General features: G+C 71.6%; 55 protein-coding genes (1 of these 55 only partly in view). 19 read left to right on the top strand and 36 right to left on the bottom strand.

The window, feature by feature from the left end:
- Both ACWPOB_RS04955 and ACWPOB_RS04950 read left to right on the top strand, forming a co-directional pair.
- Window positions 1-551, top strand: partial view of a permease gene (locus ACWPOB_RS04955; protein WP_455400100.1) — the 3' end only. It extends 964 nt beyond the left edge of the window; 551 of the gene's 1515 nt are visible here — the last part of the coding sequence; its start codon lies beyond the left edge, outside the window; it ends in the stop codon at window positions 549-551.
- A 65-nt stretch (window positions 552-616) separates the two neighbouring features.
- Complete coding sequence (locus tag ACWPOB_RS04950) at window positions 617-1249, top strand: cysteine hydrolase family protein (protein ID WP_455400099.1); 633 nt, start codon at window positions 617-619, stop codon at window positions 1247-1249.
- A 22-nt stretch (window positions 1250-1271) separates the two neighbouring features.
- Here ACWPOB_RS04950 and ACWPOB_RS04945 read toward each other — a convergent pair whose 3' ends face one another.
- Entirely contained in the window at window positions 1272-2309 is a 1038-nt protein-coding gene (locus ACWPOB_RS04945; RefSeq protein ID WP_455400098.1) for an alpha/beta fold hydrolase, read from the bottom strand.
- A 196-nt stretch (window positions 2310-2505) separates the two neighbouring features.
- Between ACWPOB_RS04945 and ACWPOB_RS04940 the strand changes: the two genes are divergently transcribed.
- Together ACWPOB_RS04940 and ACWPOB_RS04935 are read left to right on the top strand one after the other, a co-directional pair.
- A complete protein-coding gene (locus ACWPOB_RS04940; RefSeq protein WP_455400097.1) occupies window positions 2506-3924 on the top strand; it encodes an amidase in 1419 nt (472 codons plus the stop codon).
- 5 nt (window positions 3925-3929) lie between these two features.
- Window positions 3930-4496: a TetR/AcrR family transcriptional regulator gene (locus tag ACWPOB_RS04935; RefSeq protein WP_455400096.1), complete on the top strand. Its 567-nt coding sequence runs from the start codon at window positions 3930-3932 to the stop codon at window positions 4494-4496.
- Between the two features lie 32 nt (window positions 4497-4528).
- On the opposite strand, the gene ACWPOB_RS04930 is transcribed toward ACWPOB_RS04935, so the two are convergent.
- From ACWPOB_RS04930 to ACWPOB_RS04905, 6 genes are all read right to left on the bottom strand, one after another.
- Window positions 4529-4657, bottom strand: a complete 129-nt coding sequence (locus ACWPOB_RS04930; protein WP_455400095.1) for a hypothetical protein — start codon at window positions 4655-4657, stop codon at window positions 4529-4531.
- 107 nt (window positions 4658-4764) lie between these two features.
- A complete protein-coding gene (era, locus tag ACWPOB_RS04925; protein ID WP_006943889.1) occupies window positions 4765-5682 on the bottom strand; it encodes a GTPase Era in 918 nt (305 codons plus the stop codon).
- A 70-nt stretch (window positions 5683-5752) separates the two neighbouring features.
- Window positions 5753-7063 (bottom strand): hemolysin family protein, encoded by a 1311-nt coding sequence (locus ACWPOB_RS04920; RefSeq protein WP_100058326.1) that lies wholly within the window; start codon window positions 7061-7063, stop codon window positions 5753-5755.
- Window positions 7064-7087: 24 nt separating this feature from the next.
- Window positions 7088-7630 carry an rRNA maturation RNase YbeY gene (gene ybeY, locus ACWPOB_RS04915; RefSeq protein WP_100058327.1) on the bottom strand — a complete coding sequence of 181 codons (543 nt, stop codon included), beginning with the start codon at window positions 7628-7630 and terminating at the stop codon, window positions 7088-7090.
- A gap of 67 nt (window positions 7631-7697) precedes the next feature.
- A complete protein-coding gene (locus ACWPOB_RS04910; RefSeq protein ID WP_100058328.1) occupies window positions 7698-8765 on the bottom strand; it encodes a PhoH family protein in 1068 nt (355 codons plus the stop codon).
- A gap of 62 nt (window positions 8766-8827) precedes the next feature.
- Window positions 8828-9502 carry a TetR/AcrR family transcriptional regulator gene (locus ACWPOB_RS04905; protein WP_455400094.1) on the bottom strand — a complete coding sequence of 225 codons (675 nt, stop codon included), beginning with the start codon at window positions 9500-9502 and terminating at the stop codon, window positions 8828-8830.
- Between the two features lie 127 nt (window positions 9503-9629).
- Here ACWPOB_RS04905 and ACWPOB_RS04900 point away from each other — a divergent pair, with 127 nt between their 5' ends.
- On the top strand, window positions 9630-11204 hold the full coding sequence (locus ACWPOB_RS04900; RefSeq protein ID WP_455400093.1) for an MFS transporter: 1575 nt from the start codon (window positions 9630-9632) through the stop codon (window positions 11202-11204).
- A gap of 4 nt (window positions 11205-11208) precedes the next feature.
- Here ACWPOB_RS04900 and ACWPOB_RS04895 read toward each other — a convergent pair whose 3' ends face one another.
- Together ACWPOB_RS04895 and ACWPOB_RS04890 are read right to left on the bottom strand one after the other, a co-directional pair.
- The gene (locus tag ACWPOB_RS04895; protein ID WP_455400092.1) at window positions 11209-12000 is read right to left on the bottom strand and encodes an alpha/beta hydrolase family protein; all 792 of its coding nucleotides are present in this window, start codon (window positions 11998-12000) and stop codon (window positions 11209-11211) included.
- A 53-nt stretch (window positions 12001-12053) separates the two neighbouring features.
- A complete protein-coding gene (locus ACWPOB_RS04890) occupies window positions 12054-13169 on the bottom strand; it encodes an FAD-dependent monooxygenase (protein WP_455400091.1) in 1116 nt (371 codons plus the stop codon).
- A 133-nt stretch (window positions 13170-13302) separates the two neighbouring features.
- On the opposite strand from ACWPOB_RS04890, the gene ACWPOB_RS04885 reads away from it, so the two are divergent.
- On the top strand, window positions 13303-14262 hold the full coding sequence (locus ACWPOB_RS04885) for a TetR/AcrR family transcriptional regulator C-terminal domain-containing protein (protein ID WP_455400090.1): 960 nt from the start codon (window positions 13303-13305) through the stop codon (window positions 14260-14262).
- Window positions 14263-14341: 79 nt separating this feature from the next.
- Here the strand turns inward: ACWPOB_RS04885 and ACWPOB_RS04880 are convergent, their stop codons facing one another.
- The 3 genes from ACWPOB_RS04880 to hrcA form a co-directional block, all read right to left on the bottom strand.
- A complete protein-coding gene (locus tag ACWPOB_RS04880) occupies window positions 14342-15103 on the bottom strand; it encodes a 16S rRNA (uracil(1498)-N(3))-methyltransferase (protein ID WP_455400089.1) in 762 nt (253 codons plus the stop codon).
- Between the two features lie 10 nt (window positions 15104-15113).
- Entirely contained in the window at window positions 15114-16262 is a 1149-nt protein-coding gene (dnaJ, locus tag ACWPOB_RS04875) for a molecular chaperone DnaJ (protein ID WP_006933832.1), read from the bottom strand.
- A 71-nt stretch (window positions 16263-16333) separates the two neighbouring features.
- The gene (gene hrcA, locus ACWPOB_RS04870; protein ID WP_100058677.1) at window positions 16334-17377 is read right to left on the bottom strand and encodes a heat-inducible transcriptional repressor HrcA; all 1044 of its coding nucleotides are present in this window, start codon (window positions 17375-17377) and stop codon (window positions 16334-16336) included.
- A 148-nt stretch (window positions 17378-17525) separates the two neighbouring features.
- Here hrcA and ACWPOB_RS04865 point away from each other — a divergent pair, with 148 nt between their 5' ends.
- Complete coding sequence (locus ACWPOB_RS04865) at window positions 17526-17861, top strand: type II toxin-antitoxin system VapB family antitoxin (RefSeq protein WP_006933828.1); 336 nt, start codon at window positions 17526-17528, stop codon at window positions 17859-17861.
- Window positions 17862-17908: 47 nt separating this feature from the next.
- Here the strand turns inward: ACWPOB_RS04865 and hemW are convergent, their stop codons facing one another.
- Window positions 17909-19111 (bottom strand): radical SAM family heme chaperone HemW, encoded by a 1203-nt coding sequence (gene hemW, locus ACWPOB_RS04860; RefSeq protein WP_455400088.1) that lies wholly within the window; start codon window positions 19109-19111, stop codon window positions 17909-17911.
- A gap of 383 nt (window positions 19112-19494) precedes the next feature.
- On the opposite strand from hemW, the gene ACWPOB_RS04855 reads away from it, so the two are divergent.
- From ACWPOB_RS04855 to ACWPOB_RS04830, 6 genes are all read left to right on the top strand, one after another.
- A complete protein-coding gene (locus ACWPOB_RS04855) occupies window positions 19495-21222 on the top strand; it encodes a nitrite/sulfite reductase (protein ID WP_100057437.1) in 1728 nt (575 codons plus the stop codon).
- Entirely contained in the window at window positions 21219-21956 is a 738-nt protein-coding gene (locus ACWPOB_RS04850; protein WP_455400087.1) for a phosphoadenylyl-sulfate reductase, read from the top strand. Before ACWPOB_RS04855 ends, ACWPOB_RS04850 begins: the two co-directional genes overlap by 4 nt.
- Window positions 21953-22897 carry a sulfate adenylyltransferase subunit CysD gene (cysD, locus tag ACWPOB_RS04845; RefSeq protein ID WP_100057439.1) on the top strand — a complete coding sequence of 315 codons (945 nt, stop codon included), beginning with the start codon at window positions 21953-21955 and terminating at the stop codon, window positions 22895-22897. Before ACWPOB_RS04850 ends, cysD begins: the two co-directional genes overlap by 4 nt.
- 2 nt (window positions 22898-22899) lie before the next feature.
- Window positions 22900-24201, top strand: a complete 1302-nt coding sequence (locus ACWPOB_RS04840) for a sulfate adenylyltransferase subunit 1 (RefSeq protein WP_100057440.1) — start codon at window positions 22900-22902, stop codon at window positions 24199-24201.
- Complete coding sequence (locus ACWPOB_RS04835) at window positions 24198-24953, top strand: sirohydrochlorin chelatase (protein WP_455400086.1); 756 nt, start codon at window positions 24198-24200, stop codon at window positions 24951-24953. The genes ACWPOB_RS04840 and ACWPOB_RS04835 overlap by 4 nt, the downstream gene beginning before the upstream one ends.
- Before the next feature lie 72 nt (window positions 24954-25025).
- Entirely contained in the window at window positions 25026-25910 is an 885-nt protein-coding gene (locus ACWPOB_RS04830) for a universal stress protein (RefSeq protein WP_100057442.1), read from the top strand.
- Window positions 25911-25993: 83 nt separating this feature from the next.
- Here ACWPOB_RS04830 and ACWPOB_RS04825 read toward each other — a convergent pair whose 3' ends face one another.
- Together ACWPOB_RS04825 and ACWPOB_RS04820 are read right to left on the bottom strand one after the other, a co-directional pair.
- Window positions 25994-27025 carry an extracellular solute-binding protein gene (locus tag ACWPOB_RS04825; RefSeq protein WP_455400085.1) on the bottom strand — a complete coding sequence of 344 codons (1032 nt, stop codon included), beginning with the start codon at window positions 27023-27025 and terminating at the stop codon, window positions 25994-25996.
- Window positions 27026-27124: 99 nt separating this feature from the next.
- Window positions 27125-27331 carry a hypothetical protein gene (locus ACWPOB_RS04820; RefSeq protein WP_006933801.1) on the bottom strand — a complete coding sequence of 69 codons (207 nt, stop codon included), beginning with the start codon at window positions 27329-27331 and terminating at the stop codon, window positions 27125-27127.
- A 64-nt stretch (window positions 27332-27395) separates the two neighbouring features.
- Between ACWPOB_RS04820 and ACWPOB_RS04815 the strand changes: the two genes are divergently transcribed.
- Complete coding sequence (locus ACWPOB_RS04815) at window positions 27396-29354, top strand: glycoside hydrolase family 15 protein (RefSeq protein ID WP_100058685.1); 1959 nt, start codon at window positions 27396-27398, stop codon at window positions 29352-29354.
- Window positions 29355-29358: 4 nt separating this feature from the next.
- On the opposite strand, the gene ACWPOB_RS04810 is transcribed toward ACWPOB_RS04815, so the two are convergent.
- Window positions 29359-30291: an NAD(P)H-dependent flavin oxidoreductase gene (locus ACWPOB_RS04810; protein WP_455400084.1), complete on the bottom strand. Its 933-nt coding sequence runs from the start codon at window positions 30289-30291 to the stop codon at window positions 29359-29361.
- Between the two features lie 6 nt (window positions 30292-30297).
- Window positions 30298-32085 carry a translation elongation factor 4 gene (gene lepA / locus ACWPOB_RS04805; RefSeq protein WP_455400199.1) on the bottom strand — a complete coding sequence of 596 codons (1788 nt, stop codon included), beginning with the start codon at window positions 32083-32085 and terminating at the stop codon, window positions 30298-30300.
- A gap of 187 nt (window positions 32086-32272) precedes the next feature.
- Between lepA and ACWPOB_RS04800 the strand changes: the two genes are divergently transcribed.
- Window positions 32273-32842 carry a type II toxin-antitoxin system PemK/MazF family toxin gene (locus tag ACWPOB_RS04800; RefSeq protein ID WP_455400083.1) on the top strand — a complete coding sequence of 190 codons (570 nt, stop codon included), beginning with the start codon at window positions 32273-32275 and terminating at the stop codon, window positions 32840-32842.
- Window positions 32843-32854: 12 nt separating this feature from the next.
- Here the strand turns inward: ACWPOB_RS04800 and ACWPOB_RS04795 are convergent, their stop codons facing one another.
- The 4 genes from ACWPOB_RS04795 to ACWPOB_RS04780 form a co-directional block, all read right to left on the bottom strand.
- Entirely contained in the window at window positions 32855-33736 is an 882-nt protein-coding gene (locus tag ACWPOB_RS04795; protein ID WP_455400082.1) for an aquaporin, read from the bottom strand.
- A gap of 130 nt (window positions 33737-33866) precedes the next feature.
- A complete protein-coding gene (locus ACWPOB_RS04790) occupies window positions 33867-34697 on the bottom strand; it encodes a transglutaminase family protein (protein ID WP_455400198.1) in 831 nt (276 codons plus the stop codon).
- 8 nt (window positions 34698-34705) lie between these two features.
- Window positions 34706-35677, bottom strand: a complete 972-nt coding sequence (locus ACWPOB_RS04785; protein WP_455400081.1) for an alpha-E domain-containing protein — start codon at window positions 35675-35677, stop codon at window positions 34706-34708.
- Complete coding sequence (locus ACWPOB_RS04780) at window positions 35677-37329, bottom strand: circularly permuted type 2 ATP-grasp protein (RefSeq protein ID WP_455400080.1); 1653 nt, start codon at window positions 37327-37329, stop codon at window positions 35677-35679. Before ACWPOB_RS04780 ends, ACWPOB_RS04785 begins: the two co-directional genes overlap by 1 nt.
- A 190-nt stretch (window positions 37330-37519) precedes the next feature.
- Here ACWPOB_RS04780 and rpsT point away from each other — a divergent pair, with 190 nt between their 5' ends.
- On the top strand, window positions 37520-37780 hold the full coding sequence (gene rpsT, locus ACWPOB_RS04775) for a 30S ribosomal protein S20 (RefSeq protein ID WP_003937021.1): 261 nt from the start codon (window positions 37520-37522) through the stop codon (window positions 37778-37780).
- Window positions 37781-37842: 62 nt separating this feature from the next.
- Here the strand turns inward: rpsT and holA are convergent, their stop codons facing one another.
- The 14 genes from holA to ACWPOB_RS04705 all read right to left on the bottom strand — a co-directional run bounded on the left by holA (window position 37843) and on the right by ACWPOB_RS04705 (window position 51895).
- Complete coding sequence (holA, locus tag ACWPOB_RS04770; RefSeq protein ID WP_455400079.1) at window positions 37843-38811, bottom strand: DNA polymerase III subunit delta; 969 nt, start codon at window positions 38809-38811, stop codon at window positions 37843-37845.
- The gene (locus ACWPOB_RS04765; protein ID WP_455400078.1) at window positions 38808-40346 is read right to left on the bottom strand and encodes a ComEC/Rec2 family competence protein; all 1539 of its coding nucleotides are present in this window, start codon (window positions 40344-40346) and stop codon (window positions 38808-38810) included. The genes holA and ACWPOB_RS04765 overlap by 4 nt, the downstream gene beginning before the upstream one ends.
- The gene (locus ACWPOB_RS04760) at window positions 40343-41164 is read right to left on the bottom strand and encodes a ComEA family DNA-binding protein (RefSeq protein WP_455400077.1); all 822 of its coding nucleotides are present in this window, start codon (window positions 41162-41164) and stop codon (window positions 40343-40345) included. The genes ACWPOB_RS04765 and ACWPOB_RS04760 overlap by 4 nt, the downstream gene beginning before the upstream one ends.
- Before the next feature lie 92 nt (window positions 41165-41256).
- Window positions 41257-42075 carry a DegV family protein gene (locus ACWPOB_RS04755; RefSeq protein WP_455400076.1) on the bottom strand — a complete coding sequence of 273 codons (819 nt, stop codon included), beginning with the start codon at window positions 42073-42075 and terminating at the stop codon, window positions 41257-41259.
- A gap of 5 nt (window positions 42076-42080) precedes the next feature.
- The gene (gene octT, locus ACWPOB_RS04750; RefSeq protein WP_455400075.1) at window positions 42081-42854 is read right to left on the bottom strand and encodes a diglucosylglycerate octanoyltransferase; all 774 of its coding nucleotides are present in this window, start codon (window positions 42852-42854) and stop codon (window positions 42081-42083) included.
- Window positions 42841-43494 carry a histidine phosphatase family protein gene (locus tag ACWPOB_RS04745; RefSeq protein WP_100058404.1) on the bottom strand — a complete coding sequence of 218 codons (654 nt, stop codon included), beginning with the start codon at window positions 43492-43494 and terminating at the stop codon, window positions 42841-42843. The genes octT and ACWPOB_RS04745 overlap by 14 nt, the downstream gene beginning before the upstream one ends.
- A complete protein-coding gene (rsfS, locus tag ACWPOB_RS04740; protein WP_100058405.1) occupies window positions 43491-43940 on the bottom strand; it encodes a ribosome silencing factor in 450 nt (149 codons plus the stop codon). The genes ACWPOB_RS04745 and rsfS overlap by 4 nt, the downstream gene beginning before the upstream one ends.
- Window positions 43937-44779, bottom strand: coding sequence for a nicotinate-nucleotide adenylyltransferase (gene nadD, locus ACWPOB_RS04735; RefSeq protein WP_455400074.1), 843 nt, complete (start codon window positions 44777-44779; stop codon window positions 43937-43939). The genes rsfS and nadD overlap by 4 nt, the downstream gene beginning before the upstream one ends.
- Window positions 44780-44798: 19 nt before the next feature.
- The gene (locus ACWPOB_RS04730) at window positions 44799-46250 is read right to left on the bottom strand and encodes a vWA domain-containing protein (protein ID WP_455400073.1); all 1452 of its coding nucleotides are present in this window, start codon (window positions 46248-46250) and stop codon (window positions 44799-44801) included.
- A 1-nt stretch (window position 46251) separates the two neighbouring features.
- Entirely contained in the window at window positions 46252-47133 is an 882-nt protein-coding gene (locus tag ACWPOB_RS04725; RefSeq protein WP_006933754.1) for an AAA family ATPase, read from the bottom strand.
- A gap of 80 nt (window positions 47134-47213) precedes the next feature.
- Window positions 47214-48518 carry a glutamate-5-semialdehyde dehydrogenase gene (locus ACWPOB_RS04720; RefSeq protein ID WP_029544392.1) on the bottom strand — a complete coding sequence of 435 codons (1305 nt, stop codon included), beginning with the start codon at window positions 48516-48518 and terminating at the stop codon, window positions 47214-47216.
- A gap of 96 nt (window positions 48519-48614) precedes the next feature.
- The gene (locus tag ACWPOB_RS04715; protein ID WP_455400072.1) at window positions 48615-49721 is read right to left on the bottom strand and encodes a D-alanine--D-alanine ligase family protein; all 1107 of its coding nucleotides are present in this window, start codon (window positions 49719-49721) and stop codon (window positions 48615-48617) included.
- A gap of 49 nt (window positions 49722-49770) precedes the next feature.
- Window positions 49771-50892 carry a cystathionine gamma-lyase gene (locus tag ACWPOB_RS04710; protein WP_455400071.1) on the bottom strand — a complete coding sequence of 374 codons (1122 nt, stop codon included), beginning with the start codon at window positions 50890-50892 and terminating at the stop codon, window positions 49771-49773.
- A gap of 4 nt (window positions 50893-50896) precedes the next feature.
- Window positions 50897-51895: an NAD(P)H-dependent glycerol-3-phosphate dehydrogenase gene (locus tag ACWPOB_RS04705; protein ID WP_100058541.1), complete on the bottom strand. Its 999-nt coding sequence runs from the start codon at window positions 51893-51895 to the stop codon at window positions 50897-50899.
- Between the two features lie 116 nt (window positions 51896-52011).
- On the opposite strand from ACWPOB_RS04705, the gene cofC reads away from it, so the two are divergent.
- From cofC to ACWPOB_RS04690, 3 genes are read left to right on the top strand one after another with little or no spacing between them, the layout of a single operon-like run.
- The gene (gene cofC / locus ACWPOB_RS04700; protein ID WP_455400070.1) at window positions 52012-52692 is read left to right on the top strand and encodes a 2-phospho-L-lactate guanylyltransferase; all 681 of its coding nucleotides are present in this window, start codon (window positions 52012-52014) and stop codon (window positions 52690-52692) included.
- A 50-nt stretch (window positions 52693-52742) separates the two neighbouring features.
- Window positions 52743-54947, top strand: coding sequence for an RNA degradosome polyphosphate kinase (locus ACWPOB_RS04695; RefSeq protein WP_455400069.1), 2205 nt, complete (start codon window positions 52743-52745; stop codon window positions 54945-54947).
- Between the two features lie 8 nt (window positions 54948-54955).
- A complete protein-coding gene (locus tag ACWPOB_RS04690; protein WP_455400068.1) occupies window positions 54956-55894 on the top strand; it encodes an NUDIX hydrolase in 939 nt (312 codons plus the stop codon).
- 99 nt (window positions 55895-55993) lie between these two features.
- Here ACWPOB_RS04690 and ACWPOB_RS04685 read toward each other — a convergent pair whose 3' ends face one another.
- Window positions 55994-56728 (bottom strand): HU family DNA-binding protein, encoded by a 735-nt coding sequence (locus tag ACWPOB_RS04685; protein WP_455400067.1) that lies wholly within the window; start codon window positions 56726-56728, stop codon window positions 55994-55996.
- Between the last annotated feature and the right edge of the window lie 137 nt (window positions 56729-56865).

The following is a 56865-nucleotide window of genomic DNA, read 5'->3' as shown; positions in this document are numbered from 1 at the left end:
CACTGGTGACGGTCACCGCCCGCAGGCAGGAGGCGCTCGAGTTCTGCGCGACGCACTTCGTCGACGGCCTGTCCTACGCCTTCAAGGCGATGGGCATCATCCTTCCCGTCGCGGGATTCGTGTACATGGGCATCCCCGACTACTCCGGTGCGATCCTGGGTCTCGAGGACGGCACCGGCCCGGCCTTCCTGTTCGACGCCGTCGAGGGCGTGCAGGGCTTCATCCCGGACAACGGACTCTTCGTCGCCCTGAGCATGCTCGTGATCGGAATGGCGATGGGCCTGGACGGGTCCGGCTGGGCGGGCCTGCCGCTCACCGGCGGCCTGGCCGCTGCCCTCGCCCCGCAGTCGGGCATCGACACCGCGACGCTCGCCGCCATCGCCCAGAACGGCGCCACCTGGACCGGCGGGGGCACCCTGGTCATCTGGTCGTCCCTCGTCGTGGTGGCCGGCTTCTGCAAGGTCTCCGTCACCGACATGGTCCGCCACCTCGCCGTTCCCGTCGTGACCGGCCTCGTCGTCGCAACCTTGGCCGCCGTGGTCATCTGGTGACCCCGGCCGACGTGAGCACACCCGCCCCCGACTTTTCTTCCACCCCCTACCCCGAGGACCCGACGATGGATTCGATTCCCTTCCGTTACGACCCACAGCGCTGCGCGCTTGTCGTGATCGACATGCAGAACGACTTCTGCTCCCCGGACGGCGCCTTGGCGCGCTGCGGTTTCGACGTGACGGCCGCGGTCGCCATGGCACCGCGCCTCGCCGGCCTCATCGCAACGGCGCGGGCCGCCGGCGTGCACATCGTGTTCGTCCGCACCCTTCACGACGAGACCACGGACACGCCACAGTGGCTCGGACGGGTCGGCGACGGACCCGACGCGGCCCGCACCGGGCTCACCTGCCGGCCGGGCACCGCGGGCGCCGAATTCTACTGCGTCGCACCGCAAGACGATGATTCCGTGGTCGTCAAGCACCGGTTCAGCGCGTTCGTCGGCACCGACCTCGACGACGTCCTGCGCTCACGGAACATCGAATCGCTGCTGTTCACCGGGGTGGCCACCGAGGTGTGCGTCGAGTCGAGCCTGCGCAGCGCCCTGTTCCACGAGTACTGGGTGTCCCTGGTGGAGGACTGCGCCGCCACCTACAGCCCTGCCGCCCACGATGCGTCGGTGGCCGTAGTGGCCCAGAACTTCGGCACCGTGGTGTCCTCCGAAAAGCTCCGGGCACTGTGGAGCGCGGCCCTCGTCTAGCGGCGACGGGCGCCGGGATCGCTCAGGTGGCGCTGCGCTCGTCCGCGCCCATCGCGCCGAGCACGGCCCGGCGGGTGGCCGGACCGCCGGTGATCCGGTTCTCGCTCACGCCGTTGATCAGCAGCCGGCCCCAGCGCTGCTCGTCGAACTCGGCGGGCGCGGTCGAGTCGAGGAACTCCTCGACCACCCGCACGAACCGGATGGGGTCGTCCCGGAACGGGAAATGACCGGCGGCGCGGAAGACGTCGAGCCGGGAATGGGGCATCGCCGAATGCGCCAGGTGCGCGTGATCGACGGGTATCACGCTGTCGTGCTCACCCCAGATCAGCTGCACGGGCAGGTCCTCGGTCAGGTAACAGCGGTCGAGCATCGTCACCACCTGGCCGCGCCAGTCCACGACGGCCCGCAGCGTGCGCAGGAACGCCTCGCACGCAGTGGGATCGGGCAATCCGCTCAGGACCCGGATCAGATCCGAGGTGTCGTGCAGCAGGACCCCGGGACGCAAGGGGGTGTCGTGCCACCGGCCCAGCAGACCACCGGCAATACGCATCGCGGGCATGGCGCCCGGTAGCCGCAGCAGCTTGAGCGCCTCGCTGAGTCCCGGCAGGGACAGCAGCCGCAGCGCCGGGTGGACGTCCTTGGTGACACCACCCGCGGCCACCAGGACGAGCCGGTCGACCAGCTGCGGGAACTGGTACGCGAACTGCATCGCGACGCCGCCGCCGAGGGAGTGCCCGACCACCGTGACGCGCTCGATACCCAGGACCGACAGCAGGTCGCGCACCCCGTTGGCGTACCCGGCGACCGAGTAGTCGCTGCGGGGCTTGTCGGAGCGGCCGTGGCCGAGCAGGTCCGGTGCGATGACCGTGTACTTGCGGGCCAGGTGCGGGATGACCTCCCGCCAGGTCGAGGAGTTGTCGCCGATCCCGTGGATCAGCAGCAGCGCAGGGCCCTCGCCGGCAATCCGGAACGCGCGACGGTACCCGTGGATGGTGCGGAAGACCATCCGCGTCTCCGTGTCCGGTACGCGCCGGAGGTTGCGTGTGCGCGATGAACCCATGTGTATCTCCTGACAGCCGGTCCCTACGACACCCCGGGGAGGCTCCCGCGATATCCCCGGGGGCATACCCAACCGATCGTCGCGCGTCCCACGAATGTGACGAGCACCACATTTCTGCGCATCCCGCCCTCGACGAGGCGAACTGGAACGCGTTATTGTTCGTTCGAACGAACACCACGAAGGGGGACGCAGCCGTATGACCGCACCACAGTCAGACACCCGAGCGCCCGGTCTCGCCGCCGAGGCCGCCGCCCTCGCCGCCGGCGCCACCACGTCCGTCGCCGCGACGCGCGCGGCCCTGGACCGCATCGAGGCCGGCAATCGCGCGCTCAATGCCTTCCGTGGCGTCCGCCGGAAGCAGGCGCTCGCCGAGGCCGAGGAGGCCGACCGGCGTCTCGCCGCCGGCGTTCGCCTCCCCCTGCTCGGTGTGCCGGTCGCGGTGAAGGACGACACCGACATCGCGCACGAGATCACCGCGTTCGGATGCGCCGGCGAGTTCGCCGTCCGCGAGGAGGACGCGGAGGTGGTGCGGCGGCTGCGGGCCGCCGGCGCCGTGATCGTCGGCAAGACGAACACCCCCGAACTGGGCCAGTGGCCGTTCACCGGCGGCAGCGCCTTCGGTCACACCCGCAACCCCTGGCACCGGGACCACACCCCCGGCGGTTCGTCGGGGGGCAGCGCCGCCGCGGTCTCGGCGGGCCTGGTGTCCGCGGCGCTCGGCTCCGACGGCGCCGGATCGGTCCGCATCCCGGCCGCCTGGACCAACCTCGTGGGAATCAAGCCGCAGCGCGGCCGCATCTCGATGTGGCCCGACCCCGAGGCCTTCCACGGCCTGACCACCCACGGCACCCTGGCGCGCACCGTCGCCGACGCCGCACTGCTGCTCGACGCCGTCGCGGGCAACCACGTCGGCGACCTGCACGAAGCCGAAGCCGTCACGGTGTCCGACGCCGTGGGTCGCGATCCGGGCCGGCTGCGCATCGCGCTCTCGCTCGCCCTCCCCTACACCGCCACCCGCACCCGACTGCACGCCGAGATCCGCGCCCGCGTCGAAGCCCTCGCCGGCACGCTGCGCGCCCTCGGCCACGACGTGACCGTCGCCGACCCGGCCTACGGAAAGCTGCTGGGCCTGAACTTCCTGCCCCGGTCGATGGCCGGCATCGACGACTGGGTGCGGCGGCTGCCCGACCCGGCCCTCGCCGACCCGCGCACCCGCGCGAACGCCCGCACCGGCCGGTTGCTGCGCGGCCGGCCGCTGCGCGCCGCTCGTGCCGCCGAACCGCGCATCCGCCGGCGCATCGGCGCGATCTTCGACCGCTTCGACGTGATCCTCGCCCCCACCACCGCCACCCCACCGCCGGTGGTGGAGGCGATGGACGGCCTCGGGGGCTGGGCCACCGACAAGGTGATCACCGCCGCCTGTCCCTACACCTGGCCGTGGAACGTCCTGGGCTGGCCGAGTGTGAACATCCCGGCGGGCTTCACCGGATCGGGTCTGCCGGTCGGCGCCCAGCTCATGGGACACGAGAACGCGGAGCCCCTGCTGATCTCCCTCGCCGCCCAGCTCGAGTCGGAACTGCGCTGGGATCGTCACACGCCGCAGCGGTGGTGGTGACCGCGATGGGCACGGACGTCCGCGGCGCGATCGTGGCCGCGACCCTGCATCTGATCGGCACGGACGGCATCGCCGCGATCACCAACCGCCGCATCGCCGCCCGGGCGGGAGTCTCCCTCGGCTCGATCACCTACCACTTCCCCACCCAGTCCGACCTGCTGCGGTCGGCGCTGACGACGTTCGTCGCCGACGAGACCACGCGGTTGCGCGATCTGGCGGAGGGCTACCGCGGTCGCGGACTGAGCCTGGCCGACGCCGCGGCACTCACCGGACAGGTCGCCGAGGACCTGTCGTTCTCGGCGGAGCGGATCGCGCCGTTCGAGCTCTACGTCCAGGCCGGCCGGGATCCGCAGTTGCGGGAGGCGGCGGCCCGATGCTGGGCGGCCTACGACGCGCTGACCGTGACCATCCTCACCGAACTCGGTGTCCCCCGACCGGAGTCGGTCGCCCCGACCCTGGTCGCGACCATCACCGGACTCCAGCTGCGCCGCCTGGCCACCGGCGCCGCGCCCGACCTCTCGGCCGCGGTGCTGCCGCTGGTGCGCAGCACGGTGCCCGCCTCGGCGGACTGACCGCAGGCCGCACCCGGGGCCGCCGACACGGGTCAGGCCAGGGTCGCCACCACGAAGACCGCATACGCGACGAGCGCACTCCACGCGACGGCGTCGACGGCCCGGCGCGGGGCGCGCGTCGCGAACAGGGCCGACGCCGCGCCTCCGGGGTCACCGGCCACGACCGCCGCCTCCCGGGCGGACCCGACCGGTCGGCGCGAGCGATGCGGGAGAGGGCACTGCGCATCCCTTCCTGTCGGGGCCCGTCCGACGACACCGCACGCGACGGTCAGAAGCCGAGGCGGCCGAGTTGTTTCGGATCGCGCTGCCAGTCCTTGGCGACCTTCACGTGCAGATCAAGGTAGATCTTCACACCGAGCAGCTTCTCGATCTGGGAGCGGGCAGCGGTGCCCACCTCACGCAGGCGGGCGCCGCCCTTGCCGATCACGATGCCCTTCTGGCTCGGCCGCTCCACGTACAGCAGCGCATGCACGTCGAGCAGCTCGCCCTGCTTCTCGGTGCGACCCTCCCGCTCGGTGATCTCCTCGATCACCACCGCGAGCGAGTGGGGCAGCTCGTCGCCGAGTCCCTCGAGCGCGGCCTCCCGGATCAGCTCGGCCATGAGCGTCTCCTCGGGCTCGTCGGTCAGTTCGCCGTCGGGGTAGAACGCCGGCCCGGGTTCCATGTGCGAGGCGAGGACATCGATGAGGACCTCGAGCTGTTCGCCCGAGGTGGCGGACACGGGCACCACGTCCACGTCGGGTCCGAGCAGCTCGGAGACGGCGAGCAGCTGCGGCGCGATTCGCTCCTTGCTCACCTTGTCGATCTTCGTGACGATGCCGATCAGCTTCGTGCGCGGGGCGACCTGCCGCACCTGTTCGACGATCCAGCGGTCGCCGGGGCCGATCTTCTCGTCGGCCGGGATGCACACGCAGACCGCGTCGACCTCCGAATAGGTATCGCGCACCAGGTCGTTGAGCCGCTGCCCGAGCAGCGTCCGCGGCCGATGCAGGCCGGGGGTGTCCACGAGGATGATCTGTGCGTGTTCACGGTGCACGATGCCTCGGATGGTGTGCCGGGTGGTCTGCGGACGCGACGAGGTGATCGCAATCTTGCTGCCCACGAGCGCATTCGTCAGCGTCGACTTCCCGGTGTTGGGCCGTCCGACGAAACACACGAAGCCGGAACGGAAGTCGGGGTCGGTCATACGAGCTCCTCGTCTGCGGTGCCGGCAGTGCGGATCGGCACGGTGGGTGTCGTGGCGTCGACGGCCGAGGTCACCCGTCGACCGATTCCTCGGCGGCGGTCTCGGCCGTCTCCGTCGCGGGGACCCGTTGCACGTACACGGTGTTGATGCGGACCCGGCCCCGGGCGTCGCGGCCGCCCTCGCCGCGCAGCCGCAGACCGTGGGTCTCCACTTCGGAACCCGGCAACGGTACCCGGCCGAGCACGAATCCGAGCAAACCGCCGACTGTGTCGACCTCGATGTCGTCGAGCGCGACGTCGAACAGGTCACCGAGGTCCTCGACGGGCAACCGCGCGGAGATCCGGAAGGTGTCGTCGCCGAGATCCTCGACGGGCGCGATCTCTCCGGTGTCGTACTCGTCGGCGATCTCGCCGACGATCTCCTCGATGATGTCCTCGATGGTGACCAGCCCGGCGATGCCGCCGTACTCGTCGACGAGCAGCGCCATGTGGTTGCGGTCGCGCTGCATGTCGGCCAGCAGATCGTCGAGGCGCTTGGAATCCGGCACGAACACCGCCGGGCGCATCACCTCGGCGACGGTCACGCTCCGGCCGCCGTCGCGCGAATAGTAGGTCTGCTGCACCAGGTCCTTGAGGTACACGACGCCGCGGATGTCGTCGACGTTCTCGCCGATCACGGGGATGCGGGAGTGCCCGCTGCGCACGGCGAGCGACGTCGCCTGGCCGGCGGTCTTGTCCGCCTCGATCCACACCATCTCGGGGCGCGGCACCATCACCTCGCGCGCAGTGGTGTCACCGAAGTCGAACACCGACTGGATCATTCGCCGTTCCTCGGCGGCGACGACGCCGCGCTCCTGCGCCATGTCCACCAGCTCGCGCAGTTCGATCTCGTTGGCGAACGGCCCGTTCCGGAATCCCCGGCCGGGGGTGATCGCGTTGCCGATCAGGATCAGCAGCCGGCTCAGCGGGCCGAGCAGGACACCGATCACGCGCAGCGGCACCGTCCCGGCCAGGGCGATGGGGTACGCGTGCTGGCGACCGAGGGTACGGGGGCCCACGCCGATCACCATGTAGTCCACGAGCACCATGATCACGGCGCTGGCGACCAGCGCCCCGGTGTGGCCCATCCAGTCGAGCAGCGCCGCCACCAGCACCACCGTCGCGGTGATCTCGCACAGGATGCGCAGCAGCACCATGAGATTGACGTACCGCGGCCGGTCCTCGAGGATCACCAGCAGCTTCTGCGCGCTGGGCCGCTCGCCCTTGGCGAGTTCCTCCACGCGGGCCGGGGAGACGGTGTTCAACGCCGAGTCGACCGCCGCGAACAGCCCGCCGAGCGCCACCAGCACGACGGCGACGACGACGAGCGCGGGGGCGCTCACGCCAGTGCTCCGATCACGAGGCCGCTACCGCTCGGTCGGGTCGAAGAAGCCGGCCTTGCCGAGGAGCTGCTGATCGCGGGCCGCGAGCCTGGCCTCGTGCTCGGCGCGCCGGAGTTCCTCGTACCACTCCTCGAGGAGCTGGTTCTGCAGACCGAACATCTCCTTCTCCTCGTCGGGCTCGGCGTGGTCGTATCCGAGCAGGTGCAGCATCCCGTGGACCGTGAGCACGGCGAGTTCGTGCCCGAGCGAATGGCCGGCCTTCTCGGCCTGTTCCGCGGCGAAGGACGGGCACAGCACGATGTCGCCGAGCATCGAGGGGCCGGGCTCCGGGGCGTCGGGGCGGCCGCCGGGTTCGAGTTCGTCCATGGGGAAGGACATCACGTCGGTCGGGCCGGGCAGGTCCATCCAGCGCATGTGCAGATCGGCCATGGTGTCGGAGTCGACGAGCACCATCGACAGTTCTGCGGCCGGATGCACGTCCATCCGGGCGATGACGAACCGCGCGATGTCGATCAGGTCCTCCTCGGCGACGTCCATCCCCGATTCGTTCGAGATCTCGATGCTCATCTGTGGCGTTCCTTCTGGGCGGATGCGGACACGGCGGGGGCGAGACGGGCGGGGCCCTCGGTCACGGTCACCGGCGTGGCACCCGGCTCTGGGCTGCTGCCCGCCGCTGGGCCCGGTTGCCCATGGCGACGCCGGCCGGCCGATCGGCCTCGAAACGCTCGTAGGCGTCGACGATGTCGGAGACGAGCCGGTGTCGCACCACGTCGCTGCTGTCGAGGACGGCGAAATGGATGCCGTCGATGCCCTCGAGGATCTCGGCGGCGGCGGCCAGCCCGGAGCGGGCACCGCCGGGCAGGTCCACCTGCGTGGTGTCGCCGGTGACGACGATCTTGGAACCGAAGCCGAGACGCGTCAGGAACATCTTCATCTGCTCGGCGGTGGTGTTCTGCGCCTCGTCGAGGATGATGAACGCGTCGTTGAGGGTGCGGCCGCGCATGTACGCCAGCGGCGCGACCTCGATGACCCCGGCCTGCATCAGCTTCGGGATGGCTTCCGGGTCCATCATGTCGTGCAGCGCGTCGTGCAGCGGGCGCAGGTACGGGTCGATCTTCTCGTGCAGGGTGCCCGGCAGGAAGCCGAGCCGCTCCCCGGCCTCGACGGCGGGCCGGGTGAGGATGATGCGGGTGACCTGCTTCGACTGCAGCGCCTGCACGGCCTTGGCCATGGCGAGGTACGTCTTGCCGGTGCCCGCCGGCCCGATGCCGAACACGATCGTGTTGGTGTCGATGGCGTCGACGTAGCGCTTCTGGTTGAGGGTCTTGGGCCGGATGGTCTTGCCGCGCCGGGACAGGATGTCGAGGCTGAGGACGTCGGCCGGCGAGTCGGACAGGCCCTGCGTGAGCATGCCCACGGTGCGGCGCACCGCGTCCGGGGTCACCGCCTGCCCGCGTCCGACGAGGGTGACGAGCTGCCCGAGCACCCGTTCCGCGAGCGCGACGTCCGCCGGCGCGCCGGTGAGGGTGACGGAGTTGCCGCGTACGTGGATGTCCGCACCGAGGGCCCGTTCGAGGGCGATGAGATTCTCGTCGGCCGAGCCGAGCAGCGGCGCCGCAGCTTCGGGCGGCAGGTCCAGGTTGGAACGGACGGTGGTCCGTTCGGTGTTCCCGGTGTCTCGGGTGTCGTCTGGTTCACTCACGTGGACGGTACGGCCTGCTTTCGGTTCGTCTCGCGCACGACGGGCGTCGTGACGATGCCAGTCTAGCGCCGGGCGTCCCCGCGCCCCACCGCATTGCCGCCCGGGCCGTGCGCCGCGCGCTGATCCCGCTGCGCTTGCTGGGCCCGCTGGACGACGTCGACGGCCCGCTCCGGCGGGACCCCCATGAGGACGAGGGCGGCCAGGGCGACGGTCTCCCCCGCGTCGTGCACCACCCCGAGATTGGCCTGCTCGAGGGTGGCCATGGTGAGCCCCTCGAGCATCCCGACGAGGACGACGGCCGGAAGGTAGGCGGAGAACACCCCCGACCGGCAGCCCCGCTCCACGATCGCGAGGGTGCGGGCGCGCAGCGGGGCGATGAGTTCGCCGATGCGCTCGTCGCCGACCTCCTTGCGCGCGAAGGACAGCAGCACGCGGAAGCGGTCACCGACGGGCCAGGTCATCAGGGCCGCGGCGGCGAGCGCCAGGTCGGGCTCCTCGGGGTCCGGCCGGTCGACCGCGGCGGCGAGCGCGGCAGCCGCCTCCTCGGCGATGCCGTCGACGAGCGCCTCGCGGTTCGGGAAGTGGGCATAGACGGTGCGGCGCACCACCCCGGCGGCCTGCGCGACGTCGTCCATGCTGGCGTCCGGGTCGGCGGCGAAACACCCCATCGCCGCCTCAAGGATCCGGGCTCGGTTCCCGCTCGTCCGCCGCCGCGGCCCCCGGACCGGTTCCGCCACGCTGACACCTTCTTCCGCCGCTGGGTGTGACGTCCGTCAACTTTACTTGCACACGGGTGTGCAAATTTCTAACTTGCACAGTGTTGTGCAAATTGCTGCCGATGTCCGCACCCCGTGAGGAGCGCCGATGACCTCGATCCTGACCCGCTCGACCGCAGATCCCACCCGCCCGTATCCCCGCCGGTGGGCCGGCCTCGCCGTGCTCTGCCTGAGCCTGCTGATCGTCGTGATGGCGAACACCGCGCTGATCGTCGCGGCGCCGAGCATGCTGCGCGAACTGCGGCTCACCAGCACCGACATGCAGTGGGTGATCGACGGCTACACCGTCCCCTACGCCGCGCTGATGCTGCTCGCCGGCGTCCTCGGCGACCGCTACGGCCGGCGGCGCGCCCTGCTCGTCGGCCTGGCCGTCTTCGCCGCGGGGGCCGTGTTCGGCAGCCTCGCCGGCACCGCGACCGAGGTGATCGTCGCCCGCATCACCATGGGTGTCGGCGCCGCGGTGATCATGCCCGCGACCCTGTCCCTGCTCGTCGCCATGTTCCCGGCCTCGGAACGGCCCCGCGCCATCGCCGCCTGGGCCGCGACCTCCGGACTGGCCATCGCGCTCGGCCCGTTGCTCGCGGGGTGGCTGCTCGAACAGCACGCGTGGGGTTCGACCTTCCTCATCAACGTGCCGATCGCGGCGTTCGCCGCGGTCGCGGCGCTCGCGCTGGTGCCGCCGTCCCGGGCCGAGCACCTCACCCGCATCGACTGGGTCGGCGGCGCCCTGTCCGTGGCGGCCGTCGGCTCCCTGGTTTTCGGCATCATCGAGGGCTTCCACTTCGGTTGGAACGCAACGTCACTCGGCTCCCTGGCGGTCGCGGCCCTCGCCGGTGCCGCGTTCGTCGCCTGGGAACTGCGCCACCCGCAGCCGCTGCTGGACCTCGGGCGGGTCACCGACCGTTCCGTCGGCGGCGCGTGCCTGTCCGTGCTGCTGCTCTTCCTCGCGTCGTTCGGGGCGATCTACTTCGTGGCGCAGCACTTCCAGTTCGTGTTCGGCTACAGCCCCCTCGACACCGGTCTGCGCTTGCTTCCCCTGGCCGGCGCCGTGTCGATCGGATCGGCCGTGAGCGGGCGGCTGGCCCCACGCCTCGGCGCCCGCGTCCCGATCGGTGCCGGAATGGCCGTTGCCGCGGCCGGCGTCCTCGCTCTCACCCTCGTCGACGACGGTTCCGGATACGGGCTGTTCCTCGTCTCGCTCGTGCTTCTCGGCCTCGGCATCGGGCTGGCCGCACCCCCGGCCACGGACCTCGTGATGAGCGGATTCCCCGAGTCCGACCTCGGCGCCGCGGGGGGCCTGAACGACACCGCGGTCGAGCTCGGCGGATCCCTCGGCATCGCCGTGCTGGGCTCGGTGCTGGCCACCACCTACCAGCGCGAGATCTCCGGGTTCCTCACGGGACTGCCGCTCGCGACTCTCGACGGGCCGATGGCCGCACAGGCCGACACGGCCGTCGCTGCGGCGGGCGATTCCGTGGGCGGTGCGGCAATCGTCGCCGAGGAGCTGGCGAAGAACCCGTTCGCCTCCTCCTACGCCCAGCCGCTTCTCGACGCATCGGCCTCCGCGTTCTCGCAGGCGATCACGTCGGCGAGTCTCGTCGGCGGCCTTGCCCTGGCCGTCGGCGCCGTCGTCGTCGTCGTCGTCCTGCCCCGCCGCGGCTGAGCGCTCAGCCCGCCGAGCGCGCCCCCGAGCCCAGCGGTTCGGGGGCGAGCAGCAGGTCGCGCGACAGCGCCCAGCTGCGGGTCCGCTTGTCGAGGAACGCGAAGTGGTCCTCCCCGTCGACGACGTGCAGTTCCACCGGATCGCCCGCGGCGACCGCCGCCGCGGCATAGCGCTCGGCGACCTTCACCGGCACCTGGGCGTCCTCGGTGCCGTGCACGAGAGCGACCGGCACACCGATCGGCACCCGATGCCGGGGCGACGCCGACCGGTACAACTCCGGATCCGCGTCGTAGGGCTGACCGAACAGATCCTCGATGTACCCGATCCGCCGACCGCGTTCGCCCGCGGACGCGAGGTCGAGCGCGCCCGCCTGGGAGACGACGAGTTCGGGGCGCACCTGCGAGCGCTGACCCGCGAGCCACACGGCGAGCTGACCGCCGGCCGAGTGCCCGACGACCCGCACCCGGGCCGGATCGAGTTCGACCCCCGCGGCCAGGGCCCGCCCGGCCACCGCGGTGGCGACGGCGTCGAGGGCCGCGACGACGTCGGCGGACATCTCCGGCCACCGCCCGCCCGCGCCGAGCCGCCGGTACTCGACGTTCCACGCCGCCACACCGTGCGCGGCGAGCTCGAGCGACAGCGGCGTGCCGAGGTTGAGGTGGTACTTCCCGCTCCAGAAGCCGCCGTGGACGACCATCACGACGGGCACGGGCCCGGCCGGATCGGCGGTGTCCGGCAGGTACAGGTGGCCGAACTGCTGCGGCTGCGGACCGTAGGCGATACGGGTTCGGGACATGCGTGACACGCTAGTGCAGCGGCATCCGCGCACCGTGCGGGAGCCGCAGGGGCTCATGCGGCCAGCGAGATCCCGTGCTTGGCCCGGGCCATGGACTCCTCGGACGGCGGACCCGCGGGATTCTCGGTGGCCAGCGCCTGGTTGAGCGCGACGAACGGGCGCATCCGCTCCTCGTAGGCGGCGAACGCGGTGACGTGGTCGGCGCCGGGCCGTCCCATCTCCTCGGCAAGCACGTAGGCGCCCACCAGGGCGAGGCTCGTGCCCTGCCCGGACAGCACCGAGGTGCAGTAGCCGGCGTCGCCGACCAGGGCCACCCGGCCGGTGAACCAGCGGTCCATGCGGATCTGCGCCATCGCGTCGAAGTAGAAGTCCGGGGCGCCGGCCATCGCCCGCAGCAGCGCGGGAATCTCCCACGCCAGCCCGGCCAGTCGCTCGGCGACCATCTGCTTCTGCAGCTCGATGTCCCGGTGGTCGTACGTCAACGGTCCGGACGTGAAGCCGACGGTGACCCGCAGTTCGGCGTTGTCGTGCACCGGGTAGACAGCGCCGCCGGTGCCGGAGGGCGCGTCCTGGAACCACAGCTGCCAGTGGTCGAGGCCGAGGAAGTTTGCCGTCGGAAAGATCGCCAGGTACCGGCCGAGATGTTCGACGAACCGCTGCTCCGGCCCGAAGGCGAGCCGTCGCACTACGGAGTGCATGCCGTCCGCGCCGACCACGGCGTCGAAGGTACGGACGGTGCCGCTCTCGAACTCGACGCGGACCCCGCCCGCGTCCTGCCTCAGCGCGGTGATCGAGTCGCCGAAGAGGTACTCGGCTCGCTCCTCGGTCACCTCGTACAACATCGCGGTCAGGTCCTCGCGCAGCAGTTCGACGTCCTCGCTGTCCAGCCTGCCGCTGCTGAACGCGACCTCCTCGGACCGGAAGAGTTCGTTCCCGTTCCCGTCCAGCATCGACATTCCGCGCGTGCGGGTGCGGGCTGCCCGCACCCGCGCACCGAGCCCCATCCGATCGATCACCTCGAGCGCCACGCCGCGGACGTCGACCGCCTGGCCGCCCTCGCGGGGGTGGGGTGATCGCTCTACCACCGTCACCGAGAAGCCCTTCCGCGCAAGCCAGTAGGCCAGGGCCGGGCCGGCGAGACCGGCTCCGGAGATCAAGACGTTCCGCATGATGCACCTCCGACAGTTCGTACGCTGCACGCACTGTGCAATGACGTTGTATACGCTGTCATTTCGGTGTTTCACCCGCCAGGACTGTGCTAGTACAGCCGGGGCGGGTGTACTAGCACAGACGGGAGCGGGCATGACGACCGAGCGGTACCTGACCATCGCAGCGGACCTCCGGCGCCGGATCACCCAGGGGGAACTGCCGGCCGGCGCCACGCTGCCCTCCACCCGCCGGATCGCCGCCGAGTGGGGCGTCGCGACGGCCACCGCCGCCAAGGCGCTCGCCACGCTGAAGCAGGAGGGCCTGGCCCGCGCCGAACCGCGTTCCGGCACCGTGGTCGCCGATCCGAGGCGAACACCGGCGGCGACGCCGCGGCCGGCGCGTCGCCCCACCCGGCGACCCGCGCCCGGCCGGCGGCAGCCGGAGCTCACCCGCGATCGGGTCGTGCGGGCCGCCGTCGCGATCGCCGACGCCGAAGGCCTCGGTGCGCTCTCCATGCGCGGTGTCGCGGCCCGTCTCGGGGTCGCACCGATGTCGCCGTACCGATACGTGGCCGGCAAGGACGAACTGATCGTGCTGATGGCCGACGCCGCGTTCGGCGAGCGGGGCTACCCGGCGCAGCCACCCGCCGGCTGGCGCGCCCCCCTCGAGCTCTACGCGCGCACCCTCTGGTCGCTGCACCGCCGGCATCCCTGGCTCGCCCAGCTCGGCCCGATCACCCGGCCGCTTCCGCTACCCAACCTGGCGGCGCACGCGGAGTGGGCACTGGCCGCGCTCGACGAGCTCGGCGTCGCCGTCGATACCGCATTCGACCTGCATGTGCTGCTGTTCAGCTACGTGCAGGGCCTCGCCGTCCACATCGAACGCGAGCGGCAGGCGCTCGGCGCGTCCGGAGTGTCCGAGGACGAGTGGATGGACGACCAGCTTCCCGCACTGGAGGCGATCGTCGGCTCCGGCAGCTACCCGACGTTCGCCCGGACACTCCTCACACTCTCCGCGGAGGGCTACGACCTCGACCTCGACCGCCTGTTCGAGCTCGGCCTGGGTGCGCTGCTCGACGGCCTGGCCGCACGGCTCGACCGCCGGCCCCCGTGAAGCGCGGTCGGCGCGACGAGGTCACGAGGAAACCCCGGAACCGGAAGCCTCCGAACGCGTTCCGGAGCCGGTTCCCGGATCATTCGACGGGCCGGGCGCCCCACCGTGCAGTGAGCACCCCGACCGCTCCGAGCGCGACGGCCGCGGCGCTGGACGTTCGCAGCACCGTCGGCCCGAGCAGCACCGGCCGGGCGCCCGCGGTCGTCAGCGCCGCGATCTCGGCGTCGTCGACGCCGCCCTCCGGCCCGACCACGAGCATCAGCTCGGTGGCGTCGGCCAGCGGCAGCGAGGCAAACGGTTCGGTCGCCGACTCGTGCAGAACCGCCGCGACACCCCCGCGCGCGAGGGTCGCGCGCACGGCCTCGGCGACGCCCGCGGTCCGCTGGACCGGCGCCACCTCCGGAACGTGGGCGCGCCGGGACTGTTTCGCGGCCGCCACCGCGACGGCCTGCCATCGCGCGACGCCCTTGGCCGCCTTCGGCCCGTCCCAGCGGGCGACGCACCGCGCGGCCTGCCACGGCACGAACGCGTCGGCACCCGCCTCCGTCGCCAGCTCCACGGCCAGTTCGGAACGATCGGACTTCGGCAACGCCTGCACCACGGTGACCCACGGGCGCGGTGCAGGGACCTCGCGACGAGCCAGGACGCGGGCCTCGAGCCGGTCCTTCGCGGTGGCCGTCACCTCCACGTCGGCGACGTGGCCGCGGCCGTCCGACAGGACGAGGCGCTCACCCACCGCGATACGCCGCACCGTCGCCGCATGGCGGCCCTCCTTGCCGTCGAGGACCGCGACAGCCCCGGCCTCGGGCAGCGGATCGAGATAGAACAGGGTTGCGGCCACCGCCCGGGCCTCAGCGCGCGCTGAACGCGTCGCGCAGCCGGGAGAAGAAGCCCCCGGCGTGCTGCGAACCGGTGGTGACGACCTCGGGCACCTCGTGCTCACGCTTGCGACGGAACTCCTCGAGGAGCTTGGACTGCTTGCCGTCGAGCTTCGACGGGACCACCACCTCGAGGTGGGCGTGCACGTCCCCGCGCACCCCGGAGCGCAGTTTGGGCATGCCGTGGCCCCGCAGCACCGCCACCGACCCGGGCTGTGTGCCGGGTTCGACGGTGATCTCGGCGGGTCCGTCGATGAGGGTGTCGAGCACGACGGTGGTGCCCAGCGCCGCGTCGACCATCGGGATCCGGATCGTGCAGTGCAGGTCGTCGCCGTCGCGCACGAACACGTCGTGCGCCTGCTCGATGATCTCGACGTACAAGTCGCCGGCGGGGCCACCGCCGGGGCCGACCTCGCCCTGCGCGGCCAGCCGGATGCGCATGCCGTTGCTGACGCCGGCCGGCACCTTGACCGTGATCTCGCGGCGGGCCCGCACCCGGCCGTCGCCGCCGCACTTGCGACACGGGTCCGGGATCGTCTCGCCGGCGCCGCGGCACGTCGGGCACGGCCGCGAGGTCATGACCTGGCCGAGGAACGAGCGCTGCACCGACTGCACCTCACCGGCGCCGCCGCACGTCTCGCAGCGCACGGGCTTGGAGTCGCCGTTGGTACCGGACCCGGCGCAGCCGTCGCACAGGATCGCGGTCTCCACGGCGATCTGCTTGCTGACACCGGTGGCGCACTCCTCGAGCGTCAGCCGGGTGCGCAGCAGCGAGTCCGCGCCGGGCTGGACGCGGCCCCTGGGCCCGCGGGACGTGGTGGCCCCGCCACCGAAGAACGCCTCGAACACGTCGCCGAGGCCGCCGAAGCCGGCCCCGGAGAAGCCACCGCCCGCCCCCGGGCCGGACCCGAGCGGGTCCCCGCCGAGGTCGACGATGCGCCGCTTCTCCGGGTCGGAGAGCACCTCGTACGCTGTGGAGATCTCCTGGAACCTCTTCTGCGCCGCCTCGTCCGGGTTCACATCCGGGTGGTGCTCGCGCGCGAGCTTGCGATACGCCCGCTTGATCTCCTGATCCGTCGCGTTCTTCGACACGCCGAGCGTCCCGTAGTAGTCCCGTGCCACGTGAGTTCTTCGTCCTTCTCTATTCGCACAGATGTTGTGTCGTCGGATGGTCCGTCCGCGCCGCCCGGCGCTCAGCGTTCGCCGAGCACCTCACCGATATAGCGGGCGACCGCAGCCACCGACGCGATGGTCCCCGGGTAGTCCATCCGGGTGGGGCCGAGCACACCGAGGCCGCCGAAGACGGTGCCCGCGGCACCGTACCCGGTGGACACCACGGACGTGCCGCGCATCTGCTCGACCTGGGTTTCCTCGCCGATCCGCACCGTCACGCGGCCGGCGTCCTGCGACGCCGCCAGCAGCTTGAGGACCACCACCTGCTCCTCGAGCGCCTCGAGCACGGTACGCAGCGAGCCGGGGAAGCCGGCGTGCGGGTCGAAGTCGGCGGCGTTGCGCGTCAGGTTCGCCGTGCCGCCGAGCACGAGCCGCTCCTCGGGATGCTCGACGAGGGTTTCCACCAGCACGGTGGCGCAGCGGATGACCGCATCGCGCAGCTCGTCGGGCGCGTCCTCGGCGAGCTCGCTCACCGCGATCGACGCCGCGGCGAGCCGCTTGCCGGTCAGTGCGGCACCGAGCAGGTCCCGCAGCCGCGACAGGTCCTCCTCGCCGAGGACGTCACCGAGCTCGACGATGCGCTGGTCCACCCGGCCGGAGTCGGTGATGAGCACCAGCAGCAACCGGGCGGGGGTCAACGCGACCACCTCGAGGTGGCGGACCGACGAAGCCGACAGCGTGGGGTACTGCACCACGGCCACCTGCCGGGTCAGCTGCGCCAGCAGCCGGACGCCGCGCCGCAGCACGTCGTCGAGGTCCACACCCGACTCGAGGAACTGCAGGATCGCCCGGCGCTCGGCCCCCGAGAGGGGCTTGACGTCGGCGATCCGGTCGACGAACTGGCGGTAGCCCTTGTCCGTGGGAACCCGGCCGGAGCTGGTGTGCGGCTGGGTGATGTACCCCTCGGCCTCGAGCACGGCCATGTCGTTGCGGACCGTCGCGCTGGACACGCCCAGGTTGTGGCGCTCGACGAGCGTCTTCGAACCGATGGGTTCCTTGGTGGACACGTAATCGGCCACGATCGCTCGCAACACCTGGAAGCGCCGTTCCTCGGTGCTCGACATCCGCCCACCTCCGTCTCTGCTGTCGCACCCGGAACGGCACGCACCACCGCAGGACGGTGCACTGCGTGCCGTTTCGCTCCAGTTTAGTCGCCGGTCCCGGACGGCGAGCGGGACGGCGCCCGCCGGCGACGCGTCGTAAGTTGGTGCCATGATTTTCAAGGGCGTCCGGGACGGCAAGCCGTATCCCGACCACGGGCTCTCGCTGCGCGACTGGGCACAGATCCCGCCCCGGCAGGTGCGGCTCGACCAGATCGTCACCACCACGAAGGTGCTCGAGCTCGACCGGCTGCTGTCGGAGGACTCCACCTTCTACGGCGACCTCTTCCCGCACGCGGTCCAGTGGAAGGGTGTGCTGTACCTCGAGGACGGCCTGCACCGGGCCGTGCGCTCGGCGCTGCGCAACCGCACCGTCCTGCATGCGCGAGTGTTCGACTACGACGCCCTGTTCCCCCACGCCCCGGACGCCGACACCACCGAGGCGTAGACAGCGCACCGCTGCGCGGTCAGGGCTCCGGGCCGGCCGCCGCGCGGTCAGGTCAGGATCGTGCGCACCACCGCGTCGGCGAGGAGCCGGCCGCGATCGGTGAGCACCAGCCGGCCGGCGCGCAGGTCGGCGAGGCCGTCCGCCACGACGGTCTCGGCGGCGCGTCGCTCGTCGGGGGCGAGCACGTCCAGCGGCAGGCCGGTGCGCAGCCGCACCTCGAGCATCACCCGTTCGGTGTGGACATCGCCGGCGGTGAGCAGTTCGCTGCCCCCGACCGGGAGCCCGCCGGCGGCGAGCGCGTCCGCGTAGCGCGCCGGGTGCTTGACGTTCCACCAGCGGACGCCGCCGACGTGGCTGTGCGCGCCCGGCCCGGCCCCCCACCAGTCGCCGCCGTCCCAGTAGCCGAGATTGTGGGCGCACCGCGCCGACGGATCGTCGGCGCGCGCCCAGTTCGACACCTCGTACCAGGTCAGGCCGGCGGCCTCGAGCCGCGCGTCGATGCGCTCGTAGCGGGCCGCGAGCACGTCGTCGTCGGGGGCCGGCAGTTCACCCCTGCGCACCCTGCGGGCGAGCGCGGTGCCGTCCTCGACGATCAGCGCGTACGCCGAGACATGATCGACGTCCGCCGCGAGCACGGCGTCGAGGGACGCGTCGAGGTCCTCGTCCCGCTCGCCGGGGGTGCCGTAGATGAGGTCGAGGTTGACGTGATCGAATCCGGCGGCCCGCGCCTCGCCCGCCGCCGCGACGGCCCGGCCCGGGGTGTGCGTGCGGTCGAGTACCGCCAGCACGTGCGGGGCGGCGGACTGCATGCCCAGCGACACGCGGGTGTAACCGGCCCCGCGGATGCCGTCGAAGAACTCCGGCGACGTCGATTCCGGGTTGGACTCCGTCGTCACCTCCGCGCCCGGGGCGAGACCGAAGCTCGACCGGACCGCGGCCAGCACCTGCGACAGGCCGTCGGCACCGAGCAGCGACGGGGTGCCACCGCCGACGAAGACGGTCTGCGCCGCCGGGGCCCCGAGCAGTCGCGCCGCGATGTCGAGCTCGCGGCGCAACCCCTCGAGCCACGACTGCGGGGACGCCGATGTGCCGAGCTCCCCGGCGGTGTAGGTGTTGAAGTCGCAATAGCCGCAGCGGCTCGCGCAGAACGGGACGTGCACGTACACACCGAACGGGCGGGAACCGACACCGGCGAGGGCCGAGGCCGGCAATTCGAACCCTGCACCGACTCCGACATTGGTTCCACTCACTCCCCCAGTGTTCCAGAAGGCCGAGCGGAGCCCGCCGCCCGAGCACGGCCCGGACACGCCTCCCCGGCCCGGCGCTGTCACCTCGGCATTTCCCCGAAATTCGGCGTAAATACCGCCACGTTTCGAGAACAGGCCCGTGACATGGCACAATGGTCCGCATGACCGGACCCGGAGTGCGACTCGTGGCGCGACGCCACGTCGACCTCAAGCGTGTCTGTGCATCGCGGTGTCTGTCCTGCACCGCCGGTTTCTGCGCCGACTGTCGATAGTCGGCCCCACCCCCGGCAGCCCCCGCTTCCCGCCGGGTCGAGGCATGTCCGCGCCGGGCTCAGCCCGCCCTGCCGATCCCGATCCGGTCCCTCGCGAACTCCAGGAGTACCCGTATGTCGTCGACCACCGACGTCTCCCCCGCCGGCGATACGACCGAAACCGCCGCGGCCCGCCGCCGGCCGGCCCGGCCCGCCAAGCAGCGCGCGGAGGGCCAGTGGGCCCTCGGCTACCGTGAGCCGCTCAATCCCAACGAGCAGGTCAAGAAGGACGACAACCCGCTCAACGTGCGCCGGCGCATCGAAGACATCTACGCGCACACGGGATTCGACGGAATCGACCGGAGCGACCTGCGCAACCGCTTCCGCTGGTGGGGCCTGTACACGCAGCGCGAACAGGGCTACGACGGCACCTACACCGGCGACGAGAACATCGATCTGCTCGAGGCGAAGTACTTCATGATGCGGGTGCGCTGCGACGGCGGCGCCCTGAACCTCGCGCAGCTGCGCACGATCGCGGGGATCTCGACCGAGTTCGCTCGCGACACCGCCGACCTGTCGGACCGCGAGAACGTCCAGTACCACTGGATCGAGGTCGAGAACGTCCCGGAGATCTGGCGCCGTCTCGAATCCGTCGGCCTGAAGACCACCGAGGCGTGCGGCGACTGCCCCCGCGTGGTCCTCGGCTCCCCCCTCGCCGGCGAGTCCCTCGACGAGATCATCGACGGCACACCGGCGGTCGAGGAGATCGTCCGCCGCTACATCGGCGACCCGCAGTACTCGAACCTGCCGCGCAAGTTCAAGACCGCGATCTCCGGTCAGCAGGACGTGGTGCACGAGATCAACGACGTCGCGTTCGTCGGCGTGAACCACCCCGAGCACGGCCCCGGCTTCGACCTGTGGGTCGGCGGCGGCCTGTCGACGAATCCGATGCTGGCGCAACGGGTCGGCGCGTGGATCCCGCTCGCCGAGGTGCCCGACGTGTGGGAGGCCGTCGTGTCGGTCTTCCGCGACTACGGCTACCGCCGCCTGCGCTCGAAGGCGCGGCTGAAGTTCCTGATCAAGGACTGGGGCGTCGAGAAGTTCCGGGACGTTCTCGAAACGGAATACCTGAAGCGGCCGCTGCTGGACGGACCCGCGCCGGAGAAGCCGGCGCGCCCGATCGACCACGTGGGCGTGCAGAAGCTGCGCAACGGGCTCAACGCGGTCGGCGTCGCCCCCATCGCGGGCCGGGTCTCCGGCACGATCCTCGCCGCCGTCGCCGACGCGGCCGAGAAGGCCGGATCCGATCGCATCCGCTTCACGCCCTACCAGAAGCTCATCGTGCTCGACGTCGCCGACGAGAAGGTCGATCAGCTGATCGCCGACCTCGGCGAACTGGGCCTGCCCGCGAACCCGACGCCGTGGCGCAAGAACCTGATGGCCTGCACGGGCATCGAGTTCTGCAAGCTCTCGTTCGTCGAGACCCGCAAGCGCTCGCAGGCGCTGGTGCCCGAGCTCGAGCAGCGCCTCGCCGACATCAACGCCCAGCTGGACGTTCCGGTGACGATCAACATCAACGGCTGCCCCAACTCGTGCGCGCGTTCGCAGGTCGCCGACATCGGCTTCAAGGGCCAGCTCGTCGACGACGGGGACGGCAACCAGGTGGAGGGTTTCCAGGTGCACCTCGGCGGGACGCTCGGCATGGATGCCGCGTTCGGCCGCAAGCTGCGCCAGCACAAGGTGACCAGCGCCGAGATGGGCGACTACATCGAGCGTGTGGTGCGCAACTTCGTCAAGCACCGCACTGCGGGAGAGCGCTTCTCGCAGTGGGTGCTGCGCGCGGACGAGGCCGATTTGCGATGACCGGGGAGCAGACGATCGAAGGACGGAACGTGACCACGACACGGACAACGGAGGAACTGCGGGAACTGGCCGCGCAGGGGGCGGCCACTCTCGACGGCGCCTCGGCGCGGGAACTGCTGCAGTGGACCGAGGAGAACTTCGGCGACTCGTACATCGTGGCGTCGAACATGCAGGACGGGGTGCTCGTGCACCTCGCGGCGCAGGTGCATCCCGGCGTGGACGTGCTGTTCCTCGACACCGGCTACCACTTCGCGGAGACGCTCGGCACCCGTGACGCCGTGGCGCAGGTGTACGGCGTCAACGTGGTCGAGGCCAAGGCGCAGCAGACGGTGGCCGAGCAGGACGCACTGCTCGGCAAGGATCTGTTCGCGCGGGACCCCAACGAGTGCTGCCGCCTGCGGAAGGTGGTGCCGCTGAAGGAGACCCTGAAGGGCTACCAGGCGTGGGTCACCGGCATCCGCCGGGTGGAGGCCCCCACCCGGGCCAACGCCCCGCTGATCTCCTTCGACGATGCCTTCGGGCTGGTGAAGATCAACCCGATCGCCGCGTGGTCCGACGAGGACATGCAGAACTACATCGACGAGCACGGGATCCTCGTCAATCCCCTGGTCGACGAGGGCTATCCGTCCATCGGGTGCGCCCCCTGCACCGCCAAACCACTACCCGGAGCCGATCCGCGCAGCGGACGGTGGGCCGGCCGAGCCAAGATCGAATGCGGGTTGCACGCCTCATGACACTCATCGACACGAATTTCTCCGAATCCCGGCGCAAGTCGGACGGCGACAGGTTCGACACCCTCGACGCGCTCGAGTCCGAAGCGATCCACGTCTTCCGCGAGGTCGCCGGCGAATTCGAGCGCCCGGTGATCCTGTTCTCGGGCGGCAAGGACTCGACGGTCCTGCTGCATCTGGCGCTCAAGGCCTTCTGGCCGGCGCCGCTGCCGTTCGCGCTGCTGCACGTCGACACCGGGCACAACCTTCCCGAGGTCCTCGAGTTCCGCGACCACGTCGTCGAGAAGTACGGGCTGCGGCTGCACGTGGCGAAGGTCGAAGACTACCTCGCCGACGGCCGCCTCACCGAGCGGCCCGACGGGATCCGCAATCCGCTGCAGACGGTACCGCTGCTCGACGCCATCGCCGAGAACCGCTTCGACGCGGTGTTCGGCGGCGGCCGCCGCGACGAGGAGCGCTCCCGTGCCAAGGAACGGATCTTCTCGCTGCGCAACGCGTTCGGCCAGTGGGATCCCAAGCGGCAGCGGCCCGAGCTGTGGAACCTGTACAACGGCCGGCACGCCCCCGGCGAGCACGTGCGGGTCTTCCCGCTGAGCAACTTCACCGAGCTCGACATCTGGCGCTACATCGCCCGGGAGAACGTCGAACTCGCCGGCATCTACTACGCCCACCAGCGCCCGGTGTACCGGCGCGACGGCATGTGGATGACGCCCGGCGTCTGGGGCGGCCCGGCCGAGGGCGAGGAACTCGAGGTCCGGTCGGTGCGCTACCGCACGGTCGGCGACGGCTCCACCACCGGCGCGATCCTGTCCGAGGCCGCCGACAACGAGGCGATCCTCGCCGAGGTCGCCGCGTCGCGGCTCACCGAGCGCGGGGCCACCCGCGGCGACGACCGCGTTTCCGAAGCGGCCATGGAGGACCGCAAGCGAGAGGGATATTTCTGATCATGAGCGACCTCCTTCGACTCGCCACTGCCGGCAGCGTCGACGACGGCAAGTCCACCCTCGTGGGCCGGCTGCTGTACGACACCAAGTCCGTGCTGGCCGACCAGATCGACGCGGTCACCCGCGCCTCGGTCGACAAGGGTCTCGACACCCCCGACCTGTCCCTGCTCGTCGACGGCCTGCGCGCCGAGCGCGAACAGGGCATCACCATCGACGTCGCGTACCGCTACTTCGCCACCCCCCGGCGCAGCTTCGTGCTGGCGGACACCCCGGGACACGTGCAGTACACCCGCAACACCGTCTCGGGTGCGTCCACCGCCCAGCTCGTGGTGCTGCTCGTCGACGCCCGCAAGGGCGTGATCGCGCAGACCCGCAAGCACGCCGCCGTCCTCGCGCTGCTCGGCGTGCCCAAGCTCGTCCTGGCGGTCAACAAGATCGACCTGGTCGACGACCCGGCGCGCGTGTTCGCCGACATCTGCGGCCAGTTCAACGCCCTGACCCGGTCGCTCGGCTGGTCCCCGGAGGACGTGCAGGAGATCCCGGTCTCCGCCCTGCACGGGGACAACGTCGCGGTCCGTTCGGAGAACACGCCGTACTACGACGGTCCGACGCTCATCGAGCACCTCGAGTCCGTCCCGGTCGACGCCGACGTCCACGGCCGTCACGAGATCGGGCTGCGGTTCCCGGTCCAGTACGTGATCCGGCCCCGCACCGCCGAGTTCCCGGACTACCGCGGCTACGCCGGGCAGGTCGCGGCGGGCAGCGTCCGTCCCGGCGACGAGGTCGTGATCCTGCCCGCGGGCACCCGGACCACCATCGAGCGGATCGACACCGCCGACGGCGAGCTCGACGTCGCGCACGCCGGCCGCAGCGTCACGCTGGTCCTCGCGGACGACGTCGACGTCTCCCGCGGCGACGTCATCGCCGCCCCGGCCGCCGCCCCGGAACCGATCGGCCAGTTCGAGGCGACGGTGTGCTGGCTGGCGGAGAAGCCGCTGCGGCCCGGTGCCCGGCTGCTGCTCAAGCACGGCACCCGCACGACGCAGGCGATCGTCGGGACGCTCGAGGAGCGCTTCGACGAGCAGACCCTGACCTCGGTTCCCACCCCCGAGTCGCTCGAGCTCAACGAGATCGCCCGCATCACCGTCCGGGTCGCCGAGCCCATCGCGGCCGACGACTACAAGGTCAACCGCCGCACGGGCAGCTTCCTGCTCATCGATCCCGCGGGCGGCAACACCCTCGCCGCGGGCCTGGTGGGCAACAGCCTCGCCGAGATCGAACTCGGGGACCGCGTCCCCGCATGATCCCGCTCGTCGCCGTCGCGCACGGCAGCCGTGACCCGCGCTCGGCGCGCGCCATGGCTGCCGTGCTCGCGGCGCTGCGGGAACGCCACCCGGGCCGGGACGTGCGGCTCGCGTTCCTGGACCTGAACACCCCGTCGGTGGGACAGGTCGTCGACGCCGTCGCCGCCGAGGGGCACCGCCGCGTGGTGGTGGTCCCGTTGCTGCTGGGCAGCGCCTTCCATGCCCGCGTGGATCTGCCCGCGCTCCTCGCCGAGGCCCGCGCCCGGCACCCGCTCCTCGACGTGATCCAGGCGGACGTCCTCGGCGCCGACGACCGTCTCGTCGCGGCGGCCCGCGAGGCGATCGCCGCCACCGGTGTCTCCCGGACCGACCCGACGGTGGGCGTCGCGCTGTGCGCGGTCGGATCCCGTCGCCGGGACGCCAACGACGCCACCGACGCGATCACCCCGCGCCTGCTGCGGGGCACCTCGTGGGCGTGGGGCCGGACGTGCTTCGCCACCGCCGCGGCACCGACCGTCGTCGACGCCCTGTCGGCCCTGCGCGCCGCCGGCGCCACCACCCTCGTGCTCGCGCCGTGGATGCTCGCCCCCGGCCTGCTGTGGGACCGCGCCGTCGCCGCCGCCCGGGCGGCGTTCCCCGAGGTCAGCTGCGCCGGCACCCTCGCAGCCTCCGATGCCGTCGGGCTCGTGATCGACGAGCGCTACCGGCAGTCGCTCGTGCACGCCGGGGCCGCCGCGCGCCACATCGCCTGACATCCACCGATTGCCTCTGGCGCACGCCGGTCGTATCGGCACAGACTGGAGTCGAGGCAAGGAGGCATCGTCATGGCCACAGCACCGATTCGGCACGGGATCGTAGTAGGCATCGACGGTTCGGACGGCTCGTTCTCCGCGGCCCACTGGGCCGCATCCGCCGCCCGGATCTTCCGCGAGCCGCTGCACCTCGTCAACGTGCTGCCCGATGCGCCGAGCGCGACCGGCGGCAGATCCAAGGAGGAGTTCGCCAAGCTCCTGCAGGCCGACAGCGAACGGCTGCTCGAACGCGCCCGCCAGGCGGCGCTCGACGGCCGCACGGACGTCACGGTCGAATGCAGCAGCCGGCCGGGACCGCCGGCGAAGACCCTCGTCGAACTGTCGCAGACCGCCCGCCTGCTGGTGGTGGGCCGGACCACGACCGGCGAACTGCGCTCGATGTTCGCCGGCTCCGACGTCGTCCGCGTCGCCAACCACGCCCGTTGCCCGGTCGTGGCGTGGCGGGGCGAGGGCGACCACGAGGAGGTGGACACCCGGCCGGTCGTCGTCGGCGTCGACGGCAGCGCGTTGAGCAACGCCGCCATCGAGCATGCGTTCGAGTTCGCGTCGTTCCTCGGCGTACCGCTGATCGCCGTGCACGCGTGGACCGAGCAGTCGACCCTGCGGGGCTACGACGAGTCCGCCCGCTTCGTCGACTGGTCGACGTACGCGGAGCAGAAGGTCGCCGACCTCGCGGAGAGCCTGGCCGGCTGGCGCGAGCGGTATCCCGACGTCGAGCTGCGGACGGAGCTCGAGCGCCGCGGCGCGATGGTGGCCCTCATCGAGCGCTCCATCGACGCGCAACTCGTCGCGGTGGGCAGCCACGGTCGCAGCACGATCGCGTCGGCTCTGCTCGGCTCCACCGGCCAGGGCCTGCTCCACCACTCCCGCTGCCCGGTACTCATCTGCCGCGAGTGACGCATGCGGCCGTGAACCTACGGTCGCGCAAGGAATTTCGAGCGCAGCAGTCCGCAGGGCGCGCGGATACCGACTCCGTCGCCCTAGTTCGCCGCGTCGGCGTAGATCACGGCGATGCTGCCGGTACCGGGCCGGAACAGCTCGGCGTCGACCGTGCTCCAGCCACCGAGATCCTCGACGGTCCACAGTCTTTCGGGAGCCGGGAAGTCGTCGGCGAACTCGCGTGCCACGCCCGGGTCGGCGGGCCGGAATCCGGCCGCCGCCCACAGCCGTTGCGCCTCCCCGGTGTAGAGGAAGTCGTTGAACTCCTGCGCCGCCCGCACGTCGGGTGCGTTGTCGATCACCGCGGCGGGGCTGTCGATCCGGAGAGTGGTGGTCAGGGGGACACGCCGGACGGCGGCGCCGTCGCGCTCGAGCCGCATCGCCTCGTGTTCCGAGAGGAGCAGCACGTCGCCGGCCCCCTGCACGAACGCCTCCACGGCCTCTTCGCCGCTCGCGGGCGAGGTTTCGACGTGGTCGCCGACGAGCGCGGCGAGGTAGTCCAGCCCCGCCTGCGGATCGGCACCGCCGCCGCTCGTCGCGGCGTACGCGGCGAGCAGGTTCAGCTTCGCCGCACCGGAGGCCGACGGGTCGGGGGTGATCACCTCGAGGCCGGGCGCGAGCAGATCGTCCCAGCCCGCCACACCCCGGGGATTGCCCTCCCGCACGACCATCGTCACGACGGACCCGTACGGGACTCCCCGGTACGCTCCGGCGTTCCAGTCCGGGTCGACGAGCCCCGCGTCGACAAGTCCGGTCAGGTCCGGCACCGATGCGAAGGTGACGAAATCGGCCGAGGCGCCGTCCACGACGGCGACGGCCTGCTGCGCGGACGGACCGGACGCGCCGTCGAAGCGGACGTCCTCGCCGGCCTCGGTGGTGCCGAACGCGGCGATCACCGTGTCCAGCGCCGCCCGGGCACCCTCGTGGGCGTACAGGTCGACGGTGGGCCCGGAGAACCCGGAGCCGGCCTCGGCCGCGTCGCCGCGATCGCCGGAGCCGGCCGAACACGCGGTGAGCACGACGGCCGCGATCGAGGCGAGCGCCGCGACGCGCCGGCCCGGACGAGATTTCACGACGTACCTCCGGCGCAGGGTCAGCGGGTCAGCAGCCAGGCCACGACGACGAGAACGAGCAGGGCCAGCAAGGCCAGGGTCACCCGCGAGCGTGGCATGTCAGCGATCCTCCGTCTTCCGTTCGGACGCGGCCGGCTCTCTGCGTCCGACGGCCGCGAGCACGCCCGCGAGGGCGCGGTCGAGCAGCCAGGCCACGCCGGCGCACAACGGCACCATGACGACCAGCACCAGCGCGACCTGCGGGACGAAGGGAAGGCCGGCCAGCCACAACTCGAAGCCGTCCCACCACGAAGCCACCCGATCCACGCCCCCACCCTAGTCGTCGCCGTTTCGGTGGACGCCGACGGCCGGGTGCCGGGATCATGAGGTGATGGCACAGACGTTTCAGGGGTCCGGGATCTCCTCCGCGCATTCCCACCCGCCACACCGCAGCCCGTACCCGCCGATCGACGACTACGCGTTCCTGTCGGACTGCGAAACGACATGCCTCATCGCGCGCAACGGGGCGGTGGAATGGATGTGCCTGCCCCGGCCCGACTCGCCCAGCGTGTTCGGGGCGATTCTCGACCGTAGCGCCGGCTACTTCCGCGTCGGACCGCACGACCGCACCGTCCCCGCCGCACGCCGGTACCTGCCCGGCGGACTGATCCTCGAGACCACGTGGCAGACCGAGACGGGTTGGATGGTGGTGCGGGACGCGCTGGTGATGGGACCCTGGCACGCCGTCCAGGAACGATCGCGCACTCACACCCGGACGCCGACGGACTGGGACGCCGAGCACATTTTGCTGCGCACCGTCCGCTGCGTGAGCGGGACGGTGGAACTCGACGTCAGTTGCGCGCCGGCGTTCGACTACCACCGTGCCCCGGTGCGCTGGGAGTACACGGGCAAGGTGTACGAGGAGGCCACCGCGTTCTGCACCGGCGGCGAACCCGGCGAGCATCCCGAACTGCGGCTCACCACCGACCTCCGGCTCGGGCTCGAGGGCGGCGAGGCCCGGGCACGCACCCGGATGGTCAAGGGCGACAAGGCGTTCGTCGCGCTGTCGTGGTCGGATGTGCAGTGTCCCGACACGTTCGAGGAAGCCGCCGCGAAAATGGCGGAGACGGCCGATTTCTGGCGCGAGTGGATCACCACGGGCCGCTTCCCCGATCACCCCTGGCGGAGTTTCCTGCAGGCCAGCGCCCTGACCCTCAAGGGCCTGACCTACGCACCGACCGGCGCCCTGCTCGCGGCGGCCACCACGTCACTTCCGGAAACACCTGGTGGAGAACGGAACTGGGACTACCGCTACGCATGGGTGCGGGATTCCACGTTCGCACTGTGGGGCCTGTACACCCTCGGCCTCGACCGGGAGGCCGACGCGTTCTTCGCGTTCATCTCCGACGCCTCCCGCAGCGAGGACGGTCGGTTGCAGCCGCTGCAGGTGATGTACGGCGTGGGTGGGGAGCGCGTGCTCACCGAATCGCAGCTCGACCACCTGTGCGGCTACGACGGGGCCCGTCCGGTGCGCATCGGTAACGATGCGTATCACCAGACGCAGCACGACATCTGGGGCGCCATGCTCGACTCGGTGTACCTGCACGCGAGGACCCGCCGGCACATGCCCCAGACCTTCTGGCCGGCCGTGCAACGGCTCGTCGGCCAGGCCGAGGACCACTGGCGCCTGCCCGATCGCGGCATCTGGGAGGTCCGGGGAGAGCCGCAGCACTTCACCTCGTCCAAGGTGATGTGCTGGGTCGCTCTCGACCGCGGCGCGCGACTGGCGCGCATGCAGGGCCGCCCGGACCACGCCGCGCGGTGGGACGCCGTCGCCGACGAGATCAAGGCGGACATTCTCGCCCACGGTGTCGACGAGCGCGGGGTGTTCACCCAGCGCTACGGTCATCCCTCCCTGGACGCGTCCGCGCTGCTGGTCGTGCTGCTGCGGTTCCTGCCGGCCGACGACCCGCGGGTGCGGGCGACGGTCCTGGCGATCGAGGACGAACTGACCGAGGACGGCCTGGTCCTGCGGTACCGGGTGGACTCCACCGACGACGGATTGACCGGCGAGGAGGGCACCTTCACGATCTGCTCGTTCTGGCTGGTCTCCGCCCTGGTGGAGATCGGCGAGGTGGAACGAGCCCGCACCCTGTGCGAACGACTCCTCGGCTACGCCAGCCCGCTCAAGCTCTACGCCGAGGAGATCGACCCGCGCTCGGGCCGGCACCTGGGCAACTTCCCCCAGGCCTTCACCCACCTGGCGCAGATCAACGCGGTCGTGCACGTGATCCGGGCGGAGGAACAGATCGCGGCCGGGGAGTTCCTGCCCGCGCGTCCGGCGCCCTGACCCGCTACCCGAAGCGGCGCAGCAGTTCCTCCGCGCGGGCCGCGATGTCGCGGACGATCTCGCCGGCGGGCCGCTGTTCCCGCACGAGTCCGGCCGCCTCGCCCGCGTAGACCACGCCGAGCCGGGGGTCGTTGCCGTCGTACGCGGCGGCGAGGGTCTCCTCGTCGGCGCCGCGCCCGTGCCACTCGGCGGTGTAGTCGTTCGTCAGGGCCCGGCCGCCCCACCGCGCCGGCCACGGCTGGTGCCGGGCCCGGTCGAAGACGTCGGTGTAGACGGTGTCGGTGCTGCTCGCCGCGACGAGCCTGTCCCGGGCGTACTCCGGGCCGACCGTCTCGGGGCTCGCCAGCAACGCGGTGCCGACGAGCGCGCCCTCGGCGCCGGCCGCGAGCACCGCGGCCAGTCCCCGTCCGGACGCGATGCCGCCGGCGGCGAGCACCGGCAGCGACGTCGATTCGAGCACCTCCTGCAGGAGCGGCAGCGTCCCGATGCGGCCGGTGTGCCCGCCGGCCTCGTGTCCCTGCGCGACGACCGCGTCGACCCCGGCGGCCTCGACGATCCGCAGGTCCTCGATCGTGTTGATCTGGGAGATCGCCAGGGCGCCCGCCGCGTGCACGCGCGGCACATAGGGCGCCGGGTCGCCGAAGGACAGCGACACCACCCGGGGCCGTTCGGCCAGCACCGCGTCGAGGAGACTGTCGTCGGCGGCCAGCGACCACGTCATCAGGCCGAACCCGAGCAGCCCGCCGCCGAGTTCGCGGGCCAGCGCCGACTCGGCCGCCAGCCATTGCGGGGTGTTGTAGCGCGCGGCCCCGATCAGGCCGAGGCCACCCGCGCGGGTCACCTCGCCGGCCAGCCGGCCGCCGGCGCGGCCTCCCATCGGGGCGCCGAGCAGCGGAACGGTGACGCCCAGGGTGCGCGTGAGCCAGGTCTCGAGCACGGTGGGCTACTTCCCCTTCGGCTTGTCGGAAGACGCCTCGGACGAGAGCGCGGCCACGAACGCCTCCTGCGGGACGTCCACCCGGCCGATCGTCTTCATCCGCTTCTTGCCCTCCTTCTGCTTCTCGAGCAGCTTGCGCTTACGGCTGATGTCGCCGCCGTAGCACTTGGCGAGCACGTCCTTGCGGATCGCGCGGATGTTCTCCCGGGCGATGATCTTCGACCCGATCGCCGCCTGCACCGGGACCTCGAACTGCTGCCGCGGGATGAGCTCCTTGAGTTTGGTGGTCATCTTGTTGCCGTACGCGGCCGCCGCGTCCTTGTGCACGATCGCGCTGAACGCGTCGACGGCCTCGCCCTGCAACAGGATGTCCACCTTCACCAGCGCGGCTTCCTGCTCGCCGGCCTCCTCGTAGTCGAGGCTGGCGTAGCCGCGGGTGCGGGACTTCAGCGAGTCGAAGAAGTCGAAGATGATCTCGGCCATCGGCAGGGTGTAGCGCAGCTCGACGCGGGTCTCGGACAGGTAGTCCATGCCGCCGAGCTCGCCGCGCCGCGACTGGCACAGTTCCATGATCGAACCGATGAACTCGCTCGGGGAGATGATCGTGCACTTGACGATCGGCTCGTAGATTTCGCGGGCCTTGCCCTCGGGCCAGTCCGACGGGTTGGTGACGATGTGCTCCTGCCCGCCCTCGAGCACCACGCGGTAGACCACGTTGGGGGCGGTGGAGATCAGGTCGAGGCCGAACTCGCGCTCGAGCCGCTCCCGGGTGATCTCCATGTGCAGCAGGCCGAGGAAGCCGCACCGGAACCCGAAGCCCAGAGCCACCGACGTCTCGGGTTCGTAGGTGAGCGCGGCATCGTTGAGCTGCAACTTGTCGAGGGCGTCGCGCAGGACGGGGTAGTCCGACCCGTCCACCGGGTACAGGCCGGAGTAGACCATCGGGCGGGGCTCGCGGTAGCCGGTGAGCGGCTCGGCGGCGCCGCCGCGGGCAGAGGTGACGGTGTCGCCGACCTTCGACTGGCGCACGTCCTTCACTCCGGTGATGAGATACCCGACCTCGCCGACGCCGAGACCGGCGGTGGCCTTCGGCTCGGGCGAGACGATGCCCACCTCGAGCAGCTCGTGGGTGGCGCCGGTGGACATCATCTTGATCTTCTCGCGGGGCACGATCTTGCCGTCGACCACACGCACGTACGTGACGACGCCGCGGTAGGTGTCGTACACCGAGTCGAAGATCATCGCGCGGGCCGGCGCGTCGGGGTCGCCGACCGGCGGCGGCACCTGCCGGATCACCTCGTCGAGCAGTTCCGGCACGCCCACGCCGGTCTTGCCCGACACGCGCAGCACGTCCTCGGGCTCGCAGCCGACGATGTGGGCGAGCTCGGCGGCGTAGCGGTCCGGGTCGGCCGCGGGCAGATCGATCTTGTTCAGGACCGGGATGACCGTCAGGTCCTTGTCGAGAGCGAGGTAGAGGTTCGCGAGGGTCTGCGCCTCGATGCCCTGGGCGGCGTCGACGAGGAGCACCGCCCCCTCGCATGCCTCGAGCGCACGGGAGACCTCGTACGTGAAGTCCACGTGCCCGGGCGTGTCGATGAGGTGCATCACGTAGTCCTCGCCGTCGACCTGCCACGGCAGCCGCACGTTCTGGGCCTTGATGGTGATCCCACGCTCGCGCTCGATGTCCATCCGGTCGAGGTACTGGGCCCGCATCTGGCGCTCCTCGACCACACCGGTGAGCTGCAGCATGCGGTCCGCGAGCGTCGACTTGCCGTGGTCGATGTGCGCGATGATGCAGAAGTTCCGGATCTTCGCGGGGTCCGTGAACGTGGTGTCGGCGAAGGTGCTGATGTCGGGCTCCTGACTCGGACGGGCAGCGGCCCTGGCGGGCAGCGGTCACCCCTGCAGAATATCCAAGTCGCGCCGGGTCCGGTCCCGCGGCCGCACCTGCGCGGCGCCGCACGCCGCTAAGCTCGCCGACGTGGCTGGCACATGGAAGAAACTGGGCAGGCAACTGGGACGGCTCGCGGTCGAGCAGGGACCGCGGTTGCTCGAGCAGGTGCAGCGCTCCGGCGCCCTCGACCGGGCCCGGACCGCGCTCGGCTCCGGTGCCGCCGAAACCGCCCGGCCGGCCCCGAAGCCCGGCCGCCCGGTGACCTCCCACACCGCTCCCACCGCGCAGCGCGCCCGGCGGATCGGCTACGCCCCCGACCTCGACGGCCGCGCGGACCCCGGCGAGATCGTGTGGACGTGGGTGGCCTACGAGGAGGACGCGACCCAGGGCAAGGACCGGCCCGTGCTCGTCGTCGGACGCAACGGTGGCACCCTGCTCGGCCTGATGCTGTCGTCGAACAACGACCGGGACGGTCACCGCGACTGGCTGGCGCTGGGCAACGGCAGCTGGGACGCCGGCAACCGGCCCAGCTGGGTCCGCCTGGACCGCGTGCTGGACGTGCCCGAGGAAGGCATCCGGCGCGAAGGCGCGGTGCTCGACCGGGCCCGGTTCGAGCAGGTCGCCGCGCGCCTTCGCGCCGAGTACGGCTGGCGGTAGCCGGCCGTCGCGTTACCGCCGGCGGGCGCCCGCCACCCGCGCCGTGGACGGCCGCAATCCGGCGAACCGCCCGAACAGCGACCGGTAGACCAGCGCCCCGAGGGCGCCGCCGATCAGCGGGAACAGGATGAACAGCCAGAGCTGTCCGAGCGCGCCGTCCTGGTACGGCGCGACCGCGATGCTCCGCGCCGGATTGACCGAGGTGTTGTCGATCGGGATCGCGACCAGGTGGATCACCGCCAAGGTGAATCCGATCGACACCCCGGCCAGCAGGACGTCCGAGGCCTGGTCCGTCGCGGCGAGCACCACGAACACCAGCAGCGCGGTCAGCAGCACCTCGACGACCATGGTCGCCCCGATCCCGTAACCCTCGACGAGCACCCCGCCGAGCGGGCCGTCCACCGCCGACGGGCTGTGCGGGCCCCAGCCGTTGGCGCCGAGCCCCTGCACGGCCCGGTCGTAGGTGGGCAGCGACTGCGCCACCGAGTAGATCGTCACGCCCGCGACGAGGCCGCCGAGGACCTGGGCCACGAGGTAGAACACCGCCCGCTTGAGGGTGACCTGGCCGATCGCGAGTTGGCCGACCGTCACCGCCGGGTTCACGTGGCATCCGGAGATCGGCCCGATGGCGTAGACGAGGAACAGCAGGGTCAGCCCGAACGCCAGCGCGACGCCGAGATTGCCGACCTTGTCCCCGGCGAACACCGCCGTGCCGACCGCGGAGAAGACCAGCACGAACGTGCCGATCGCCTCCGCGGCGTACTTCTTGGCGTCCGAGAATTCGTCCTTCTCCACGGCCTCGAGCGCGGTCTCGTGCTCGGTCTCGTGCTCGGCGGCCCCGGGTGCCGGGTCCGCCGCCCGGCCCTCGTGGCCGGTCTCGCGTTCGTTCGTCATGCGCCCACCTCGCGTCGTGCGGTCCCGCAGGACCGGATCCGATGTGTCGAACTTCGGCACTGGCGAGCACCGCGGGTCGAAGACGGGCTCACAGGCCGCACAGCACTACCGCAACAAGACACCGCGGACACTACGCAAGCCGGGTGACCTCCACAACAACGTCGAGTGCCGTCGAACCGCCGCCGGAGTAGATGCCCTTCAGCGGCGGCACGTCCGCGTAGTCCCGGCCGGTACCGACGGACACGTGCTGTTCACCGACGACCGTGGCGTTGGTCGGGTCGTAACCCCACCACGAACCGGTCCAGGCCTCGACCCACGCGTGCGACTCCCCCGCGACGGCCGCCCCGACGGGGGCAGCGGCCGTCGGATGCAGGTATCCCGACACGTACCGGCTGGGAATTCCCATGCCGCGCAACAGGAGCAGCGTCAGGTGCGCATAGTCCTGGCAGACCCCCTCGCGCTCCTCGAAGGCCTGCACGGCCGAGGTGTGCACCCCCGTCGTGCCGGGGACGTAGGACATCTCGTCGTGCACCCACTGCGCCGCGGCCAGCACCGCGGCCACCGGATCGGCACCCTTGGCGATCTGCCGGGCGACCCTGGCGAGACCACGATCGGCCGGCACGTACCGCGACGGCAACAGCACCTCGTCGTAGCGGTCCCGGTTCTCCTCGCTGCGCAGTTCGTCCCATCCGAGCGCGTCGTCGGGCACCGCGGTCTCCTCGGTCTCGACCACCGACAGCCCGGTCACCTCCAGCGAGGTGTGCGGCGCGTGCAGGTCGAACGCGGTCACCGCGGTGCCCCAGTAGTCGACGTACCGGTACGACCGTGTCGCCGGTGTGGTCTCGACCCGGTTGAGCACGACGGTCTGCCGGCTGTCCGCGCGGGGCGTGAGCCGGACCTCGTTGTACGACGAGGTGACCGGCGCGTCGTACGCGTACCCCGTCTTGTGGACCACTCGCATCCGCCAGGTCACAACTCACCCTCCACGATCGTCTCCCCCTGTGCCGCGCCGGCATCGGTCCAGGCCACCCACGGCGCTGCGTGGAAGTACTGCAGCGCGATCGCCTCGCCGACCTGCCGGCACATCTCCTGCAGCGACTGCAGGCGCGTCTGCAGATCCTCGAGCAGCCGTCCGGGGGCGAGGAACTCGAGTTCGCTGCGGGCGCGGCCGAGCAGACGTTGCGCCTCGTCCCGGGCACCGACCCGGCTGTGCGGATGCCGGTCGAGCGCACCGAGGCACCGCTCGGCCTCGCTGATGGCGAAGAACACCGACCGCGGGAACAGCCGGTCCAGCAGCATGAATTCGAGCACCAGGCTCGCGTTGAGGGCACCGCGGTAGGTGCGCAGGTAGGTGTCGTGACCACCGACCGACCGCAGGACCGTCGCCCACGTCGGCGAGCCCGGGCGGTCGCCCGCACGGGAGAGCAGCAGCCGCACCACCATGTCGACGCGTTCGATGGACCGGCCCAGCAGCAGGAAGCGGTAGCCGTCGTCGCGGCTGAGCGTCGAGTCCGCCAGGCCCGCGAACATCGCCGCGCGCTCCTCGACGTATCGGAAGAACTCGTGCGGTCCGAGCCGCTGGGCGGCCCGCTTGCGCTCGGCGAGACCGTTGTAGGTGGCGTTCAGGCACTCCCACATCTCGCTGGAGGTGACCTCGCGGGCGCCGCGGGCGTTCTCGCGCGCGTGCGCGACGGAATCGACGATCGACCCCTGCCCCTCCCGATCGAATGCGATCAGGTCGACAACGGTGGACACGTCCAGCACGCCCGGCGGCTCGGCGAATCCGAGTACCCGCAGCAGTTGCCGGCAGGTGCGGTCGGGGTCGACCGTGGAGTCCTCGAGCAGCTGGTGCACCGCGACGTCCATGATGCGGGCGGTGTCGTCGGCGCGTTCGACGTAGCGGCCGATCCAGAACAGGGACTCGGCATTGCGGGCCAGCATCAGCGACCACCCCCGAGCCCGCTCTGCTGCTGCTGTTGTTGCTGCTGCTGCTGTTGCGGGCCGCCGACGTCGGGTCCGTGCTCGACCTGCGCGCCGTGCGCCGGCCGGTCGACCACCTGGGCGCCGCCGAGTTCTCGTTCCTCCCCGGAACTGCGCGCGGCGAGCACCCACGTGTCCTTGCTGCCGCCGCCCTGGCTCGAGTTCACCACGAGCGACCCCTCGGGCAGCGCGACGCGCGTGAGACCGCCGGGCAGCACCCACACCTCCTCCCCGTCGTTGACGGCGAAGGGCCGCAGGTCCACGTGACGCGGCGCGAGCCGGTCCCCCACCCGGGTGGGAACGGTGGACAACTGCACGACGGGCTGGGCGATCCAGCTGCGCGGGTCGTTGCGGATCTTGCGGGTCATGGTCTTCAGCTCGGCGGGCGAGGCGTCGGGACCGAACACGATGCCGTACCCGCCGGAGCCTTCCACCGGCTTGATCACGAGCTCGTCGAGACGGTCGAGCACCTCCTCGCATTCGTCCTCCAGCCAGCAGCGCAGCGTGTCGACGTTGGGCAGCAGCGGCTTCTCGCCGAGGTAGTAGTCGATGATCTCGGGGACGTAGGTGTAGACGAGCTTGTCGTCGCCGACACCGTTGCCGACGGCGCTCGAGATCACGACGTTGCCGGCGCGGGCGGCGTTGAGGATGCCGGCGACGCCGAGCACGGAGTCGGGACGGAACTGCATCGGGTCGAGGAAGACGTCGTCGATCCGGCGGTAGATCACGTCGACCTGCCGTTCGCCTTCGGTGGTGCGCATGTAGACCGCGTTGTCACGACAGAACAGGTCCCGGCCCTCGACGAGTTCGACACCCATCTGGCGGGCCAGCAGGGAGTGCTCGAAGTACGCGGAGTTGGCCACGCCGGGGGTCAGCACCACCACGGTCGGGTCGGCGGCGTTGAGCGCGGCGGCCGCCCGCAGCGCCCGCAGCAGGTGCGAGGCGTAGTCGCCGACGGGACGCACCCGGTGCTCGCGGAACAGGTCCGGGGCGATCCGGGCCATCACCCGCCGGTTCTCCATGACGTACGACACCCCGGACGGCGAGCGCAGATTGTCCTCGAGGACCCGGAACGTGCCGTTCTCGTCGCGGATCAGGTCGATGCCCGCAACGTGGATCCGGACGCCGTTGGGCGGGACGATACCGACGGCCTCGCGGTGGAAGTGCTCGCACGACGTCACCAGCCGCTTGGGGATGACGCGGTCGCGGAGGATGTGCTGCTCGCGGTAGACGTCGTCGAGGAACATCTCGAGCGCCTTCACCCGCTGGGTGATGCCCCGTTCGAGGCGGGCCCACTCTGCCGCCGCGATGACCCGCGGCATCAGGTCGAGCGGGAAGGGCCGCTCCTGTCCGGACAGGGAGAAGGTGACGCCCTGGTCGGTGAATGCGCGGCCGAGGGCCTCGGTGCGGGCCGCGAGCTCGTCGGCGCCGGTGGAGACGAACCGTTGGTGCAGCCGACGGTAGGGGGCTCGCACCCCACCGGCGTCGTCGAACATCTCGTCGAACGCCAGCGTGTAGCCGGGTACGTCGCGATAGCCGTCGAACACCCCGTCGGAACGCCTGCGCGAGCGGGAGCGGTCGGGGGGTCGGGCGACGGTCGTTCGGCTGCTCATGCCCGAAATCCTGCTACAGGATGCCGGGCTGTGCAGTGCCGGAAACCCGCTTGTCACCTGCCCGTCACCACCAGCGGTTCCGGCGCCCGGTTTGGGGTTTGCGACGGGCCGCTGGTATCGTGGTCCGTCGGTGCCGTAGTGCGCCCAGAGCTTTCCGACCAACTACCAGCAAGACGACAGGATTTTACGCGTGGCCAACATCAAGTCCCAGGTGAAGCGGATCCGCACCAACGAGCGCAACCGACTCCGCAACCAGTCGGTCAAGTCCTCGCTGCGCACGGCGATCCGTTCCTTCCGCGAGGCCGCGGCCGCCGGTGACAAGGACAAGGCCACCGAGCTCCTCGTCTCCACCAGCCGCAAGCTCGACAAGGCTGCCAGCAAAGGCGTGATCCACGCCAACCAGGCCGCCAACAAGAAGTCCGCCCTGGCCAAGGTCGCCAACGGACTCTGAGGTAGAACGCAAGCTCTGCTCCGGAAGCCGCCCCGTCCCTCGGACCGGGCGGCTTCCGTCGTCTAGTGAGTCCGGCCGGCCAGCCCCGCGACGCGGCGCACGGCGCGCTCCACCGCGTAGTCGGCATCCGCGGCCGCGCCCTTGACGTCGGCATTGAGGTCGGCCACGACCTGCAGCGCGGCCCCGATCGATCCCGGGTCCCACGCGCGTGCCTGAGCCTGAGCCTTCTTCACCTTCCACGGGGGCATCCCGAGCTCGGATGCCATCTTGAACGGGTCCCCGCGCCCGGCCGAGCCGACCCGCGCGATCGTGTGGACAGCATCCGCGAGGGCGTCGGCGAGCAGGACGTGCGCGACACCCCGATGCGTCGCCCACCGCAACGATTCCAGCGCCCCCGGCTCGTCGCCCGCGACGGCCTTCTCTGCCACCTCGAACCCGGTGACCTCGGCCTTGCCGGAGTAGTAGCGCAGCACGGCTGCGGCATCGATCTTGCCGCCCGTGTCGGCGACCAGCTGGCTGCACGCCGCTGCCAGCTCCCGTAGGTCGGAGCCCACGGCGTCGATCACCGCCTGCACGACCTCCGGCGCGACCCGCACACCCGCGGTGCGAAACTCCGCACGCACGAAGTCCACCCGCTCGGCCGCCTTGGTGATCCTGGCGCACTCGTGGGTCTCGGCGCCGCACTTCTGCAGGGCGCCCACCATGGCCTTCGCGCGGCCGCCGCCGCTGTGCAGGACGACCAGGGAGACCCCCTCGGGCGGTTCGGTCGCCGCATCGAGGATCAGCGCGACGGCGTCCTTGCCGGCCTCCGCGGCAGATTCGAGGACGACCACCCGGTCCTCGGCGAACAGCGACGGGCTGAGCAGCTCGGCGAGTTCGGCCGCGCCGGCGTCCCCGGCGCGCAGCCGCGAGACGGGCAGCTCGGACCCCGCACCCGTCCGCGCCCGGACGTCACCGACGATCCGCGCGACGGCGCGTTCGACGAGGAGGTCTTCGTCACCGAGCACGAGATGCAGCTGCGGGTTGCTCACGGATCGATCGTGCCACGACGGCCGGACATCACCGCCGGCGCCCCGGGCCGGCGTCCACGCCGCAGTCGCGGCAGGCACCGGGCGGCGACGAGCCCGCCCCCGACGGCGACTGCTCCGCCCACGCCACCGGGCACGGGCACCTCGGCGAGGGGCAGGTCGGCCGCGCGGTCCGCCACCTCGAGGATCCACCACAGCATGGGCGCGGTCCCGCGGGCGAGCAGCTCCGCCGCCGTCGGCGACGCCGTGGAGACCACCGCGACGATGGTACCGAGCACGGTCAACGGCGGAAGTACCGGCGCGACGAGGACGTTGGCCGCGACCGCCACGACGCTGACGGTGCCGGACAGTGCGGCGACGATCGGGGCGGTCACGACGAACGCCGCCGTCGAGACGGCGCACACCTCCGCCGCCGAGCGGGGCCAGCCGCGGGCCCGCAGCCGGGTCACCCAGGCCGGTGCCACCAGCACCAGCCCGGCGGTGGCCGCGACCGACAGGGCGAACCCGACGTCCGTCGCGAGTTCCGGTGCGGCGACGAGCAGGGCGCCGACCGCGCCCGCGAGGGCCGGCAGTCCGTGCCGCCGCCGGCCCGTCACCAGAGCGAGCAACCCGATCGCTCCCATCGCGGCGGCGCGCAGCACGCTCGGCGACGGGCGCACGACGACGACGAACGCCACCAGCGCGACCGCCGCGAGCGCGGTGCCCGTGCGGGGGCCGAGGCCGAGGCCCCGCACGGCGAGGAGCACCGCGCCGAGGACGATGCTGACGTTGGCACCGGACACCGCGGTCAGGTGGGTCAGTCCCGCCACCCGGAAGCTCTCCCGAACGTCGTCGGACAGCCGTGAGGTGTCGCCGACGACGAGGCCCGGCAGGAGCCCGGCCGCAGCCGGCTGGAGCACCGCTCCGGACGCCGAGGCGAGCCGCTCGCGGATCCGTCCCGCCCACTGCTGCACCCGCGAGGGGGCCTGCACCGACCGGGGCGGGCCGTCGACACGGACCACGGCCACCGTCAGATCCGCGCCGTCCGGTTCGGCGAGCCGTCCGCGCAGGGTGATCCGCTGGCCCGGCAGTAGCTCCGCCCACTCGTCGACAGGGGCGAACACCACGACGGCGCCGCCGCCCGAGTACCGGTCGGGCCCCAGCTCGGCGCGGCGCAACGTTGCCGGCACCAGCACCTGGTCCCCGCCGAACGCACTGTCTCCCAGTCTTTTCGGGTCCTCCGTCGGTTCGACCACCAGGGTGGCCCAGCCGGCGCGCGCGGCCGCGGCGGCGAGCGGATGCGTCTCGGCCGCCCACACCCGCAGTGCGACCGCCGCAGAGAACCCGGCAGCGACGACGAGAGCGGCGAGCAGCGGCCGGGCCGCGGCACGAAGCCGTCGGCGCCGTGCCACGACGACCGTGGCCACCGCGCACAGGGCGGCCGTCGCCGCGATCCCGAGCGAGACCCGCCAGCCGGCGTGCAACCCGAGCGCGGTTGCGGCCCACGCCGCCACCGCGCCCGGCACGAGTCGCGCGTCGTCGCGGTCGGGCGCGCTCACACCGCGACCAGCGTCCGCAGGCGTGCCAGCCGAGCGGGACCGATCCCGTCGACCTCGGCGAGCTGTGCGACGTCGGTGAACGGCCCGTTGTCCCGGCGCCACGCCACGATCGCGGCCGCGGTGACAGGACCGACGCCGGGCAGCGCATCGAGGGTCGCCTCGTCGGCGGTGTTGAGGTTCACCGGTCCCGCTTCGGGGGGTGCGCCGGCCCCCCCGACCCCACCCTCGCCACCGGAGCCGGACACCCCGCTCGCCGGCGGAACCGGCGGCGACGCGCCGACCACTACCTGGTCTCCGTCCGCGAGCCGCTGCGCCAGATTCAGGTTGGTCAGATCCGCACCGTCGAGGGTGCCGCCCGCGGCGGTGAGGGCGTCGGCGACCCGCGCGCCGGGCGCGACCCGCACCAGACCGGGCTTGCCCACCAGTCCCACCACGCTGACCACCACCTCGTCCGGCGCCGTGTCCTGCCGGGACGCAACGGGGTCGGCCGCCGGGGCCGCAACCTCCACCGCCGGCAGCGGCGGTACCGGCTCCGCGACGGGACGATCGCCCCAGACCACGACGAGTGTGGCGAGCACCGCCACGACACCGACCGCCGCGAGGGCCCCGGTCCCACCCCGTCCGGTCTGCCAGCGGGTCGCGCGCAACCGCTCGAGCGGACCCGGCGGCTCGACGGTTCCGGCCGGGTCGTACCACGGGTGTGGGTCGTCGTCCGCCTCGTGCGGGATCGTCGGCGCCGCCGATGCCCGATCGCCGGCGGACCGGGCGATCGCGTCGAGCCGGCTGCGCACGAGATCGTGCTCGTCGCTGCTGCCCATGGCGCGACGCTAACCGGATCCGGCCGCCGTCCACGCGACCGCCGAAGCGATCCGGCGAATCTGTGGATGAATCGTCCGCCTGTGGACAACGCCTATGCGCGGGAGACGACCACCCCGACGGCGCCGGGACCGACGTGTGCGCCGAGAACCGCGTCGAGTTCGGACACCGACAGCGCGGTGCCGGCGGGCAGCCGCTCGGCGAGCTGTGCGGCGAGCCGCTCGGCGCGTTCGGGGGCCTCGCGGTGGTGGACGGCCACCGCGGTCACCGAGTCCGCGGTGTCGACGACGCCGTCGACCAGCTTCGCCATCGCCCTGGTCATGGTGCGGGTCTTCTCCCGCAGCACCAGCCGGCCGTCGACGAGGTGCAGCACCGGCTTCATCGCCAGAGCAGTGCCCAGCAGGGCCGTGGCGGTGCCGATGCGGCCGCCACGGCGTAGATGGTCGAGCCGGTCGACCACCAGCAGTGTCCGGCTGCGGGCGGCGACCTCCACAGCCCGTTCGTAGACGGCCCGCACGCTCGCACCGGACCGGGCCAGCTCCGCCCCCGCCAGGGCGGCGAATCCCAATCCCATTGCGGTGGTACGACTGTCGACCAGCTGTACCCGGTCACCGAGGGCGTCGGCGGCGTAGCGGGCGGCCGACCAGGTACCCGACAGCTCACGGGACAGGTGCACGGCGACCACTCCGTCACCGCCGCTGTCCGACAGCGCCTCGGCGTACGCCTCCGTCAGTTCGGCCGGGGAGGGACCGGAGGTGGTGACGCCGGACAGGTCGGCGGGCAGATCGTCCACGCCCTCGCGCAGTTCGACACCGTCGGCGATCACGTGCAGTGGCACGACACGGATGCCGTACCGCTCCACCACTTCCGGGTCGAGACAGCACGACGAGTCGGTTACCACTACTACAGACACGCCGCCTACCGTATGTCCTCCGCGGCGCCGCGCGCATCCCGGCGCACCATCCGTACCGCCTCGAGAACCGCGGCGGCCACTTCGCTGTGCCCGTCCCAGCCCCAGTGGATGCCGTCCGGGTTCGCCGCGCCGGAGTGGATGTCCGCGTGCACGGCCTCGCCGAGATCAACCAGGGGAACCGACTTTTCGTGCGCCCACCGGTTGATCGCCCGGGCCGCGGCGGGACGGCCGCGGTGCACCGCGCGGTACTGCTCGCTGCGATGCACCGACGGCAGCGTGCCGATCACGGGCAGGTCCGGCCGCATGTACGCCAGCGACTCGCGGATGGTTTCGAGGTAGTCCACGCTGACCCGGGGCGGCAAGGCCACCGGCCAGCCGAGGGGCGACAGCCGGGGCTGCAGCCATCCGTAGGTCTCCCGCACGACGCGGCGCAGGCGCGGCGGCCGCACGTAGCGCAGGGTCTCCCGCAGCGCCGTCGGCAGGGGGGACGGCAGGGTGTCCATGCCGCCCACGGCCAGCACGACGGCACCGGCCCGCGGGATCGTCGCCCACACGCGTGGATCCTGCGTCATCGCCCACCACGCGTCGCGTGTCGTCCACCCGATCCGCGCGACGAGTTCGACGTCCCAGTCGAGTTCCCGCGCCACGATGTTCGGCCAGATCCGCGGATGGTCCGCCGGCAGTCCGCCCTTCGGGCCGTAGTAGCTGAGCGAGTCACCGATCACGAGCAGCGTCGGCCGCTGCGGGCCGGCCACCGGCCGTGGCTCAGAGGACGTCATCGGCCGCCACTGTCGCCGTCGCGTTCCACACGTCGAGCCGCCACGCGGGCTGGTCCCCGTATCCGCTGAGCTGGACCCAGCCGGTGTTGCCGAGCCCGCCGAGGACCGGCCACCGGTCGACCGGGAGATCGAGCAGTGCGGCGGTCAGTGCCGCGATCAGTCCGCCGTGCGCGACGACGATGATCGGCCGCTGCACCCACTGCTCGTGTTTGTCGAGCAGTTCCTGGATCACCGGGGCGCTGCGCCGGGCCACGTCGACCCGGCTCTCCCCCTCGGGGGGCGCCCAGGTGGCGTCGGCCCGCCACGCTGCCCGCGCCCCCGGGGACACCGAGTCCACGTCGTGGTGGGTCAGGCCCTGCCACCGGCCGAGGTGGGTCTCGCGCAGCCGCGGATCGATCTCCACCGGCAGGCCGGCCTGGTCACCGAGTTCGACGGCGGTGTCGTAGGCGCGCCGCAGATCGGAGGAGACGACCGCCACGGGCCGGTGCTCGACGAGGATCCGGGCGGCGGCCACGGCCTGACGCCGCCCCAGCTCGGACAGCTCGGTATCGAGCTGCCCCTGCATCCGGCTGGTGGCGTTGTACTCGGTCTGCCCGTGACGCACCAGGATCAGGCGCCGGACCGGTACCCGATGGGTCACCGGTCGCCCGGCGTGTCGTCCGCGGTGGGCGTGGTGTCGTCGTCCGCCGGCGACCCCGCGCCGGTGTCGTCGGCCGGCGCGGGAGCGCCGATGCCGTCGACGGTGATCACCGGGCAGTCCTTCCACAGCCGGTCGAGGGCGTAGAAGTTGCGTTCGTCGTCGTGCTGGATGTGGACGACCACGTCGACGTAGTCCAGCAGCGTCCAGCGACCCTCGCGGGTGCCCTCGCGCCGCACGGGCTTGTGCCCTGCCAGCCGCAGTTTCTCCTCGACGTTGTCGACGATGGCGTTGACCTGACGCTCGTTGGCCGCGGAGGCGATCACGAAGCAGTCGGTGATGACCAGTTGCTCGGACACGTCCAGCACGACGACATCGGTGGCCAGTTTCTCGTCGGCCGCGCGGGCCGCGATGCGTGCCATCTCGATGGCTTCTGCAGTTGCCGTCACTGCGTGGTCTTCCTCTCGGGGTGGGGGTGGGACTCGGGGTGGGTCTCCGGGTTGGGGTGGGACTCAGCGTGGGGTTGGGACTCAGCGTGGGTCACCGGGTGGGGGTGGGACTCGGCGTGGGGATATGACACGGTCGCCGCCCCGTCGAGGCGCCGCGAGTTCGCGGGTCGGTACAGGTTGCGCTTGGTGATGTACTGCACCACCCCGTCCGGCACCAGGTACCAGATGGGCCTGTGGTCACGCACCCGCGTCCGGCAGTCGGTCGAGGAGATCGCCAGCGCGGGGATCTCGACGAGACCGACGGTGTCGGCGGGCAGCTTCTCGAGATGCTCGGCGAGATGCTCGACGTGCAGGTCGTAGCCCGGACGCGACACTCCCACGAACCGGGCCAGCTCGAACAATTCGGTCCAGTTCTGCCACGACAGGATCGAGGCGATCGCGTCGGCGCCGGTGATGAAGTACAGGTGGGCGTCGGGCATCAGCGAACGCAGGTCGCGCAGCGTGTCGACGGTGTAGGTGGCCTTGTCCCGCTCGATGTCGACCCGGCTGACGGAGAACCGCGGGTTCGAGGCGGTCGCGATGACCGTCATCAGGTAGCGGTCCTCGGCCGTGCTGACCTCGCTCCCCGACTTCTGCCACGGCTGTCCGGTGGGCACGAACACGACCTCGTCGAGGTCGTACCGGTCGGCCACCTCGCTGGCTGCGACGAGGTGCCCGTGGTGGATGGGGTCGAAGGTGCCGCCCATGACACCGACGCGACGTCGCGTGTCACCGACGCGACGTCGCGTGTCACCGACGCGACGTCGCGGCGCCGGATTCGGGGCGGATGGCTCATGCACGATTGTCCAGCTTACGGGTTCACACCGGCAGCAGGCCCGCCACCACCTGCGCGAGCTGCTGCGCGGACCGGCACTCGTGCATCGTGATCACCTCGCCGTACACCTTCGCTGCCGAATCTCCGGCTCCCCATTGGCCGCGTGGTTCCGGGTTGAGCCAGTGGGCGTGCCGGGCAACGGCCACCAGGTGCTCGAGGGCGCCGAGATTGGGATCGCGGTAGTTGGTCCGCGCGTCGCCGAGCACGAGCAGGGAGCTGCGGCTGGTGAGGCTGTGCGCGTACCGCTCGGTGAACACGCCCAGCGCGTGACCGTAGTCGGAGTGGCCGTCGTAGGCGATCAGCTCGGCCTCGCGCAGCATCCGCGACATGGCGGCCCCGAGGTCGGCGCCGGCGGAGAAGTGGTGGGTGACCTCGTCGGTGCTGTCGATGAACGCGAACACCCGGACGCGGGAGAACTGCTCGCGCAGGGCATGCACGAGCAGCAGGGTGAAGTGGGAGAAGCCGGCGACCGATCCGGAGACGTCGCAGAGCACCACCAGCTCCGGACGGGCCGGGCGTGGCTTGCGGTTGACCAGGTCGATGGGCACCCCGCCGGTGGACATCGACTTGCGCAGCGTCCGGCGCAGGTCGATCGCTCCCGCGCGGGCCCGCCGCCGGCGCGCGGCGAGCCGGCTCGCCAGCAGCCGCGCCAGCGGGGTGACGCTGCGGCGCAGCGCGGTGAGCTCGGCGTCGGTGGCACGCAGGAAGTCGACCTCCTCGGCGAGCTTGGGCACCCCGTAGGTGGCGACGCGGTCGCGTCCGACCTGTTCGGCGGTGCGGCGACGCGTCTCGCGCTCGACCATGGCCCGGAAATCCGCCACTCGGCGCGCCGCCGTGCGGCGCGCCACCTCGGTGGCGTACTCGGTGTCCTGAGCCCGCTCCTGCGGGCCGGCGTTGCCGAGCAGGCCCTCGAGGATCTTCGAGACCAGCGTTTCGGGCGACACCTGGCGCAGCGCCTGGTACGCCGAGAACGACGGTCCGTTGCCCGAGGTGTACTGCCCCAGCTCCTCGACGATCTGCGCGGTCAGCAGCTCGACGAGCTCGAACGCCTCGGCGGAGTCGTCGGCGAGCATCTCGGCGATCAGGTCCCGCAGCGCCTCGAAGTCGATCTCGCCGTCCGGGGTGCGCGGCAGCGCCGGATCGATCCCGCCGGCCTCGCGGCGGCCGACCGCCGCCGGGAACCACAGGTCGAACAGGGCATCGAAGGTCGGGCGGTGGGTGGGCCGGCGCAGCAGCGCGCACGCCAGCCCCTCCCGGAGGGCGTCACGGTCGAGCAGGTCGAGCACGGACATGACCCGGCCGGCGTCGACGGTCTCGGACGGTCCTACGGGAATGCCGCGGCGGCGCAGTGCCTCGACGAATCCGACCAGATGGCCGGGCAGGCCGTGCGGCGCCGACGGCCCCTGGTCCCGCACCGGCGGGCGTGCCCCGGCCATGTCAGTTCAACCGCAGCTCGGCCGCGGCCCGCAGCTGATCGGACTGGTGTTTGAGGATCACCCCGAGCGTGGCCCGCACGGCGGCGTCGTCGAGGGTGTCGAGGCCCAGGGCGAGCAGCGTGCGGCCCCAGTCGATCGTCTCCGCCACCGACGGCAGCTTCTTGAGCTGCATGCCGCGCAGCACCCGGACCGTGCGCACGAGCTGCTCGGCGACCGTCTCGGGCAGCTCCGGTACCCGGCTCGCCAGGATGCGGCGCTCGAGGTCGGCGTCGGGGAAGTCGAGGTGCAGGAACAGGCAGCGTCGCTTGAGTGCCTCGGACAGCTCCCGCGTCGCGTTCGAGGTGAGCACCGTGAAGGGCTTGCGGGTGGCGCTGATGGTGCCGAGCTCGGGCACGGTCACCGCGAAATCGCTGAGCACCTCGAGCAGCAGACCCTCGATCTCCACGTCCGCCTTGTCGACCTCGTCGACCAGGAGCACCGTCGGATCCTCCCGGCGGATGGCGGTCAGCAGCGGGCGCGGCAGGAGGAACTCCTCGGAGAACACGTCCTGCTTCGTCGCGTCCCAGGAATGGTCGGTGCCGGCCTGGATCCGCAGGATCTGCTTGGCGTGGTTCCACTCGTACAGCGCCCGCGACTCGTCGACACCCTCGTAGCACTGCAGCCGCACCAGCTCGGCGCCGGAGGTCTGCGCCACCGCCCGGGCGAGCTCGGTCTTGCCCACCCCGGCGGGGCCCTCGATGAGCAGCGGCTTGCCGAGGCGGTCGGCGAGGAACACCGCGGTGGCGGTGGCCTTGTCGGCGAGGTATCCGGTCTCGGCGAGGCGGTCGATCACCTCGTCGACGTCGGCGAAGATCGGCGGGGTGGTCGGCAGCGCACGGTCCACGCTGTGTCCTTTCGTCGGGGCCGGCCCTGTCGGGTCCGGGTCTCGTCCGGTCCGGTCTCGTCGAGCGCTGTCGCGAACCCTCAGGCCGGCCGGGTGTGGCCGTCGCCCCACACCACCCACTTGGTGGAGGTGAGTTCCGGCAGTCCCATCGGGCCGCGCGCATGCAGCTTCTGGGTGGAGATGCCGATCTCGGCACCGAACCCGAACTGCTCGCCGTCGGTGAACGCCGTCGAGGCGTTGACCATAACGGCTGCGGCGTCGACCCGCGCGGAGAACTCCCGGGCCGCCGCGAGGTCGGAGGTGACGATGGCCTCGGTGTGGCCGGTGCCGTACCGGTCGATGTGCGCGACGGCCGCGTCGAGGTCGTCGACGACGGCGAGCGCGATGTCGAGGCTCAGGTACTCCTCCGCCCAGTCCGCCTCGGTGGCCGGCTCGAGGCCGGGCAGGTCACCGTGCACGGTGACGCTGTGGTTCTGCAGCACCTGCAGCAGCCGGGGTACGGCGGTGTCGGCGACGGCCTTGTCCACCAGAATCGTCTCGGCGGTGTTGCACACGCTGGGCCGGCGGGTCTTGGCGTTGACGACGATCTTCTCGGCCATGTCCAGATCGGCCGACGCGTGCACGTACACGTGGCAGTTGCCCACGCCCGTCTCGATGGTGGGCACGGTGGCGTCGCGGACGACGGCGGAGATCAGGCCGGCACCGCCGCGCGGGATGACGACGTCGACGAGTCCGCGTGCCTGGATGAGGTGCGTGACCGAGGAGCGGTCCGCGCTGGGCAGCAGTTGTACGGCGTCCTCCGGCAGCTCCTGCATCGCGAGGGCGCCGCGCAGGGCCTCGACGAGGGCGGCGTTGGAGTGGGCGGCCGACGACGACCCGCGCAGCAGGGCCGCGTTGCCGGACTTGAGGGCCAAGCCGAAGGCGTCGACGGTGACGTTCGGCCGGGCCTCGTACACCATCCCGACGACGCCGAGTGGAACCCGCATCTGCCGGATCTCGAGGCCGTTGGGCAGGGTCGAGCCACGGACCACCTCGCCGATCGGGTCGGGCAGCCCCGCGACCTGCCGCAGCCCCGCCGCGATGCCCTCGACGCGGGCCTGCGTCAGCCGGAGCCGGTCGAGCAGGGACTCCTCGGTGCCCGCCGCGCGGGCGGTCTCGATGTCCTCGGCGTTCGCGGCGAGCACCGCGTCGGACGCGGCGAGCACCGCGTCCGCGGCGGCGTGCAGGGCGGCGTCCTTCTGCGCGGTGGTGAGCAGGGCGAGCCGGCGGGAGGCGACGCGGGCGCGACGGGCCGCGGCGTGCACGGCCTCGCGGGTGTCCCCGGCGCCGGTCGCCCGGACGTCCCCGGAAACGGTTGCAGATGAGTCAGGGGTCACGGCAGTCATGGCCCCCAGACTAGTCCGCGCCCGGGCGGATCAGCGCAGCCCGGTCCCCCGCGCCAGGGCGGATCAGCGCAGCCCGGTGCCCCGCGCCCGGGCGGATCAGCGCAGCCCGGTGCCCCGCGCCAGGGCGGTGTCCACCAGCGTGGACAGCAGCGTGCGGTATTCGAGACCGCTGGCCTCCCACATGCGCGGGTACATCGAGATCGACGTGAACCCGGGCATGGTGTTGATCTCGTTGATCACGGGCCCGTCCTCCGTGACGAAGAAGTCGACGCGGGACAGGCCCTGGCAGTCGAGGGCGCGGAAGGCGCGGACCGCGAGCTCACGGATCCGGTCGGAGACGTCGTCGTCGAGCTTGGCGGGCACGTCGAACTCGCACACGTCGTCGAGGTACTTGGTGTCGAAGTCGTAGAACGCTTCGTGATCGCCGGACGGGTCGGGCATCCGGATCTCGGCGACGACACTGGCGCGCACGTCGCCGTCGGGGAACTCGAGCACGCCGCACTCGACCTCGCGACCGACGATCGCGGATTCGACGATCACCTTCGGGTCGTGCCGGCGGGCCTTCTCGATCGCCGCGTCGAGCGCCGCCCAGTCTGTGACGCGGCTGATCCCGATGGAGGAGCCGCCGCGGGCGGGCTTGACGAAGACCGGGAGGCCGAGACGCTGCTTCTGCTCCTCGCTGAGGGTCGCGGCGCCGGGGCGCAGCACGACCTGGAATCCGACGGGCAGACCCTCGGCCGCGAGCAGCTTCTTGGTGAACTCCTTGTCCATCCCGGCGGCGCTGGCGAGCACGCCGGGTCCCACGTACGGAACGCCGGCGAGCTCGAGCAGCCCCTGGATCGTGCCGTCCTCGCCGTAGGCGCCGTGCAGCACCGGGAACACGACGTCGACGGAGGCGAGCACCTTGCCGAACTCGCCCTCGTCGAGGGCGACGATGTCACCGGCCCGAGTGGGGTCGGCGGTGAGCACCAGCGCCGACCCCGCCGCGTCGACGGTCGGCAGCTCGCGGCCCGCCTTGGCGAGCCGTTCCGGATCCGTGTCGGCGAGCACCCAGGCGCCGTCGGTGGTGATGCCGATCGGGACGGCCTCGTAACGCTGCGGGTCGAGGTGGCGCAGGATGCTGCCCGCCGAAACGCAGGAGACGGAATGTTCGTTGCTGCGGCCGCCGAAGACGACGGCCACCCGGATACGGGGTGTGCTCACGGCACAAACCGTACCGGTGCCGCCGCCCCGGTAGATACCCGAGTCCTGCTCAGCACCGGGAGAGCGCGCGGTCGAGATCGTCGAGCAGGTCGGCGGTGTCCTCGATCCCGCAGGACAACCGCACGAAGCCGGCCGGTACGGGATCGCCCCAGCGGGCGCGCCGGTCGGCGGTGGTGTGGATGCCCCCGAAACTGGTCGCGGCGGTGACGAGCTCGCTCGCCGCGACGAACCGGTGGAACTGCTGTTCGCCGTCGAGCCGGAACGTCACCAGCGGACCGAACCGGCGCATCTGTGCCGCGGCGACGGGGTGGGCGGGATCGTCGCCCAGACCGGGGTAGCGGACGCCGCGCACGGCGGGATGCTCGCGCAGCATCGACGCCGCGGCGAGCGCGTTGGCGCACTGCCGGTCGAAGCGCAGCCCGGCGGTGCCCAGGCTGCGGTGCGCCAGCCACGTCTCGAACGGGCCGAGGACCGTCCCGGAGAGCAGGCGCTCCCGGTCGAGGGCCGGCACGAGTGCATCGTCGGCGACAGCGAGGTACCCCATCAGCAGATCGCTGTGCCCACTGAGCGATTTCGTGCCGCTGGCGACGACGACGTCCGCGCCCAGCGCGAGCGGCTGCTGCCCCAGCGGGGTGGCGGTGGTGTTGTCCACCAGCAGCAGGGCGCCGGCCGTCCGGCACAGCGCCGCGGTGGCGCGCAGGTCCACGACGTCCAGTCCCGGGTTCGACGGGGTCTCGGCCAGCACGAGCGCGCCCTCGCCGGCGCCGGCGAGGACAGCGCGGAGACTGCCGTCGCCGAACTGGGCGGCCGTGAGTTCGTGGACCGTGATCCCGAGGGGCTCGAGGCGTTCCCGCGCGTACTCGCGCACCTGGTAGTACCCGTCGGCGGGGACGACGACGGTGCCGCCGCCACGGGTCAGCGCCCGCAGCGCGACGGTGACCGCGGACATCCCGGACCCGACGACCCGGGCCGCGGCCGCGCCCTCGAGCGCGGCCAGCGCGGATTCGAGGGCACGCCAACCGGGATTCGAGGCGCGGGCGTAGGTGTCGGTCTCCGTGCCCTCCGCGCAGAGCTGGTAGGGGGCGGCGAGGACCGGACCGGGCTGCAGCGGAGCCCCCGGAATATGTTCGGCGGCAACCGCTTTCACGCAGCGTGTGGAGTCACCCAGCACAGTCTCACTCCGGCTTGACCCGGCGGCCGAGCAGCAGCCCGATCGCCTCGGGCACCGACATGCCCTCGTAGCAGACGCGGTGCACGGCGTCGGTGAGCGGCATCTCCACGTCGTAACTGGCCGCCAGCGCCCGGACGGAGGTGCACGACTTGACCCCCTCGGCCACCTGGCCGTGCGTGGCCTCCTGGGCGCTCTCGAGCGTCCCTCCCCTGCCCAGTCGCTCCCCGAACGAACGGTTGCGCGACAGCGGCGAGGTGCACGTGGCCACGAGGTCGCCGACACCCGCCAGCCCGGCCAGGGTGGCCGGGCTGGCACCGAGGGCAGTGCCCAGCCGGGTGATCTCGGCCAGCCCACGGGTGATGATGGAGGCGATCGTGTTGTCGCCGAGGCCGACACCGGCCGCCATGCCGCACGCGAGCGCGATGACGTTCTTGCACGCGCCGCCGATCTCGCAGCCGATCACGTCGGTGTTCGTGTAGGGCCTGAAATACCCTGTTGCACATGCTCTTTGAATCTCGAGCGCCCGAGTGGAGTCGGAACACGCGATCACCGTGGCGGCAGGCTGCCGATCGGCGATCTCGCGGGCGAGGTTCGGCCCGGACAACACCGCGATGCGGTCGTGTTCGGCGCCGGTCACCTGGGCGATCACCTGGCTCATCCGCATGAGGGTGCCGCCCTCGATGCCTTTCGCCAGGCTCAGCAGGGTCGCGTCGGAACCGATGTCGTCGCGCCACGCCCCGAGATTCGCGCGCAGCGTCTGCGACGGCACCGCGAGGACGAGGAAGTCCACTCCGTCGAGTGCGACGCGGTGATCCGCGGTGGCGCGCAACGTCGAGGGCAACTCGACGCCCGGCAGATAGTCCGGGTTCTCGTGCCGGGCGGCGATCGCCTCTGCCACCTCCGCGCGCCGCGCCCAGATCGTCACGTCCGTTCCGGCCTCCGCCAGTACCTTCGCGAAGGCCGTCCCCCACGACCCCGCCCCCAACACCGCAGCCTTGCTCACGCAGTCCCCTTACTCGTGTCCGATCCCGTCCGCAGACCCACCGCCGCGACCGCTCCAGTATCGCCCACCGCCGCGCCCGCGACCGTCCTCGTCGCCGACTGGCAGAATCGACGACCATGACCGCCGCGCACGCGCTGATTCCCGTCAAGGCCCTCGGCCTGGCGAAGTCGCGGCTGGCGCACGTCCTCGACCCCGGCACCCGAGCGGCCCTGGTGCTCGCGATGCTCGACGACACCCTCCACGCGGCGCTGGCGGTCGAGGGACTCGCCGTCACCGTGATCACCACCGACGCCGATGTCGCCGCGCTGGCCCTCGGCGCGGGGGCGCACACGCTCGCCGATCCCCCCGCCGTCGACACGGCCGGCACCGCCGTCGATCCGCTGAATGCGGCGCTCGCCGCCGCGGCCCGGCGAGTGCGGTCCCGCGAGCCCGGCGTGGATCTAGTCGCGCTGCATGCGGACCTGCCGGCACTGCGGCCCGCCGAACTGTCCGCGGCCCTGACCGCGGCGCGCGAGGTCGGCCGGGCGGTCGTCGTGGACCACACCGGCACCGGCACCTCGGCGCTGCTGCACTGCACGGCCGAACCACTGCACCCGCTGTTCGGTCCGGACTCGGCGCACCGTCACGTGCGGGCGGGAGCCCGTCCCCTGGCCGGGGACTGGCCGGGACTGCGGCTCGACGTGGACACCGTCGCCGATCTCGAGGCCGCGACCGCGCAGGGCGTCGGGCCCGCGACGGCCTCGGCCCTGGGGCGGATCGGATGGCCGATGCCCGTTCGTCATCCCGACTTCGGGTGACGTACGTCGACGGATTGTCCGCCGTTCCGAAACTGAGGGATGATCGACGTGTGAAACACGGCGATTCCACGGACCAGCGCATCGACACCGAACCTCCCGGGTTCGCCGGGGCATCCGGCGACGGCGGAGCCGGACTCGACGGCACCACCGCCACCCGTTCGGCCTCGGCGCCGAGCGCCCCGCCCGCAGCCACGATGCTGCAGGCCGTCGCCGACGGCCTGCCGCTGGACCGCTACCTCAACCGGGAACTGAGCTGGCTCGACTTCAACGCGCGGGTGCTCGCGCTGGCCGAGGACACGTCTCTGCCGCTCCTCGAACGTGCCAAATTCCTTGCGATCTTCGCCTCGAACCTCGACGAGTTCTACATGGTGCGCGTCGCCGGCCTCAAGCGCCGTGCCGAAACCGGCCTGTCGGTCCGCTCCGCCGACGGGCTGTCGCCACGAGCGCAACTCGCGCTCATCGCGCGCAGCACCCAGGAGATCGCGCGCCGGCACGCTCTCGTCTTCCTCGATTCGGTCCTGCCCGCCCTGACCGCCGAAGGCATTTCCATCATCGACTGGGACGATCTGACCGACGACGAAAAACGGCGCCTGACCGCGTACTTCGTCGAGCAGGTGTTCCCGGTGCTGACGCCCCTCGCGGTCGATCCGGCGCACCCGTTCCCGTACATCAGCGGGCTGAGCCTCAACCTCGCTGTCACCGTGAAGGATCTCGAGTCCGCCGGGGAGCACTTCGCGCGGGTGAAGGTGCCGGACAACGTCGATCGCTTCGTCCGGGTCCGCCGGGACGAGATCGACGCGTTCCTGCCGCTCGAGGAACTCATCGCGGCACATCTCGACGTGCTGTTCCCCGGCATGGAAATCGTCGAGCACCACGCCTTCCGGGTCACGCGCAACGCCGACTTCGAGGTCGAGGAGGACCGCGACGAGGATCTCCTCCAGGCGCTCGAGCGGGAACTCGCCCGTCGCCGCTTCGGTTCTCCCGTGCGTCTCGAGGTCGCCGACGACATGACCGAGCACATGCTCGAACTGCTGCTGCGCGAGCTCGACGTCGATCCCGCCGACGTGGTGCAGCTGCCGGGACTGCTGGACCTGTCGAGCCTGTGGCAGGTGCACGACGTGGACCGCCCCGACCTGAAGGACCGGCCGTTCGTGCCGGCCACCCACCCCGCGTTCGGCGAACGCGAGACCCCCAAGAGCGTGTTCTCGACGCTGCGCGAGGGCGACGTGCTGGTGCACCACCCCTACGACTCCTTTTCCACCAGCGTGCAACGGTTCATCGAGCAGGCCGCAGCCGACAGCCAGGTGCTCGCCATCAAGCAGACCCTCTACCGCACCTCCGGCGACTCCCCCATCGTCAACGCACTGATCGCCGCGGCGGAGGCCGGCAAGCAGGTGGTGGCGCTGGTGGAGATCAAGGCCCGCTTCGACGAGCAGGCGAACATCAAGTGGGCCCGCAAGCTCGAACAGGCCGGGGTGCACGTGGTGTACGGCCTGGTGGGACTCAAGACCCACTGCAAGACGTGCCTCGTGGTCCGCAGGGAGGGCTCGCTCATCCGCCGCTACTGCCACATCGGTACCGGCAACTACAACCCGAAGACCGCCCGGCTCTACGAGGACGTCGGCCTGCTCACCGCCGCCCCGGAGATCGGTGCGGACCTGACCGATCTGTTCAACACGCTCACCGGTTACTCGCGGATGGCGAAGTACCGCAACCTGCTCGTGGCCCCGCACGGCGTGCGGTCGGGCATCATCGAACGGATCGACGCCGAGATCGAGCACCACGCGGCCGGTCGCGACGCCCGGATCCGCCTGAAGGCCAATGCGCTGGTCGACGAGCAGGTCATCGACGCGCTGTACCGCGCCTCCTGCGCCGGGGTACCGGTGGAGATCGTCGTGCGCGGCATCTGCGCGCTCAAGCCCGGCGTACCGGGACTGAGCGAGAACATCACGGTGCGGTCCATCCTCGGGCGGTTCCTGGAGCACTCGCGCGTCCTGCATTTCCGGGCAGCCGACGAGATCTGGATCGGCAGCGCCGACATGATGCATCGCAATCTCGATCGCCGGGTGGAGGTGATGGCACAGGTGAAGGATCCCCGGCTGGCTGCGCAACTCGACTCGATCTTCGAGTCGGCGCTCGACCCGGCCACCCGGTGCTGGACGCTGCGGGCCGACGGAACCTGGCTCGCGTCGCCGGCTCCCGGAACCGCGGCCCGTGACCATCAAGAAGAGCTCATGCGTAGCCGTAGCTCCTGATCGGAAGGATGTCGGTGTCCCCCGTTTCCGACAACGCAATGCGAGCCAACATCTTCGCCGCCGGGGCTGTCCTCTGGCGACGGAATCCGACCGACCGGAACCGTTTCGAGGTGGCGGTCGTGCACCGACCGCGTTACGACGACTGGTCCTTCCCCAAGGGCAAGCTCGATCCCGGCGAGACCCCGATCGTCGCCGCTCTACGCGAGATCGAGGAGGAGACCGGGATTTCGGCGCGCCTCGGCCGGTATCTCGGCAAGGTCACCTACCCGGTGCCGGGTCACCGCAAACTCAAGCGGGTGGACTACTGGGCCGCCGAGGAATGCAGCGGGGAGTTCACCCCCAACGACGAGGTCGACGAGCTGCGCTGGCTCGCACCCGACGACGCCTTCGCGGCCCTGTCGTACCCGATGGACCACACGGTGCTGCGGCGCTTCCAGGCCCTGCCGCCGGACACGGCGACGGTGCTGATCGTGCGGCACGCCAAGGCCGGCAGCCGCAGGAATCACCGGGGCGAGGATCGGGACCGGCCGCTCGACGCGGCGGGCCGTGCCCAGGCCCAGGCCCTCGTTCCGCAACTGCTCGCGTTCGGCGCCGACAGCGTGGTCGCCGCGGACCGGGCACGCTGCGTGCAGACGGTGCAACCGCTCGCGGACCGGCTCGGGATCGACGTCGCCGTCGAACCCTCCCTGACGGAGGAGGAGTACAGCGCCGACCCGCAACTCGGGCGCAAGCGGGTACTCGACCTCGCCCAGCGCGGCGGGGTGCCGGTGATCTGCAGCCAGGGCAAGGTGATCCCGGACCTCGTGCAATGGTGGGCCGAGCACGACGGGATCGCCGCGCCGAACACGCGTAACCGCAAGGGCAGCACGTGGGTGCTGTCGCTCGCCGGCGACCGGCTCGTCGCGGTGGACCACATCGACAGCCCGCTGCCCGCCGGGCCCGCCTGAATGCGCTTCGGCGGCCATCGAGGTTCCCCCCGATGGCCGCCGAACGGACGGTATCCGGTTGGCAGCCCTACTTCTCGGCAGCCCTACTCCCTAGCAGCCCTACTTCTTGGCGGCAGCCTTCCGGGCCGGCGCCTTCTTGGCCGCGGTGGCCTTCTTGGCCGGAGCCTTGGCCGCGGTGGTCTTCTTCGCCGCGGTGGTCTTCTTGGCCGCGGTGGTCTTGGCCGGAGCCTTGGCCGCGGTGGTCTTCTTCGCCGCCGTGGTCTTCTTCGCCGCGGTGGTCTTGGCCGGAGCCTTGGCCGCGGTGGTCTTCTTCGCCGCCGTGGTCTTCTTGGCCGCGGTGGTCTTGGCCGGAGCCTTGGCCGCCGTGGTCTTCTTGGCCGCGGTGGTCTTGGCCGGAGCCTTGGCCGCCGTGGTCGTCTTCTTCGCCGGAGCGGCCTTGGCGGCAGTCTTCTTCGCCGCCGCGGTCTTCTTGGCCGCGGTCTTCTTCGCGGCCGCGGTCTTCTTCGCCGCGGCAGCCGCGCCCCGCTTGACGGCCGGACCCGTCGCGGGGAGCTTCTGGCTGCCGGCGATGACCGCCTTGAACTGCGCGCCGGGGCGGAACGCCGGCACCGACGTCGGCTTGACCTTCACGGTCTCACCCGTGCGCGGGTTGCGCGCGACCCGGGCCGCGCGGCGGCGCTGCTCGAAGACGCCGAAGCCGGTGATGGTGACGCTCTTACCCGAGTGCACTGCGCGCACGATCGCGTCGACCATGTGCTCCACGGCCGCCGTTGCAGTGCGCCTGTCCGAACCGAGCTTTTCGGTCAGAACATCGATCAGCTCTGCCTTGTTCATTGCATTCCTCCGCACATAACGGTCCACCGTCAGACCGACTCGAGTCCACGGTAGACCCGCAAACGGGCAAGAGTCTATGTGCCACGCCAATTCTCATGCAAATTCCGGGCGGGGGGGGGGGGAGGGGGGGGGGGGGG

The organism is Rhodococcus sp. 2H158 (genome assembly GCF_053764755.1).
Note: the sequence above shows the minus strand (reverse complement) of the source record. Positions and strands in the feature narration are given on the sequence as shown.

Coding starts and splice junctions, on each gene's coding strand:
- ACWPOB_RS04730 (WP_455400073.1), bottom strand. CDS start 46,250: ATGGCCGGGGCACGCCCGCCGGTGCGGGACCAGGGGCCGTCGGCGCCG.
- ACWPOB_RS04685 (WP_455400067.1), bottom strand. CDS start 56,728: ATGAACAAGGCAGAGCTGATCGATGTTCTGACCGAAAAGCTCGGTTCG.
- ACWPOB_RS04840 (WP_100057440.1), top strand. CDS start 22,900: ATGAGCGACCTCCTTCGACTCGCCACTGCCGGCAGCGTCGACGACGGC.
- ACWPOB_RS04935 (WP_455400096.1), top strand. CDS start 3,930: ATGGGCACGGACGTCCGCGGCGCGATCGTGGCCGCGACCCTGCATCTG.
- cofC (WP_455400070.1), top strand. CDS start 52,012: ATGACCGCCGCGCACGCGCTGATTCCCGTCAAGGCCCTCGGCCTGGCG.
- ACWPOB_RS04850 (WP_455400087.1), top strand. CDS start 21,219: ATGACCGGGGAGCAGACGATCGAAGGACGGAACGTGACCACGACACGG.
- hrcA (WP_100058677.1), bottom strand. CDS start 17,377: ATGTCGAGCACCGAGGAACGGCGCTTCCAGGTGTTGCGAGCGATCGTG.
- ACWPOB_RS04900 (WP_455400093.1), top strand. CDS start 9,630: ATGACCTCGATCCTGACCCGCTCGACCGCAGATCCCACCCGCCCGTAT.
- ACWPOB_RS04865 (WP_006933828.1), top strand. CDS start 17,526: ATGATTTTCAAGGGCGTCCGGGACGGCAAGCCGTATCCCGACCACGGG.
- ACWPOB_RS04890 (WP_455400091.1), bottom strand. CDS start 13,169: ATGCGGAACGTCTTGATCTCCGGAGCCGGTCTCGCCGGCCCGGCCCTG.
- era (WP_006943889.1), bottom strand. CDS start 5,682: ATGACCGACCCCGACTTCCGTTCCGGCTTCGTGTGTTTCGTCGGACGG.
- octT (WP_455400075.1), bottom strand. CDS start 42,854: ATGACGTCCTCTGAGCCACGGCCGGTGGCCGGCCCGCAGCGGCCGACG.
- ACWPOB_RS04790 (WP_455400198.1), bottom strand. CDS start 34,697: ATGCGAGTGGTCCACAAGACGGGGTACGCGTACGACGCGCCGGTCACC.
- ACWPOB_RS04815 (WP_100058685.1), top strand. CDS start 27,396: ATGGCACAGACGTTTCAGGGGTCCGGGATCTCCTCCGCGCATTCCCAC.
- ACWPOB_RS04945 (WP_455400098.1), bottom strand. CDS start 2,309: ATGGGTTCATCGCGCACACGCAACCTCCGGCGCGTACCGGACACGGAG.
- ACWPOB_RS04760 (WP_455400077.1), bottom strand. CDS start 41,164: ATGGGCAGCAGCGACGAGCACGATCTCGTGCGCAGCCGGCTCGACGCG.
- ACWPOB_RS04720 (WP_029544392.1), bottom strand. CDS start 48,518: ATGACTGCCGTGACCCCTGACTCATCTGCAACCGTTTCCGGGGACGTC.
- ACWPOB_RS04785 (WP_455400081.1), bottom strand. CDS start 35,677: ATGCTGGCCCGCAATGCCGAGTCCCTGTTCTGGATCGGCCGCTACGTC.
- ACWPOB_RS04690 (WP_455400068.1), top strand. CDS start 54,956: ATGTCGGTGTCCCCCGTTTCCGACAACGCAATGCGAGCCAACATCTTC.
- ACWPOB_RS04795 (WP_455400082.1), bottom strand. CDS start 33,736: ATGACGAACGAACGCGAGACCGGCCACGAGGGCCGGGCGGCGGACCCG.
- ACWPOB_RS04940 (WP_455400097.1), top strand. CDS start 2,506: ATGACCGCACCACAGTCAGACACCCGAGCGCCCGGTCTCGCCGCCGAG.
- ACWPOB_RS04895 (WP_455400092.1), bottom strand. CDS start 12,000: ATGTCCCGAACCCGTATCGCCTACGGTCCGCAGCCGCAGCAGTTCGGC.
- ACWPOB_RS04780 (WP_455400080.1), bottom strand. CDS start 37,329: ATGAGCAGCCGAACGACCGTCGCCCGACCCCCCGACCGCTCCCGCTCG.
- ACWPOB_RS04950 (WP_455400099.1), top strand. CDS start 617: ATGGATTCGATTCCCTTCCGTTACGACCCACAGCGCTGCGCGCTTGTC.
- cysD (WP_100057439.1), top strand. CDS start 21,953: ATGACACTCATCGACACGAATTTCTCCGAATCCCGGCGCAAGTCGGAC.
- ACWPOB_RS04885 (WP_455400090.1), top strand. CDS start 13,303: ATGACGACCGAGCGGTACCTGACCATCGCAGCGGACCTCCGGCGCCGG.
- ACWPOB_RS04830 (WP_100057442.1), top strand. CDS start 25,026: ATGGCCACAGCACCGATTCGGCACGGGATCGTAGTAGGCATCGACGGT.
- ACWPOB_RS04835 (WP_455400086.1), top strand. CDS start 24,198: ATGATCCCGCTCGTCGCCGTCGCGCACGGCAGCCGTGACCCGCGCTCG.
- ybeY (WP_100058327.1), bottom strand. CDS start 7,630: ATGAGCATCGAGATCTCGAACGAATCGGGGATGGACGTCGCCGAGGAG.
- ACWPOB_RS04855 (WP_100057437.1), top strand. CDS start 19,495: ATGTCGTCGACCACCGACGTCTCCCCCGCCGGCGATACGACCGAAACC.